This window comes from Acinetobacter sp. SwsAc4 (assembly GCF_013391535.1).
In the GTDB taxonomy this organism is placed as follows: Bacteria; Pseudomonadota; Gammaproteobacteria; order Pseudomonadales; family Moraxellaceae; genus Acinetobacter.
The window spans coordinates 1-56,787 of sequence record NZ_JACAXC010000019.1 but is presented as its reverse complement, the minus strand read 5'-3'; the positions used below and the strand labels follow the sequence as shown (position 1 = coordinate 56,787).

55 protein-coding genes, 4 tRNA genes, 2 pseudogenes and 1 riboswitch are annotated in these 56,787 nt (G+C 40.1%); of the genes and pseudogenes, 41 read left to right on the top strand and 20 right to left on the bottom strand.

The window, feature by feature from the left end; translation table 11 throughout:
• Nucleotides 1–202 precede the first annotated feature (202 nt).
• Nucleotides 203–463 (bottom strand): annotated as a pseudogene (locus HYG88_RS10285) (integrase core domain-containing protein); the annotation flags it as partial.
• Here HYG88_RS10285 and HYG88_RS10280 point away from each other — a divergent pair.
• Entirely contained in the window at nucleotides 451–900 is a 450-nt protein-coding gene (locus HYG88_RS10280; protein WP_171294499.1) for a hypothetical protein, read from the top strand. The pseudogene HYG88_RS10285 and the gene HYG88_RS10280 sit on opposite strands and share 13 nt — an antisense overlap.
• Nucleotides 901–1,068: 168 nt before the next feature.
• Here the strand turns inward: HYG88_RS10280 and HYG88_RS10275 are convergent.
• Nucleotides 1,069–1,914 (bottom strand): annotated as a pseudogene (locus HYG88_RS10275) (YifB family Mg chelatase-like AAA ATPase); the annotation flags it as partial.
• A 68-nt stretch (nucleotides 1,915–1,982) separates the two neighbouring features.
• Nucleotides 1,983–2,210, bottom strand: coding sequence for an accessory factor UbiK family protein (locus tag HYG88_RS10270; RefSeq protein WP_087536529.1), 228 nt, complete (start codon nucleotides 2,208–2,210; stop codon nucleotides 1,983–1,985).
• Between the two features lie 275 nt (nucleotides 2,211–2,485).
• On the opposite strand from HYG88_RS10270, the gene glnK reads away from it, so the two are divergent.
• The 7 genes from glnK (at nucleotide 2,486) to HYG88_RS10235 (ending at nucleotide 9,288) form a co-directional block, all read left to right on the top strand.
• A complete protein-coding gene (glnK, locus tag HYG88_RS10265; protein ID WP_000780326.1) occupies nucleotides 2,486–2,824 on the top strand; it encodes a P-II family nitrogen regulator in 339 nt (112 codons plus the stop codon).
• A 67-nt stretch (nucleotides 2,825–2,891) separates the two neighbouring features.
• A complete protein-coding gene (locus tag HYG88_RS10260; protein WP_178883057.1) occupies nucleotides 2,892–4,304 on the top strand; it encodes an ammonium transporter in 1,413 nt (470 codons plus the stop codon).
• Between the two features lie 126 nt (nucleotides 4,305–4,430).
• Nucleotides 4,431–4,895, top strand: coding sequence for a transcriptional regulator NrdR (gene nrdR, locus HYG88_RS10255; RefSeq protein ID WP_087536531.1), 465 nt, complete (start codon nucleotides 4,431–4,433; stop codon nucleotides 4,893–4,895).
• 12 nt (nucleotides 4,896–4,907) lie between these two features.
• Nucleotides 4,908–6,008, top strand: coding sequence for a bifunctional diaminohydroxyphosphoribosylaminopyrimidine deaminase/5-amino-6-(5-phosphoribosylamino)uracil reductase RibD (gene ribD, locus HYG88_RS10250; RefSeq protein WP_178883056.1), 1,101 nt, complete (start codon nucleotides 4,908–4,910; stop codon nucleotides 6,006–6,008).
• Nucleotides 6,005–7,297, top strand: a complete 1,293-nt coding sequence (locus HYG88_RS10245) for a DNA adenine methylase (protein WP_004659442.1) — start codon at nucleotides 6,005–6,007, stop codon at nucleotides 7,295–7,297. The genes ribD and HYG88_RS10245 overlap by 4 nt, the downstream gene beginning before the upstream one ends.
• A 341-nt stretch (nucleotides 7,298–7,638) precedes the next feature.
• Nucleotides 7,639–8,478, top strand: coding sequence for an MIP/aquaporin family protein (locus tag HYG88_RS10240; RefSeq protein ID WP_178883055.1), 840 nt, complete (start codon nucleotides 7,639–7,641; stop codon nucleotides 8,476–8,478).
• A 150-nt stretch (nucleotides 8,479–8,628) separates the two neighbouring features.
• Nucleotides 8,629–9,288: a riboflavin synthase gene (locus HYG88_RS10235; protein ID WP_004680777.1), complete on the top strand. Its 660-nt coding sequence runs from the start codon at nucleotides 8,629–8,631 to the stop codon at nucleotides 9,286–9,288.
• Nucleotides 9,289–9,331: 43 nt separating this feature from the next.
• On the opposite strand, the gene HYG88_RS10230 is transcribed toward HYG88_RS10235, so the two are convergent.
• From HYG88_RS10230 to HYG88_RS10220, 3 genes are read right to left on the bottom strand one after another with little or no spacing between them, the layout of a single operon-like run.
• Nucleotides 9,332–9,958, bottom strand: a complete 627-nt coding sequence (locus HYG88_RS10230; RefSeq protein WP_178883054.1) for a hypothetical protein — start codon at nucleotides 9,956–9,958, stop codon at nucleotides 9,332–9,334.
• A 35-nt stretch (nucleotides 9,959–9,993) separates the two neighbouring features.
• Nucleotides 9,994–10,401 carry a DNA polymerase III subunit chi gene (locus tag HYG88_RS10225; RefSeq protein ID WP_178883053.1) on the bottom strand — a complete coding sequence of 136 codons (408 nt, stop codon included), beginning with the start codon at nucleotides 10,399–10,401 and terminating at the stop codon, nucleotides 9,994–9,996.
• A gap of 3 nt (nucleotides 10,402–10,404) precedes the next feature.
• Nucleotides 10,405–11,853, bottom strand: a complete 1,449-nt coding sequence (locus tag HYG88_RS10220; RefSeq protein ID WP_178883052.1) for a leucyl aminopeptidase — start codon at nucleotides 11,851–11,853, stop codon at nucleotides 10,405–10,407.
• Between the two features lie 157 nt (nucleotides 11,854–12,010).
• Here HYG88_RS10220 and lptF point away from each other — a divergent pair, with 157 nt between their 5' ends.
• The 5 genes from lptF (at nucleotide 12,011) to HYG88_RS10195 (ending at nucleotide 17,196) form a co-directional block, all read left to right on the top strand.
• Nucleotides 12,011–13,111 (top strand): LPS export ABC transporter permease LptF, encoded by a 1,101-nt coding sequence (gene lptF / locus HYG88_RS10215; RefSeq protein ID WP_178883051.1) that lies wholly within the window; start codon nucleotides 12,011–12,013, stop codon nucleotides 13,109–13,111.
• The gene (gene lptG / locus HYG88_RS10210; RefSeq protein WP_178883050.1) at nucleotides 13,111–14,181 is read left to right on the top strand and encodes an LPS export ABC transporter permease LptG; all 1,071 of its coding nucleotides are present in this window, start codon (nucleotides 13,111–13,113) and stop codon (nucleotides 14,179–14,181) included. The genes lptF and lptG overlap by 1 nt, the downstream gene beginning before the upstream one ends.
• Nucleotides 14,182–14,195: 14 nt before the next feature.
• Entirely contained in the window at nucleotides 14,196–14,354 is a 159-nt protein-coding gene (locus HYG88_RS10205) for a putative molybdenum carrier protein (RefSeq protein ID WP_256731661.1), read from the top strand.
• Between the two features lie 112 nt (nucleotides 14,355–14,466).
• On the top strand, nucleotides 14,467–16,011 hold the full coding sequence (gpmI, locus tag HYG88_RS10200; RefSeq protein WP_178883049.1) for a 2,3-bisphosphoglycerate-independent phosphoglycerate mutase: 1,545 nt from the start codon (nucleotides 14,467–14,469) through the stop codon (nucleotides 16,009–16,011).
• A gap of 9 nt (nucleotides 16,012–16,020) precedes the next feature.
• Nucleotides 16,021–17,196 carry a S41 family peptidase gene (locus tag HYG88_RS10195; RefSeq protein ID WP_087545139.1) on the top strand — a complete coding sequence of 392 codons (1,176 nt, stop codon included), beginning with the start codon at nucleotides 16,021–16,023 and terminating at the stop codon, nucleotides 17,194–17,196.
• A 40-nt stretch (nucleotides 17,197–17,236) separates the two neighbouring features.
• Here HYG88_RS10195 and HYG88_RS10190 read toward each other — a convergent pair whose 3' ends face one another.
• Genes HYG88_RS10190 through HYG88_RS10180 form a run of 3 tightly spaced genes read right to left on the bottom strand, consistent with a single transcriptional unit; the run spans nucleotide 17,237 to nucleotide 20,901 of the window.
• Nucleotides 17,237–18,661 (bottom strand): sigma-54 dependent transcriptional regulator, encoded by a 1,425-nt coding sequence (locus HYG88_RS10190; RefSeq protein ID WP_178883048.1) that lies wholly within the window; start codon nucleotides 18,659–18,661, stop codon nucleotides 17,237–17,239.
• Nucleotides 18,662–18,683: 22 nt separating this feature from the next.
• On the bottom strand, nucleotides 18,684–20,249 hold the full coding sequence (locus HYG88_RS10185) for a PAS domain-containing sensor histidine kinase (protein ID WP_178883047.1): 1,566 nt from the start codon (nucleotides 20,247–20,249) through the stop codon (nucleotides 18,684–18,686).
• 16 nt (nucleotides 20,250–20,265) lie between these two features.
• Nucleotides 20,266–20,901, bottom strand: a complete 636-nt coding sequence (locus HYG88_RS10180) for a response regulator (RefSeq protein WP_178883046.1) — start codon at nucleotides 20,899–20,901, stop codon at nucleotides 20,266–20,268.
• A 210-nt stretch (nucleotides 20,902–21,111) separates the two neighbouring features.
• Here HYG88_RS10180 and pbpG point away from each other — a divergent pair, with 210 nt between their 5' ends.
• Both pbpG and HYG88_RS10170 read left to right on the top strand, forming a co-directional pair.
• Nucleotides 21,112–22,179: a D-alanyl-D-alanine endopeptidase PBP7/8 gene (gene pbpG / locus HYG88_RS10175; RefSeq protein WP_178883045.1), complete on the top strand. Its 1,068-nt coding sequence runs from the start codon at nucleotides 21,112–21,114 to the stop codon at nucleotides 22,177–22,179.
• Between the two features lie 187 nt (nucleotides 22,180–22,366).
• Entirely contained in the window at nucleotides 22,367–23,137 is a 771-nt protein-coding gene (locus HYG88_RS10170) for a hypothetical protein (protein ID WP_178883044.1), read from the top strand.
• A gap of 71 nt (nucleotides 23,138–23,208) precedes the next feature.
• Here HYG88_RS10170 and thrC read toward each other — a convergent pair whose 3' ends face one another.
• The 4 genes from thrC to xerD form a co-directional block, all read right to left on the bottom strand.
• Nucleotides 23,209–24,348: a threonine synthase gene (gene thrC, locus HYG88_RS10165; protein ID WP_004957346.1), complete on the bottom strand. Its 1,140-nt coding sequence runs from the start codon at nucleotides 24,346–24,348 to the stop codon at nucleotides 23,209–23,211.
• Between the two features lie 58 nt (nucleotides 24,349–24,406).
• Nucleotides 24,407–25,708 (bottom strand): homoserine dehydrogenase, encoded by a 1,302-nt coding sequence (locus tag HYG88_RS10160; protein WP_005163149.1) that lies wholly within the window; start codon nucleotides 25,706–25,708, stop codon nucleotides 24,407–24,409.
• A 127-nt stretch (nucleotides 25,709–25,835) separates the two neighbouring features.
• Nucleotides 25,836–26,651, bottom strand: coding sequence for a DsbC family protein (locus HYG88_RS10155; protein WP_005163146.1), 816 nt, complete (start codon nucleotides 26,649–26,651; stop codon nucleotides 25,836–25,838).
• A gap of 118 nt (nucleotides 26,652–26,769) precedes the next feature.
• Nucleotides 26,770–27,690, bottom strand: a complete 921-nt coding sequence (gene xerD, locus HYG88_RS10150; RefSeq protein WP_178883043.1) for a site-specific tyrosine recombinase XerD — start codon at nucleotides 27,688–27,690, stop codon at nucleotides 26,770–26,772.
• A gap of 150 nt (nucleotides 27,691–27,840) precedes the next feature.
• On the opposite strand from xerD, the gene HYG88_RS10145 reads away from it, so the two are divergent.
• The 6 genes from HYG88_RS10145 to ftsW all read left to right on the top strand — a co-directional run bounded on the left by HYG88_RS10145 (nucleotide 27,841) and on the right by ftsW (nucleotide 33,446).
• Complete coding sequence (locus HYG88_RS10145) at nucleotides 27,841–28,101, top strand: FeoA family protein (RefSeq protein ID WP_034600743.1); 261 nt, start codon at nucleotides 27,841–27,843, stop codon at nucleotides 28,099–28,101.
• Nucleotides 28,098–29,951 carry a ferrous iron transporter B gene (locus HYG88_RS10140; protein ID WP_178883042.1) on the top strand — a complete coding sequence of 618 codons (1,854 nt, stop codon included), beginning with the start codon at nucleotides 28,098–28,100 and terminating at the stop codon, nucleotides 29,949–29,951. The genes HYG88_RS10145 and HYG88_RS10140 overlap by 4 nt, the downstream gene beginning before the upstream one ends.
• 12 nt (nucleotides 29,952–29,963) lie before the next feature.
• Nucleotides 29,964–30,218, top strand: coding sequence for a DUF6587 family protein (locus HYG88_RS10135; protein WP_178883041.1), 255 nt, complete (start codon nucleotides 29,964–29,966; stop codon nucleotides 30,216–30,218).
• A gap of 75 nt (nucleotides 30,219–30,293) precedes the next feature.
• Nucleotides 30,294–30,581 carry a hypothetical protein gene (locus HYG88_RS10130; protein WP_178883040.1) on the top strand — a complete coding sequence of 96 codons (288 nt, stop codon included), beginning with the start codon at nucleotides 30,294–30,296 and terminating at the stop codon, nucleotides 30,579–30,581.
• A gap of 302 nt (nucleotides 30,582–30,883) precedes the next feature.
• Entirely contained in the window at nucleotides 30,884–32,242 is a 1,359-nt protein-coding gene (gene murD, locus HYG88_RS10125) for a UDP-N-acetylmuramoyl-L-alanine--D-glutamate ligase (RefSeq protein WP_178883039.1), read from the top strand.
• 10 nt (nucleotides 32,243–32,252) lie between these two features.
• Entirely contained in the window at nucleotides 32,253–33,446 is a 1,194-nt protein-coding gene (gene ftsW / locus HYG88_RS10120) for a putative lipid II flippase FtsW (RefSeq protein WP_178883038.1), read from the top strand.
• Nucleotides 33,447–33,494: 48 nt separating this feature from the next.
• On the opposite strand, the gene gluQRS is transcribed toward ftsW, so the two are convergent.
• From gluQRS to thiC, 5 genes are all read right to left on the bottom strand, one after another.
• Entirely contained in the window at nucleotides 33,495–34,358 is an 864-nt protein-coding gene (gene gluQRS / locus HYG88_RS10115; protein ID WP_178883037.1) for a tRNA glutamyl-Q(34) synthetase GluQRS, read from the bottom strand.
• A 124-nt stretch (nucleotides 34,359–34,482) separates the two neighbouring features.
• Entirely contained in the window at nucleotides 34,483–35,016 is a 534-nt protein-coding gene (gene dksA / locus HYG88_RS10110) for an RNA polymerase-binding protein DksA (RefSeq protein WP_004876369.1), read from the bottom strand.
• A 189-nt stretch (nucleotides 35,017–35,205) separates the two neighbouring features.
• Nucleotides 35,206–36,021 carry a 3',5'-cyclic-AMP phosphodiesterase gene (gene cpdA / locus HYG88_RS10105; protein ID WP_178883036.1) on the bottom strand — a complete coding sequence of 272 codons (816 nt, stop codon included), beginning with the start codon at nucleotides 36,019–36,021 and terminating at the stop codon, nucleotides 35,206–35,208.
• A 19-nt stretch (nucleotides 36,022–36,040) separates the two neighbouring features.
• Nucleotides 36,041–36,652, bottom strand: a complete 612-nt coding sequence (locus tag HYG88_RS10100) for an NUDIX domain-containing protein (protein ID WP_005163115.1) — start codon at nucleotides 36,650–36,652, stop codon at nucleotides 36,041–36,043.
• Between the two features lie 75 nt (nucleotides 36,653–36,727).
• Nucleotides 36,728–38,623, bottom strand: a complete 1,896-nt coding sequence (gene thiC, locus HYG88_RS10095; RefSeq protein ID WP_178883035.1) for a phosphomethylpyrimidine synthase ThiC — start codon at nucleotides 38,621–38,623, stop codon at nucleotides 36,728–36,730.
• Between the two features lie 84 nt (nucleotides 38,624–38,707).
• Nucleotides 38,708–38,828, bottom strand: a riboswitch (TPP riboswitch).
• A 146-nt stretch (nucleotides 38,829–38,974) separates the two neighbouring features.
• Here thiC and phoU point away from each other — a divergent pair.
• Nucleotides 38,975–39,697 carry a phosphate signaling complex protein PhoU gene (phoU, locus tag HYG88_RS10090; protein ID WP_087536549.1) on the top strand — a complete coding sequence of 241 codons (723 nt, stop codon included), beginning with the start codon at nucleotides 38,975–38,977 and terminating at the stop codon, nucleotides 39,695–39,697.
• Between the two features lie 472 nt (nucleotides 39,698–40,169).
• Here phoU and HYG88_RS10085 read toward each other — a convergent pair whose 3' ends face one another.
• On the bottom strand, nucleotides 40,170–40,442 hold the full coding sequence (locus tag HYG88_RS10085; protein ID WP_004773983.1) for an oxidative damage protection protein: 273 nt from the start codon (nucleotides 40,440–40,442) through the stop codon (nucleotides 40,170–40,172).
• A 9-nt stretch (nucleotides 40,443–40,451) separates the two neighbouring features.
• On the bottom strand, nucleotides 40,452–41,885 hold the full coding sequence (gene argH, locus HYG88_RS10080; RefSeq protein WP_178883034.1) for an argininosuccinate lyase: 1,434 nt from the start codon (nucleotides 41,883–41,885) through the stop codon (nucleotides 40,452–40,454).
• Between argH and HYG88_RS10075 the strand changes: the two genes are divergently transcribed.
• The 19 genes from HYG88_RS10075 to HYG88_RS09985 form a co-directional block, all read left to right on the top strand.
• The gene (locus HYG88_RS10075; protein WP_178883033.1) at nucleotides 41,876–43,018 is read left to right on the top strand and encodes a sensor histidine kinase; all 1,143 of its coding nucleotides are present in this window, start codon (nucleotides 41,876–41,878) and stop codon (nucleotides 43,016–43,018) included. The genes argH and HYG88_RS10075 overlap by 10 nt on opposite strands.
• Nucleotides 43,019–43,076: 58 nt before the next feature.
• On the top strand, nucleotides 43,077–43,817 hold the full coding sequence (locus tag HYG88_RS10070; RefSeq protein WP_087545162.1) for a LytTR family DNA-binding domain-containing protein: 741 nt from the start codon (nucleotides 43,077–43,079) through the stop codon (nucleotides 43,815–43,817).
• 103 nt (nucleotides 43,818–43,920) lie between these two features.
• Nucleotides 43,921–44,838, top strand: coding sequence for a hydroxymethylbilane synthase (gene hemC / locus HYG88_RS10065; RefSeq protein WP_178883032.1), 918 nt, complete (start codon nucleotides 43,921–43,923; stop codon nucleotides 44,836–44,838).
• Nucleotides 44,838–45,614 (top strand): uroporphyrinogen-III synthase, encoded by a 777-nt coding sequence (locus tag HYG88_RS10060; RefSeq protein WP_178883031.1) that lies wholly within the window; start codon nucleotides 44,838–44,840, stop codon nucleotides 45,612–45,614. Before hemC ends, HYG88_RS10060 begins: the two co-directional genes overlap by 1 nt.
• The gene (locus HYG88_RS10055; RefSeq protein ID WP_087547820.1) at nucleotides 45,611–46,438 is read left to right on the top strand and encodes a hypothetical protein; all 828 of its coding nucleotides are present in this window, start codon (nucleotides 45,611–45,613) and stop codon (nucleotides 46,436–46,438) included. The genes HYG88_RS10060 and HYG88_RS10055 overlap by 4 nt, the downstream gene beginning before the upstream one ends.
• 7 nt (nucleotides 46,439–46,445) lie before the next feature.
• Complete coding sequence (locus HYG88_RS10050; protein ID WP_178883030.1) at nucleotides 46,446–47,639, top strand: heme biosynthesis protein HemY; 1,194 nt, start codon at nucleotides 46,446–46,448, stop codon at nucleotides 47,637–47,639.
• Between the two features lie 7 nt (nucleotides 47,640–47,646).
• Nucleotides 47,647–48,084: a thioesterase family protein gene (locus tag HYG88_RS10045; RefSeq protein WP_178883029.1), complete on the top strand. Its 438-nt coding sequence runs from the start codon at nucleotides 47,647–47,649 to the stop codon at nucleotides 48,082–48,084.
• 390 nt (nucleotides 48,085–48,474) lie between these two features.
• Complete coding sequence (locus HYG88_RS10040) at nucleotides 48,475–48,801, top strand: H-NS family nucleoid-associated regulatory protein (protein ID WP_005163077.1); 327 nt, start codon at nucleotides 48,475–48,477, stop codon at nucleotides 48,799–48,801.
• Between the two features lie 178 nt (nucleotides 48,802–48,979).
• The gene (gspN, locus tag HYG88_RS10035) at nucleotides 48,980–49,723 is read left to right on the top strand and encodes a type II secretion system protein N (protein ID WP_087548412.1); all 744 of its coding nucleotides are present in this window, start codon (nucleotides 48,980–48,982) and stop codon (nucleotides 49,721–49,723) included.
• A complete protein-coding gene (locus HYG88_RS10030; protein ID WP_087536558.1) occupies nucleotides 49,723–50,559 on the top strand; it encodes a type II secretion system protein N in 837 nt (278 codons plus the stop codon). The genes gspN and HYG88_RS10030 overlap by 1 nt, the downstream gene beginning before the upstream one ends.
• A 41-nt stretch (nucleotides 50,560–50,600) precedes the next feature.
• On the top strand, nucleotides 50,601–52,859 hold the full coding sequence (gene gspD / locus HYG88_RS10025) for a type II secretion system secretin GspD (protein WP_178883028.1): 2,259 nt from the start codon (nucleotides 50,601–50,603) through the stop codon (nucleotides 52,857–52,859).
• A gap of 64 nt (nucleotides 52,860–52,923) precedes the next feature.
• On the top strand, nucleotides 52,924–53,547 hold the full coding sequence (locus HYG88_RS10020) for an FHA domain-containing protein (protein WP_178883027.1): 624 nt from the start codon (nucleotides 52,924–52,926) through the stop codon (nucleotides 53,545–53,547).
• A gap of 69 nt (nucleotides 53,548–53,616) precedes the next feature.
• Nucleotides 53,617–54,309 carry a phosphoglycolate phosphatase gene (locus HYG88_RS10015; RefSeq protein ID WP_178883026.1) on the top strand — a complete coding sequence of 231 codons (693 nt, stop codon included), beginning with the start codon at nucleotides 53,617–53,619 and terminating at the stop codon, nucleotides 54,307–54,309.
• A gap of 82 nt (nucleotides 54,310–54,391) precedes the next feature.
• Nucleotides 54,392–55,885: an anthranilate synthase component I gene (gene trpE, locus HYG88_RS10010; RefSeq protein WP_178883025.1), complete on the top strand. Its 1,494-nt coding sequence runs from the start codon at nucleotides 54,392–54,394 to the stop codon at nucleotides 55,883–55,885.
• A gap of 99 nt (nucleotides 55,886–55,984) precedes the next feature.
• A tRNA-Thr gene (locus tag HYG88_RS10005) sits at nucleotides 55,985–56,060 on the top strand.
• Between the two features lie 52 nt (nucleotides 56,061–56,112).
• A tRNA-Tyr gene (locus HYG88_RS10000) sits at nucleotides 56,113–56,196 on the top strand.
• 33 nt (nucleotides 56,197–56,229) lie between these two features.
• A tRNA-Gly gene (locus HYG88_RS09995) sits at nucleotides 56,230–56,305 on the top strand.
• 11 nt (nucleotides 56,306–56,316) lie between these two features.
• Nucleotides 56,317–56,391, top strand: a tRNA-Thr gene (locus HYG88_RS09990).
• Between the two features lie 164 nt (nucleotides 56,392–56,555).
• Nucleotides 56,556–56,787 (top strand): GTP-binding protein (locus HYG88_RS09985; protein WP_228151811.1); only part of this gene is annotated, 232 nt, incomplete at its 3' end.

Here is a 56,787-nt window from a genome sequence, read left to right as displayed (position 1 = left end):
TATACTTCGCCTTATATGTATTATTTGATTCAATGACCGCTTTTTCTACTACAGTATTTGCTGCAAAAACAGAAAATGGCAGAATAAGCATCAATGAAACTGTTAAAAACTTAATTTTCATCTTCTTCCCTTTTTTTAAATAGAGGTGGTCCCACATGTTTGAACAACTAAAAGCTTATTTATAAGTGATACTCTGCTCTAGTTAAGCTACCTTATTTTGTTGTGGTAGCTGGTCATAGTAAAACTCATCTGGAGTCATTTTGTCCAGACTCGAATGAGGTCGTTTCAAATTATAAAATTCAAAATATGCGTTTAATTGCTTCTTCGCATCCAAAACATTGCTGTAGGCTTTGAGATACACCTCTTCATATTTAACGCTCCGCCATAATCGTTCAACCATCACATTATCAACCCATCGACCTTTACCATCCATGCTGATTTGGATGTCATTTGATTTCAATACATGGTTTAGACAGGCCTTATTGGCAGCCTCCAGAATCCCCAACTGAGCCTTATCAACTTAAATGGAATACAAGAACTGATGTATTTAAAGATAATGGCAGCCCTGTATCAACAGATAGATTTCAATCGGACGAATATAAACATATATCTGGTGTGTTTGTAATGACTGCACGAGAAGATTACGGAATTAGCCTTTCTGTATATGGTGATGAAAAAAATGTAGGCTTATTGGTTAAGAACTTAAATAGTAATAATATTCTGCCAGATGGCCTACTTAAGACACGCACTTATGATAGTAATGAATTGCGTAAGTTAATAGATCCAACTATGCGTAAGCCAATAACTAGTTTAGTTACCCGCACTTTACATGGGCAGTATTTCTTCATGGTTCAGCATCTGAACAAACTTTCCCAAGAACATGTAATAGAGGAATCGTAGTAGAAAATAAATTTAATGAAAAATACAAATACAAAAGATATGGCTGAAGTTTTTTAAAAGTTAGGAATACATTTGACTATTTTGAAGCAATTTACTCTTCTTTTAGGTGTTATTAACTTTTTTAATTTTGTCGCACAGTTCTTTGTAATGTCGCATAGTTCATTGGAAATGACAACCGCCTCCAACTAATGCAATCGCTGACGCAGTATGGTGTGGTGCACGGAAGGGGCGTTGTCCAAAAGTATGTTGAGCATTTGCAACCGAATAAATACTTGCGACTTCTAAATTTTCTTGGGCATTGAGTGGTGGCAAAATAGAAGGTAGCCGAGAAGCCAGTAATGTTTTACCTGTACCAGGTGGACCTTTGAAAAGTAAAGAATGTCCACCCGCTGCTGCTATTTCTAGTGCACGACGTGGACGTAATTGACCTTTGACATCTGCAAGATCAAATTGATACTGAGTAGTGGTTAAATTTTCATGTTTGGGTGATGCTGATAAATGAGAAGTGCCCAAAAAGTGTGCACATACATCTTGTAAATGATTGGCAGCATAAACTTCAAACTGCGGAAGTTGATTGGCTTCTTCTAGATTATTAGTAGGTACCAATAAGCGGTGTTGGGCTTGTTGGCAAGCCATCGCAATTGGCAATATTCCAGTAACAGGGCGTAAATGTCCATCTAATGCAAGTTCACCAATAAATTCAAAGCCGTCAGTACAATTTTCAGGAAGTTGACCTGAAGCAATTAAAATTCCTAGTGCGATCGGTAAATCTAGGCGGGAGCCATCTTTAGGAAGATCTGCAGGTGCTAAATTAATCGTTAAACGTTTGGTTGGAAACAAGAAACCACTGTTGATAATTGCTGATCGAACACGATCTTTACTTTCCCTTACAGCGGCTTCTGCTAAACCTACAATGGTTAAGGAGGGGAGTCCTGAACTGATATGAACTTCAACTTCGATTTGAGGGGCATGTAAACCAAATAAACCCCTCGTGTAAATTTTTGCGAAAGACATTTTATTATTGTTCCATCATGGTGCTTTATTTTTAATCATTTTTGTTGATCTCTGCGCTAAACTGGTGCTTATTTTTGATCTTGCACCATTTTTTCTAGAGTGCTCATTTGCTGTTGTAACGCAGCGAGGCGTTGGTTTGCCAAATTTAGCGCTATTTTCTGGCGCTCCAGCTCTTGTTTAGAGACTAAATCTAATTTTTCGACGCTTTCATTGAGCAAAGCACGTAAATTTTTTTCTAAATCTTTTTTAGGTTGATCAACTTGTTCAAGAATGGCTTGTAAAAGAGTTTCAATCATGAAGCGCTCAATAGGTTATATGTATTTGTAGGCAAGTGTACCATTGCTTGTAGTAATCCCATAGCCCTGTTCAACGCATTGATGCCACCGATATCTAAATTCAGTTAAACAGGAGCAAATGAAACTTATTTTCGATTGAATATCTACATCTTGACGTCCAAATAGGTTATAAAGAAAGCTCTTGCTGATGGTTTGAAAATCCCCAACCTTCAAATATTGGCATGAAAATTGAACATAAAACCTTACTGGTGAAAATAAGCCGAAGGAAAACACACATGAAGCTTGTAACTGCAATTGTAAAACCATTCAAACTCGATGATGTGCGTGAAGCACTCTCTGATATTGGTGTTCAAGGGATTACCGTAACTGAAGTAAAAGGTTTTGGTCGTCAAAAAGGTCATACTGAACTGTATCGTGGTGCAGAGTATGTCGTTGATTTTTTACCGAAAGTAAAGATTGAAATTGCGATTAGCGATGAAATGGTCGATGCGGTTATTGAATCTATCACTCGTGTTGCAAGCACTGGGAAAATTGGTGACGGTAAAATCTTTGTCACGAATTTGGAACAAGTCATCCGTATTCGTACTGGTGAAACTGGACCAGATGCTGTCTAAATTGGCACAAAGTTTGCTGAGTTAGAATTAAGAGAAATAGCTCACAAAATAAGGTTGGGGGACACGAATGAAAAAAATGCTTATGGCGCTCAGTCTATCTGGCGCACTCTTAGGTGGTTCAGCGATGGTTTGGGCAGAAGATGCTGCATCAACACCAGTTGCTGAACAAACTGTAGCAGCGTCTGATACGGCGGCTGCATCAACTGTGACTGTCGCAGCAGAAGCTCCTGCTCCTGTAGAAGCCACTCCAGCTCCTGCACCAGTTGCAAAAGTTGATACAGGCGATACAGCTTGGATTCTCGTTTCAACAGCACTGGTTCTGTTGATGACTATCCCTGGTTTGGCTCTATTCTATGGTGGTATGGTTCGTAAGAAAAACGTACTCAGCACCATGATGTTTAGCCTTTCTGCGGCAATTCTAGTCAGCTTAATTTGGGTTATCGTTGGTTATTCGCTTGCATTCTCTGGTTCAGGCGCCTATGTCGGTGACTTTGCCAAATCAATGCTAAATGGTGTGGCATTTGATGCCTTAAGTGGAACTATTCCAGAAAGCTTGTTTGTTATTTTCCAAATGACTTTTGCGATTATCACTGTTGCAATTATTAGCGGTTCGATTGCTGATCGTATGAAATATTCAGCATTCATGGCGTTTATTGCAGTTTGGGTAATCTTGGTTTATGCACCAATTACTCACTGGGTTTGGGCTGCTGATGGCTGGTTATTCAAAGCAGGTGCTTTAGATTTCGCTGGCGGTACAGTTGTACACATCAACGCAGGTGTAGCTGGTTTAGTGGCTGCGTACATGTTGGGTAAACGTGCTGGTCTAGGTCGCGAATCAATGGCACCGCACAATCTTACGCTCACTGTGATTGGCGCAAGCTTAATTTGGGTAGGTTGGTTTGGCTTTAACGGTGGTAGTGCTTTAGGTGCTGGCGCTCGTGCGAGTATGGCAATTCTTGTAACGCAAGTTGCTGCTGCTGCCGCTGCATTCTCTTGGTTGATTGTTGAACGTCTCGTTCGTGGTAAGGCTTCAGTACTTGGTGGTGCATCAGGTGCGGTTGCTGGTTTGGTTGTAATCACTCCTGCGGCTGGTTTCGTTGGTGTGGGTGGTGCTTTAATCATGGGTTTAATCGGTGGTGTAGTGTGCTTCTGGGGTATTACAGCACTTAAACGTCTCCTTAAAGCAGATGATGCATTGGATGCTTTCGGTCTACACGCAGTTGGTGGTATCGTTGGTGCGGTTCTTACGGGGGTGTTCTACAGTGATGAAATCATTAAAGCTGCTAACGTTGCGCTTGCTCCAACAATCATCGAACAACTAAAAGTACAACTTGAAGGTGTACTCGCAACGATGGTATATAGCGCAGTAGTGACTTTCATTATCCTTAAAGTGATTGATCTTGTGATTGGTATCCGCGTAAGTGCTGATGATGAGCGCATGGGTCTTGACCTTAGCCAACATGGCGAGCGTATCGAATAATTCATTATTCTTTGAAGTTTAAAAAACAGCCGAATAAGGCTGTTTTTTTATGCCTTTCGTGTGCTAGTTCAGCAATTGCAGAAACTTTGCTACACTTAAAGCAAGTGAGTAAATAATCGCACAACTATGCATTGTCCATTTTGTAACGCTGCTGATAGTAAAGTCATCGACTCTCGCCTTGCGGCTGAGGGTTGTCAAATCCGTCGTCGTCGAGAATGCACGATTTGTGGTGAAAGGTTTACCACCTTTGAAAGTTATGAAATGGTGATGCCACGGGTCATTAAATCAGATGCCAAGAGTGAACCATTTGATGAAGCAAAATTGCGCCGCTCATTGATGCATGCTTTACAGAAACGTCCAGTAACCCAAGAGCAAATTGAAACGGTTTTAAGTGATATACAATCACAAATTCGCCGTTTAGGTGAGCGAGATGTAAAGTCGAGAACCATTGGTGAGATTGTGATGCAGGCTTTATTTGCACTTGATCATGTAGCCTATGTTCGTTTTGCCTCTGTTTATCAAGATTTCCAAGATGTTGAAGCATTTCGTCGTCAGATTGAGCAAATGCAACAACGTGAAAATGAAGCATAAGTTAGAGAAATCATGTCTGAGTTCACGCAAAATCATTTATCCCAAGATCAATATTGGATGCAGCAAGCAATTGAGTTGGCTCGACTAGGACAATATTCAACCAAGCCGAATCCTAACGTGGGTTGCGTTATTGTCAAAGATGGGCAGCTGATTGGAGAGGGCTATCACCCTAAAGCGGGTCAACCCCACGCAGAAGTTTTTGCACTTCGCCAAGCGGGCGAACATGCTAAAGGCGCGACAGCTTACGTGACTTTGGAACCATGTGCACATTATGGTAGAACGCCGCCTTGTGTAGAAGCATTGGTTAAAGCTCAGGTGAAGAAAGTCGTGGTCGCTTGTTCAGATCCTAACCCATTAGTCGCGGGAAAAGGCGTTCAAATTTTAAAAGCAGCTGGTATTGAAGTTGAAACAGGAATTTGTGTAGAAACTGCAAAAACGCTCAATTTGGGCTTTTTAAAAGCGATGTCTACGGGTTCGCCGTATGTGCGTTTGAAAATTGCATCAAGTTTAGATGGCCGTACTGCAATGGCTTCAGGAGAATCGAAATGGATTACTGGAGCAATCGCTAGACAAGATGTACAACATTGGCGTGCAATTTCGGGTGCTGTGATTACAGGGATTCAAACCGTTTTAGCCGATGATTGTGAATTGAATGTACGTGCATTGGACGGTATTGAGCTAAGTACCGTGGTTCAGCCGAAGCGTATTGTATTGGATCGCCAAGGACAGTTACCACTTTCAGCGAAGATTTTGAAAAATCCTGAAACAGTGATGGTGATGACACCATTTCGTCAAGAACTTGCTGATTTAGGCGTGATACAATTGGCGCCGCAACCCTTAAGTCAATTATTGCAAACTTTAACTCAGCAGTATCAAATTTATGATGTTTTGGTTGAAGCAGGTGCAACTTTATCAACGGCTTTTTTACAGCAGGGTTTAGTTGATGAAATGATCAGTTATGTTGCACCGACTTTACTTGGTCAATCTGCTCGTGCAATGTTCAATGCTGAATTGAGTACAATGGCAGAACAATTGCGTTTTGATTTAGTCGATGTAACCCAACTTGGGCAAGATATTCGCCTAAGATTGCTCCCTATCCAAGAGATGATATGAATCCAGAACCATCGGTTTATCACAAGCGTCGTCATGCAGCACGTACGACTGACGAATATCTTTTTCATCAGTTAGTACCTTATTTAGGCAATAAGCGTCGACTGCTTCATCTGATTTTGGAAGCACTTGAGATTACGGGCACACTGAATAGTAAGAAAAAGAATCCACCGATTTTTGCTGATTTCTTTGCAGGGAGTGGCGTGGTCTCACGTTTAGCACGTCAAAACGGCTATCGTGTTATTGCAAATGACTGGGAACCGTATAGCCATGCATTGAACAACGCCATTTTAGCCTGTGTTGATGCACCCGCATTTAAAGAATTAGGTGGCTATCAAAAAGCGATTGATTATCTGAATCGATTGCCAGAAGTCAAAGGCTGGGTGACACATAATCTTTGTCCACGTAATGATGATGTGTATGATCCTGCTCGTGATCGTTTGTTTTTCAAACGCCGCAATGGGATGCGTATTGATGCAATTCGTCAACAGATCGCAACTTGGCAGGCGCAAGGTGCAATCAATGATGTAGAAATGAGTGCTCTATTGGCACCACTTTTATATTCGGCAAGTTTTGTTAGTAATACCAGTGGTGTATTTAAGAGCTTTCATCAGGGTTGGGGTGGCCGAACTCAAACGGCGCTAGAACGAATCGAGTCATTAATATGGCTTACACCGAGTCGTTTCTGTGAGATTGGAGATCCCAAACGACCTGCGGCTGAAATGTGGTGTGTCGATGCACAACATTTAGCTAACCAAATGAGTGGTTTCGAAGTTGATGTTGCCTATCTTGATCCACCTTATAATCAGCATGCCTACAGTAGTAATTACCACGTTCTCAATGCCCTGACTTTATGGGATCAAGTGGATTTACCATCACCTGATACCAAAGGCTTTAAGAGTGGAATTGATCGAGCATGGCGTAAAGAGCGCCCAAGTCCTTATAACTCATCTAAGTATGCGAAAGAGGCTTATGAAAAGTTATTGGAAACGATTAATGCACGCTATATTTTGACTAGTTATTCGACTGATGGAAATATTGAGCCTAAAGATTTGCTGACTGCTAATTTAAAGCGCGGCAAAGTGACTTTGCTAACTCAAGATGTACCGCGTTATCGAGTGAGTAAACAGCGTCAATCAGAACGTGCACGTGTGCTTGAGTTTATTGTGATTACGGATACCCATGCGAAGTCTGGCCCGCCATTACGACAACTTTTAGGGCAGTTATATCATTTTGCTGAGTTAGGTGGTGTTGATACGACAGGCAATAGTACTCAGCTTGCACTTTGGTAAATTCAAGTAGACACCATTTTTGGATAATGTGGTGTCTATTTTCTATTTTTTTCACTTTCTTGCTAATACATATAATTTTATAAAATAAATGATTGTTTTTACATGAATTGTCATTGAATTTAAATAAGTTTTCTGAATAAATATTTAGCTTTAAATTAATTAAAAACAATTACTTATATGCTTTTGTTGCGTGGTTTAATCTTTTTTTATTTACAAAAAATATTTTACTATTTGGTTGAAAAACTACCAGAAGAATATTGATCATTTTCGAAAATGAATATATTTTGCCGAGCTTTATTTCAGGTCATGCCTATACGCAGCACTGACCAAGAGAGGTTGTGATGAGTCGCTCGGAACCCAGCTTGTTGGGGCAATGTATAGCTGAATTTTTTGCTACCGCAGTTTTTTTATCTTTTGGTATTGGTGTCGTGGCTGCGCTTAAACTTGCAGGAGCAAGTCTAGGGTTATGGGAAATCAGCCTTGTATGGGGCTTGGCTGTAGCATTGGCTGTTTATCTATCTGCAGGTATTTCTGGAGCTCATCTCAATCCTGCCGTTACGATTGCATTAGCACTGTTTGCTGGTTTTGATAAACGTAAAGTTCCTTTCTATATTATTGCTCAAGTTTCTGGTGCTGCTTTAGGCGCACTATTGGTCTATGGTTTGTATAGCAATCTATTTATGGATTATGAGCAAACACACCATATGGTACGGGGGAGTGTAGAGAGTTTGGAGTTGGCTGGAATTTTCTCAACCTATCCACATCATTTATTGTCTATTGGACAGGCGTTTATGGTGGAAATGTTTATCACTATGTTATTACTTTGGCTCATCATGGCGATTGGGGATGATCATAATGGTTTGCCACGTGGTGCTTTAGCACCAATTTTGGTGGGTTTATTAGTTGCTGTCATTGGCGCTTCTTTTGGTCCATTAACAGGCTTTGCTATGAATCCTGCACGCGATTTTGGTCCAAAAGTTGTGGCCTATTTTTCAGGCTGGGGTTCAATTGCTTTTACTGGCGGTCGTGATATTCCTTACTTTATTGTGCCTATCTTTGCACCGATTGTTGGCGCTTGCTTAGGGGTATTGGGCTATAAATTATTTTTTAGCCATTTCTTGTTAAATAATACGGTTGAGCTTAAACAGGCAGTCAATAAACGTATCTCTGAAATGCAGTAATTTAAGGTTAAAAATGATAAAAGGTGATCAATGGGTCACCTTTTTTATTGCAAGTATTTGAACTTGGAGTCCCTTGTTATCTCTAAGGCTTTGCTTTATGGTATTCGATTCACTATGGCATATATTGCATAAGATTAGGTTAGAACTCCCATGTTTACAGGCATTATTGAAAGTTTAGGTAAGGTTGAGAGCTTACAAAGTGTAGGCGGTGATGTACGTCTACGTATTCAAACTGATTTGGATATGTCTGATGTGCATTTAGGTGATTCAATTGCGACTAATGGAATTTGTCTCACAGTGATCGAGTGGGGAAGCAATTGGTATGCTGCAGATGTGTCTCGTGAAAGCTTAAATCGAACGACTTTAGGTCAATGGAAAGTAGGTCAATCCGTCAATGTCGAAAAAGCAATGTTGCCAACAACACGATTTGGTGGACATATTGTGAGTGGACATGTTGATGGTCTAGGAGAAATTACAGTCGTTCGAGAAGACGCGCGTTCATTATATTTTGAAGTAACAGCACCTGTTGAATTGGCAAAATATTTAGCTGAAAAAGGTTCTGTAACTGTCGATGGGATTAGTCTGACCATTAACCATCTACGTGGCAATATTCTGAGTTTGAATCTCATCCCTCATACTGCTGAGCGTACCAATATTGGCACATGGCAAGTTGGTACAAAAGTTAATTTAGAGGTTGATGTGCTGGCACGCTATATCGAGCGCTTATTGTTGGGTGATAGAGCAGCGGAACAAAAAACTGAGTCAAACATCAGTATGGCATTTTTGGCTGAAAACGGTTTCTTAAAATAAAAAATGAAACATAAAAAAGCCCAGTTTAAACTGGGCTTTTTTATTATTTTTCATCTGAAAATTGACTATTTTTGAGGATGTATTCTATTTCGTCTTGCGCAATCGCATGTAATTTTGCTCTAAAAACTGTGACCGCTTGTTCAATCATACTTTCAGCTTCTAATTCCAGTCGGACACGCACACTTTCGAGCTCAGATAAGATTTGTTGGTCATCAATCCGAACACGTTGAGCCTGCACATAATCAATACTTGGTTGTTCAGGATTTGGTTGATAACGTTCAGTGTGTTGTGCAATTTCTTGATCAATGTGTTGTCGAAGGGCAACAAGATTTTCCGTTTGTTGTTCGAACTGATTTAACTCATCTGCTTGCAGTTGCGCGGCATAAGCAGCTTGGGCAGCACGTTTTTCTGCCAGAGCTTTTTCCAAAGCCAATTGTTTGCGAACGCGTGCTTGTTCAATTAACTCAGCCTTTAAATGTGCATAAGCTTGATCAATACGTTGTTGAGAGCGTAGCTGAGCTTTTTCTTCGAGTTGTATCCATGTTTGGATTTGTGTTTGTGGTAACAGTAGATCACAGATACGAGCTAAATCTTCCTGATAGGTCTGACGTACAGTTTCAGGTGTATTTAACCAACGTTTTTTAAAATCTTGACCTACATTTAATGCCACGCGACACTCCTTATACGATGCTATGGTTTACAGACTTATAATTTAAATGTGCGTGGCTCAATGCCTAAACGACGATACATCTTAAATTTCTCTCGCCCGATCTGTTTTGCAGTTTCATTATTTTCAATAATTTCGATAATGTGGCGAAAATCTTGAGTTTGTTCAAGTGCATGATTGTTAAAATTAAATACAATCCAATCAATCGATGGCGGTAATTCAGCTGAAATACACACCGGACTATTCAACTGATCAATTCCATGAGCAATAAAGCTACTTGAATCAAAACTCCATAGCTTGTTATCCAACTCATTTTGTAAATTTGAATCAACACAATACCACCAAATCTGTGGGTGCTGATTCAGAATTTTGCGACATAAACGGCAAGCACTTTCAACTTGCCGCTCAACGCTGTTTTCAAACAAATAAAAACTAACTTGTGCCATAGATTAGTTATTCGTTTCAACACGATTCGCTAAAAACTGCATCAGTAATGGTACTGGGCGTCCAGTTGCACCTTTAGCTGCACCAGATAACCATGCTGTACCAGCCACATCAAGATGTGCCCAGCGGTAATCACGAGTGAAACGCTCAAGGAAACATGCTGCGGTTATTGCACCACCATAAGGACCACCAATATTGGCAATATCGGCAAACGGTGAATCAAGGAGTTCTTGATATTCTTCCATCACAGGCATACGCCATACACGGTCAAGTGATTGTTCGCCAGCAAGTTGTAATTCTTGTGCCAGTTCATCATCTGGAGAGAATAGACCACTGACGACTTTGCCTAGCGCAACAACACATGCACCTGTAAGTGTCGCAATATCAATGACAAGGGCAGGGTTGAAGCGTTTGATATAGGTCAGTGTGTCACAAAGTACAAGGCGGCCTTCAGCATCCGTATTCAAAATTTCTACAGTTTGACCACTCATGGTCGTCACAATATCTCCAGGGCGTGTTGCATGACCTGAAGGCATATTTTCTGCTGCTGCGATCGCACCGATAACATGAATTGGGAGTTGAGCTTCGCAAAGTGCTTGCATCGTACCTAACACTGAAGCAGCACCACACATATCGAATTTCATTTCATCCATACCTAAGCCTGGTTTTAATGAAATACCGCCTGTATCAAAAGTAACACCTTTACCGACAAGTACGATAGGTGCTTGATCAGCTTTTGCCTGATATTCAAGTGTAATAATTCTGCCTGGTCGATCAGAGCCTTTACTTACAGCAAGAAAAGCATTCATCCCTAAATCAGCCATTTGCTGTTCATTCAGGATAGTGACTTTTAATAGGTCAGGGTATTGTGCTGCAAGTGCAATCGCCTGATCTGCAAGGTATTCAGGGAAGCAAATATTTCCTGGGCGATTGCCTAAATCTCGAGCGTAATTTTGTCCAGATTGAACTGCGTGGACGAGCTTTAATTGAGCATCATCAAGTACAGTTTCATTTGCAACTAGATTAATGGTTTCTAAGATGAACTCATTTTTTTTAGATTTAAATTCATCATAGGCATAGGCTGCTTGAGTTAAACCTAAGGCAAATAGGTAATGTAAATCAGTTGGTAATGCACTGAGATCTACAGTGATTTGTCTAAATTTATTTTGTGATGATTTGATAATCGTTTGTGCGAGTTTTGCTAATTTTGTCGCTTTCAATTCAGCACTTTTGCCTAAACCGAGTAAATGTGCATTGGCTTGTACAGCGATATTGGTAATCAGGGCAATATTTTCATTAAAACCAGCTTTGAATTGTGTAGCATTCAGAACATCTTCTAGATGATTGATTTGATAACGATTTAAGTTTTGTTGTAATTGTTCTGAATCAACCAAAATCCACAAAGATTCACTAGACGACTGTGTTGGGAATGCGGTATGAAGGGTGAATTTCATTGTTTGTATAGAACCTAAGCAGCGAAAAAGAAAGATAAGTCCATTAAACACTTTCAGATATGAGGTTGCAATCCGCAACAAGCGATAGGTTTTATATTTTTAACATTCGGGTAAACTAGCACTACCCCTCGATTGGTCTATTTTTGGAAGCATTACTTTGATTATTCGGCGTTATCTCGTCAAACAAGTGGTCTCCACCTCTTTGGTTGTGACTGCTTTGCTCACTTTAATTATTATGGGTGGGCAGTTAATCAAGATTTTTGGGCGAGCTGCACAGGGTCGTTTAGACGCTAGTGTGTTGCTGAGTATCATTGCTTATCGTTTGCCAGAGTTTCTAACTTTAATTTTGCCATTGGGTTTCTTCATTGGACTCATGCTGGTTTTTGGTCGTCTATATGTTGACCATGAAATGGCGGTTTTAAATGGCAGTGGCGTTAGCCGTAATCAATTGGCTAAACTTTTATTGCCGATGACATTTGTTTTTTTGATTGTTCAAGCAATATTAATGTTTTGGGGGGCATCATCTGGAATTCGTGCTTACGAAAGCTTGATGCAAACACAAGCAGTGCGAGCAGGTTTTGATCTGGTTCGACCAAAGGAGTTTATCTCCTCGGGGCCGTATACCATTTATGCAGGTTCACTTTCGGAAGACCGTAAGAATTTAAAGGATATCTTTTATTACCAAAAGGCAGATCGGGAAGATAAACCAGATGTGATGATTTTAGCCAAAGAAGCGACACGTGTCGAAATGGCAAATGATACAGCGAATGTCGTTGATTTGGTTCAAGGTCGCCGTTACGAAATTTATCCGAATCAGCCACGCTATACCCAAGCAGAATTTCAATCTTATCGCTTACGTTTAGAGAATGATAAAGACGTTAAGTTTGAAAGCGATGATGTTGAAGCTTTATCCATGTCTAAGCTATGGGAAAGACGTGATGACCCTGTTATTCGCAGCGAGCTTGGTTGGCGTATCTTTGGTCCATTTGTGATTATTATTGGATTGATGCTTGCGGTTGCGTTATCTGAAGTAAGTCCACGTCAAGGTCGATATTATCGTCTTATTCCATCTATATTTATTTTTGCTAGCCTTATTGTATTAATGATCGCAATTCAGACACGAATTAGTAAAGGTGAATTAGACATCTGGGCTTATCCTGTCGCATTAATGATTTATGCCATTGCGGCGGCAATTTTTGCACGGAAACAAAAGTTAGCACCAAAACTTAAGAAAAGTATTCAGCGAGTGGGGTTGTAATGTTAGCACGTCGAATAGTCGCCAAACATGTGACAAAAACTACAGTCCTTGCGATGCTGGGCACAACGCTCGTGTTATCTTTTTTACAAATATTATTCACTTACTTAGGTGAATTAGGCTCGCTGAAACCCACTTATAATGCATGGCAAGCTTTCCTATATGTGATATGGGGTGCACCGAGTTATTTATATGAAATTTTACCTGTGGCAGCACTGATAGGTTCTGTCTTAGGCTTAGGCGCACTCGCATCGAATAGTGAACTCATCGTCATGCGTTCGGTTGGTATCAGCCTGTGGCGTATAGTGGGTTGGGTGATGCGCTCAGCTTTACTTTTAATTGTATTGTCTTTTGTGTTGAGTGAATGGGTGATTCCTTATACCAATGAAAAAGCACAAAGCATTAAAAAACAACGTAGCGTAGCGGCTTTAGGTGAGGTAAAAGGTTATTGGTCACGTGAAGGCCAACGTTTTATCTATATTGATTATGCGAATTCCCAAGGTCAATTACGCAATATTCAAGCGATTGATTTTGATCAGAACTATCGATTGCAGTCCTTTGTCACTGCTGAAAAAGGCCAATTTTTAAAAGATGGTCAGTGGACTTTAGAGAAATCACATCAGGTTGATTTACTTGCTCCAGGGAATGCGATTAAAACGGATCACGAGCAACAAGCGTTAGGATTGGCTTTACAACCTAAATATGTACATATGGTGACTTTGGACCCAGATGATTTATCTCCAAGTCAATTGATTAGTTTTATGCAGTATTTATCAGAATATAGCCAAGTTCCAAAGACCTATGAGTTAGCCTTTTGGAAAAAAGTCACGTCTCCATTTGCACTGATTACGTTGGTTCTTATTGCCTGTTCATTTATTTTCGGTCCATTGCGTCAGCAGTCGATGGGTTTTCGCTTGGTTATCGCACTTTTCACTGGGCTAGGGTTCTTCTATTTACAAGACTTTTTAGGTTATGCAAGCTTAGTTTATGCACCGTCACCTGCTTGGTTCGTATTATTACCAGTGGTATTGATGTTTATGATGGGTAGCTATTTATTATATCGAGCAAGGTAGAAAATTAGATTTCTATGCACATTAAAATTATATCTGGTGGACAAACTGGAGTTGATAGAGGTGCTTTAGATGCCGCATTAGATTTAGGGGTGCCATGTGGTGGCTGGTGTCCCGAGGATCGAATGACAGAAGATGGAAGAATTCCAGACAAGTATCCTTTAATTATAATATAAAGATGATTCCCGATGCTTTTGATTGATGAAAGCCATCAGTAACGCCATAGAGAATTACAGTAAATTTGGGTAAAATACGCCGATCAAATGATAGACAAACAGAGAGTCCATTATGACGGATGCAAATGCTAGCAAAATTCCTCACGTTCTTGTAATTATGGATGGTGTAGGACATCGTGAAGCAGTTGAGGATAATGCATATTTAGCAGCAAAAACACCAAATCTGACTGCCATGAAAGCAAAGCATCCAAATAGTTTGATTTCAGGTTCTGGCGAAGATGTAGGCCTACCTGATGGACAAATGGGTAACTCTGAAGTGGGTCATATGAACTTAGGTGCAGGTCGTGTTTTATATCAGGACTTTACACGGATTACTAAAGATATTCGGACAGGTGCTTTTTTTGAGCATGAAGTGTTAGTTGATGCGGTTGAAAAAGCCAAAGCAGCGAATGGTGCCATTCATGTCATGGGGTTGTTATCACAAGGTGGTGTACATTCGCATGAAGATCATATTGTGGCGATGTGTGAGCTGGCATTAAAACGTGGCGCAACAGTATATCTACACGCTTTCCTTGATGGTCGTGATACCCCTCCACGTAGCGCAAAGCCTTCATTAGAAAAATTCGATGCTTTATTTGCTCAGTATCCAAATCAAGGTCGTATCGTTTCGATGATTGGCCGTTATTTTGCAATGGATCGTGATAACCGCTGGAATCGTGTTGAACTCGCTTATCGTTTAATGACAGAAGGCGAGGCAGTCCGTGTTGTAAACTCAGCTGTAGAAGGTTTAGAGCAAGCCTATGCAGCAGAAGAAAATGATGAGTTTGTTCAAGCAACACGTATTGGTGAAATTGCCAAAATCCAAGATGGCGATAGTGTGGTTTTCATGAACTTCCGTGCTGATCGTGCGCGTGAAATCACCCGTGCCTTTGTTGAGAAAGATTTTACTGGGTTTACGCGTAAAGTCGTTCCAAGTTTATCTAAATTTGTGATGCTAACGCGCTATCAGGCAAGTATTGATGCACCAGTTGCATACATGCCAGAAGAGCTTAAAAATTCCATCGGTGAATATTTATCTGGTTTGGGCAAAACCCAATTGCGTATTGCTGAAACAGAGAAATATGCGCATGTGACATTCTTTTTCAGCGGTGGTCGTGAAGATGAATATCTAGGAGAGAAACGTATTTTGATTCCTTCTCCAAATGTCGCAACCTATGATCTAAAACCAGAAATGAGTGCTTATGAAGTCACTGATGAGTTAGTAAATGCTATTAATTCGGGTGAGTTTGACCTTCTGGTTGTCAATTATGCCAATGGTGACATGGTCGGACATACTGGTGTATTTGATGCAGCAGTGAAAGCGGTTGAAACTGTTGATACGTGTTTAGGTCGTGTCTATGAAGCAGTAATGGCAAACAAAGGTCATATGTTAATTACAGCGGATCATGGTAACGTAGAGCAAATGCAAGACTACGACAGTGGACAAGTTCATACACAACATACCACTGAATTGGTGCCATTTATTTATGTTGGCCCAACTCAAGCAACGATTGCAGAGGGTGGTGTATTGGCTGATGTTGCACCAACATTGCTTCATTTGATGAATATTCCAGTACCTTCCGACATGCAAGGTAAGAATTTAATTACTTTAAAATAAGGTGAACTTATGACCCAACACAACAACATTTATCGAGGATTGTTTGCGAGTTTGTTGATGTGTTGGGGATCACATACGTTATCTGCACCTATTACACATGCCTCAGGATGGGGGGAAGAGACTACAAGTCGAAATGCTGAAGTGCCACTTGAATCTATTCAGCAATTTGTACAGATTTATGGGATTGTGAAAGATAACTACGTTGATAAAAAAACAGACGATGCACTTTTTCAGCAAGCAATCAAAGGGTTAGTGAGCGGTTTAGATCGTTATTCGCGTTATTTATCCGCCGAAGAATACCGCCAGCTTATTCAATACACTGAAGGTGATCTGGCTTCTGTTGATTTTAATTTAAATTATGATGCTCATACTCGTTTATGGCAAATTCAAGACCTAAAATCAGGATCTGATTCTAGTAAGTTGGGTTTACGTAATGGACAAGCCATACTCAAAGTCGATAATCAAGAATTAAAGAGTTTAAATCAGGATCAAGTACAAGGTCTGCTGTATGGCTCGATAGGCAGTACTGTACAAATACAACCAGAAAATAATAATAGTACGGTGATTTTGGTTCGAAATAAAAAGGTTGAGACAGATATTGAACCTGTTTTACTACATAATCAGGTGCTTGTACTTAAAATTAGAGTGTTTCAACAAGATACAGCGAATGAAATTAAACGTTTAATCGAAGAATATAGTACAACTAAACTCAAGGCTGTCGTTCTTGACCTGCGTAATAATCCAGGAGGTTTATTGTCGGCTGCTGTTGAATCAACAGATTTATTCTTGAATCAAGGATTAATTGTGACGACAAAAAGTCGTTCAGAAGGAGATCAACAATTTCAGGCTTTACCCTCAAATGAATTTCAAAATATAAAATTAGGTATCTTAATCAACCATCGTTCAGCCTCGGCAGCTGAAGTATTCACCGCAGCATTAAAAGAACATAAACGTGCGTGGGTTGTAGGTGAAAATAGCTATGGAAAAGGTGTGGTACAGAAATTATTTCCATTACCGAGTGGTGCAGCACTGCAAATGACGGTCTCACATTATTACACACCCAATGGGAACATGATTGAAGGTCAAGGGATTCAACCAAATCAAAGTTATCCGTTGTTACCTGAAATGAAAGAAGATGGTTATTTGGAACACGTCACAGATTTGGTTCTAAAAAGTAAAATTTAATTAAAAATAAAGCCCCTATTTAGGGGCTTTATTTTTAAGACTATTCATCATCTTCTGTATCCAAACCAAATTTTTTCAAACGATAACGTAAAGAACGGAAAGTCATTCCTAATTTCTTTGCTGCTAACGTTCGGTTCCAATGGGTTAAATTCAGTGCATTGAGAAGAATCTCTTTTTCAATATTTTCTAAATAGAGCTCCAGTCCTTCAGATGGTAGCTTTTTAGAACCCATAGGGCTAGTGCTTACCGCATGATCATTTTCATCTTGTGTTGAAAATGAGACTGTTGGCGTTGCAATAGGGCTACGTAGAGGAGCTGTTTGTAGATGAGCTAGATCAATGATTTCATCATCACTGAGCGTAATTGCACGTTCAATAATATTTCGAAGCTCGCGTACATTACCTGGAAAATATTGTTGCAATAAGAATTGTTCAGCACGAGAAGAAAGGGTTTTGACAGAGACTTCCCATTCTTGGCTGATTTTCTGAATAAAGTGATTTGCTAACAATAAGATATCTTGCCCACGTTCACGTAAAGGAGGTAATACAATATCCATGACGTGAATGCGGAAGAATAAATCTTGTCTAAAACGACCTTGTTGTACTAGTAATTCAAGATCTTGATGACTCGCACTGATGACCCGGAAATCAACATCAATTTCTTGATCTGAGCCGACAGGGCGAATTTTCTTTTCTTGCACAGCACGAAGCAGTTTTACCTGCATACTTAAGGGTAATTCAGCGATCTCATCTAAGAATAAACTACCCCCATGTGCGGAAAGAATTAAACCTTGTTTGTCTTGGGTTGCGCCTGTAAAGCTGCCCTTTTTATGACCAAATAGTTCACTTTCCATTAACTCTGTTGGAATAGCACCACAGTTGATCGCAATAAAAGGTCCTTCACTACGGTTGCTTAGGCGATGAACCAGATTGGCAACCACTTCCTTACCTGTTCCAGACTCGCCCGTGATAAATACAGGTGCCTGAGAACGGGCAATTTTCTTGAGTGCGATACGTAATTGTTGAATTGGTGCCGAACGCCCAATCAGTAATTTATTTTCTAAAGCTGTTTCAGCCGCTTCCTGTTCAGGTTGCGGGCGATTTAACGCTTTTTGAATCAACTGGTCTAAATGTGTTTGATTGACAGGCTTACTGACAAAATCAAATGCACCCGCTTTCAATGCCGCAATAGCAATATCCATATTGCCATAGGCAGTTAGTACCGCAATCGGTGTATTGGGATAGTTCTGTGTTACGTGTTTGACTAAATCGAGACCATTACCATCTGGAAGGTTTAGGTCTGTTAAACAAGCATCATACTGAAATTCAGTAAAAAACTTTTTTGCTTGCTCTACACGATAGGCGAGATGGGTTTTAATCCCCATTCGTGCAAGCGTCATTTGCATGAGGAGACATAAGTCTTCTTCATCGTCTACCAGCAAGACGAGTGGTTGTTTAGCTGCCATTTCCCCGAAAACCTAATCTAAATCAATGGATTTTTGAGCATTCAATCCTGAAACATGCTCCTTGTTGTCGCTCAACATAGGTGAGCTTTGCATGATTTGCCTCACAAAAGCTATGAGATAGGTACAATCCTAAACCAGTTCCTTTAATTTCGGTACTAAAAAATGGCTTGAATAGCTGAGATATATCGCGTTTTGCCACCCCTGTACCAAAATCAATGACATCAATACAGATTCGCCCCTCTTTTAAATGCACCTGCACCTCAATATGTTCCGCATCTGCGGCATTATGTCTCAATGCATTGCGAATCAAGTTGATCATGACCTGCCTTAACTGTTTTTCATCAAACAGGATACTGGCTCGTTCAGGAAGATTGAGCTGAATCTGTTGTTTTGCATCAGCCAAATCTTCATTGAGTAGGCTACCAAAAAAATCAGTCAGGTGAATGACCTGTGCCTCTGTCGGCTTGTTGCGTGCCATTTCCAGCGTATCCTGAATGATGCTGTCAATCCGCTTGGCCTGTTTGCCAATCATGCGTGAAAGCATGTCCTGTTGATGGGCATCACTTTCCTTGAGCAGTTCATTGGCCTGTACAATTGCAGCCAGAGGGTTGCGAATTTCGTGAGCGATACTGGCGGAGAGCTGTCCTAAAGCCGCCAGTTTCAATTGCTGGACTTGCTGGTTAAGTTTCTGTGCATCTTTTAAAATCAATAAAATGAGGAATTGTTCAGGAACGACGAGGTGCTTAACCTTTATATTGACGGTATAAGGGCTTTGTTGGGATTCAAAACTAAATTCCTCACCATCTTTCAGGTCACTGAGCCTGATCAATTCGAATAGGTCGGGCTGCCATTTGATCAGTGGTGTTTTTTTCGCCGAAATAGGAAAATGAACACCCAGCAGGGTATTGGCGGCGGGATTGCTGAGTACAATATGGCTGCTTTCATCCAGCACTAGATAACCATCCTCGATCTGTTCGAGAATATAGCGGTTAATGTTCTGGAGTTGATGGATCTCGATAGATTGGTGGAAAGTTAAGGTTTCCAGAATTTTAAAGCGTTGCACTGCAATACGGCCAATCGCATGCACCACAAAAAATAGAAAGGCAAGGAGAGCGCTATTGCCGAGATGATTTAAATTATTGTAGTCAAAAAAGTTGCCAAGAAAACGCTGGTAAACCACCATAATTACCGCGAACAGCGTGACGATTAAGGACAACTGGGCATTCAGCAGAATGGCGGATGAAAAAATAATAATAACGTAGAGCAGGCTCAACTGGAGGTTTGGCCCGCCTGCTGAAAATGTAATTAGGCTCAGGCAAATCACGTCAACAATAAAGACAAAGATCAGTTGCTTGGTGATTTGCAGTGGAAGCAGTTTCAGTAAAAAGAGCTGGAAAATATTGATGCAGGTATAACACAGCAGTGTATAAAAATACAGAAAGGGGTATTGATAGTTGTTGCCCAGTTGTTCTGCGGTAAGTACATAAATCAGGATCAGGCTGACTGAAATAATCAGGCGATAACCACTATACCAGATCCCTAGTCGATAGATGGTCTGTGATACAGAGGAGGCAATTTGTCCCAACATAGGCGATGACTAAAGATTAAGGTTTAATGAGTCCATATCGAATCGCAAGATGGGTAAGCTTGACATCGCTATCAATTCCCAGTTTTTCAAAAATACGATAACGATAAGTATTTACGGTTTTAACACTAACAAACAGTTTATCTGCAATTTCTTGAGCACTAATACAATTAACCACCATCATTGCGACTTGCATTTCACGCTCAGAAAGTGCGTCAAAAGGTGATTGTTGCGTATCTGAAAGATAAGAACTCGCAAGCTGTTCAGCAATATCTGCACTGAAATATTTACCACCTTGCATCACTTTATTGATTGCACGTACCATTTCTGAAATAGGCGCGCCTTTTGTGATATAGCCTTTTGCACCTGCTTTTAATAACAACGATGGATAAGGTTCTTCCGCTAAACCACTGACAGCAATCACTTTAGTCTCAGGTGCTGTTTGTAAAAGGCGACGTGTTGTTTCTACGCCACCAATTCCTGGCATATTGACATCTAAGAGTACAACCTGAGGATGCTTTAATCGAACTAAAGCAATCGCTTCTTCTCCAGATTCAGCTTGTCCAATGACTTCTACATCTGGGTGGTCTTCCAACATACGACAAATGCCTGTACGTACGAGTTCATGATCATCAACAACGAGAACAGTGATCAAGAAGACCTCCTTTTTTCAAAAAAACGATTTTTTTGTTACATAAAGAAAAATGAGCTTGCAATCAAACGACAAAATTAGCAATCCTATTCTCCATGTTTAGAGAATAGTTGTACACAATTGTGTCTATAAAAGCTTTACCCGATTTGTTCAAATGTAAGGCATAATGTTATTAAGCGCAAATGTGCAGCGTCCCGAGTTGAGTATTGTGTCGTGAAAAATTCTAAAAAATCTATCATGCATGCCTTGAGCATGTCTATTTTGTTGGCGCTTAGTTCAACAAGTTATGCTGAGCTGGTTGTAAACAACAATCTAGCCTCTACAAGTGCGAATAGTTCTTCAGCTTCGTTAAATTGGTCTGCAAGTGATGCAAGCCAATTGATGCAAGATGATGATTCATTAGAGATCAGCCCGCAAGGTTCAACTTCGGTTACAACCACTTTACGAAGTGGTGGTTCTGCAAGTATTAGTTCATCTGCAACGCCACAAAAAAGCATACAGATTCGAGATACCTCTCATTTCAGTAGCCAACCCGCTGTAAATGCACGTGCAGCCTTGGTGATGGATGCACAAACGGGCGAAGTACTGTTTAGTAAAAACAGTAATATGTCGGTACCGATTGCCTCAATTACCAAATTGATGACGGCTGTGATTACCGCAGATGCACGGCTGAATATGTCGGAAGAAATCACGCTACAGCAAATTGATTTTGCAGGTGCGGGTGGCAAGAACTCCAGTTCAACCCTGCGTGTTGGTGACACAATGAACCGTGCAGAAGCACTGTTGTTTGCCTTGATGAAGTCTGAAAATCCTGCGGCAGCCGCTTTGGCCCGTACTTATCCAGGGGGTCGCCCTGCCTTTATTGCTGCAATGAATGCAAAAGCAAAACAATTAGGAATGACCTCAACCCGTTATGCAGAATCAACAGGTTTAGATCCTCATAACGTTTCTTCCGCACGTGATCTTGGTATTTTGGTGAGTGCTGCTTCTCAGTATGGCTTAATTCGTCAATTTTCTACCACGCCAACCTATGATTTTAATTTAGGTTATCGTGTGCTTAAGTCAAATAATACCAATGCCTTAGTGCGTAATGGTGGTTGGAATATTAATCTATCTAAAACAGGTTATATCAATGAGGCAGGACGTTGTGTGGTGATGCATACCACTGTAAATTCCCGTCCAGCGGTTGTGGTCTTGCTTGGTGCATCCAGTTCACAAGCACGTACCAATGATGCTACCAATCTATTGAATTGGGTTGCATCACTGCCAAAACGGATTTAACCTGACTTAGATTATTTTTTTAATTAGAACTCTTCCTTGATGAAGAGTTTTTTTATATCTAAACACAACGACATATTCTGTCGTAAAGCAGAACGCGATAGATTGTATTTTAAGCAAAATTTGTTAATCTACATCACGGAATTATTCAAATAAACCATTGATAATAGAACTCAAAAGGGGGAAGAACATGACCACTTATGTCATTCGTGAGAAGTATTTTGGTTATAACGATGAAGTTTTTTATGTTGCAGGCAATCGTATTGCCAATGTCTTTGAAGATAAACAACAAGCAGAAGCAGTTTATAAACAACTTGAAATCAATGGAGTACGTAATTTCCCACTCTATGAAGTTGAATCATTATTTGATGCAGATGAAACATTATTAAAAAAATTGGATGATTTCGTTTTTTCTCGCTCAGGTGATCACATTTATCAAGACGGTGAGGTTTCTCGTGATACTTTACCTGAAAGTTTAAGTGATGAAGATACTTTTGAGTTTATTCAACTTGCCAATATGCAAAAATTTCAACTGGTTCAGTTTGAACATGAGGCTAAATTTTATGCACTTTGGTCAGTCAAACAGCAGAAATGGGTGGAAGAGCATGATGAGTTTTTTGCCAGTTTAGCTTATGCAGATCAACCTGAACAACTGAAAACGAATGTTAGAACCATTTTTGCAGATTACGATTATGGCGATATTGAGCTGAAAGGTTCATTTGAAGATTTATCGGAACAACCTGTATTATTGCAAGCCTTAATAAAAAATAATAAAGCGTTAAAATATAATAATAAAAGTCAAACGTTAACCATTCTACAGTGTTGGGAGGAAGAGGGTTTATATGCGGTTAATCCTTTATTAAAACAGCCCTTATTTGAGATTAAAGAGATTGAGATTGAAGAAATCCAAAGAATAGAGAAAGATCTAGCTGCCCAATATAGTTATGATGATTACGAATAACTTTTCTTTCCATGGTTGCCAATAAAAAACCAGTTGCTTGCAACTGGTTTTTTATTACTAAAAATTTATTCTTACATATTTGAAAGAATAGAATCTTTAACTTGATCCATCGTTGCATCGATGGATAACATCACAGCATCCGCACATTGTTTGATTGCTGTATCTGGATCTTTCAAACCGTTACCTGTCACAGTACATACGATCACAGAACCTTCAGCAATTTTACCTGCTTTGATGTCACGAATAGCACCACCGATAGAAGCAGCAGAAGCTGGCTCTACGAAAACACCTTCATACATAGAAAGTAAGCGTTGAGCTTCAAGAATTTCGCTATCTTGAAGTTCATCGAACCAACCTTTCGAATCACGTACAACTGCTTTTGCATGATTCCAGCTTTGTGGATTACCAATACGAATAGCTGTTGCAACGGTTTCTGGGCTTTCGACTGGAGCACCACGTAAGAATGGCGCTGCACCAGAAGCTTGATAACCGACCATAGTCGGTAAACCTTCTGGTTTAGGGCCTGTGAATTGATCTGTTGCAGCATCATAGATGACTTGTTCGAACTGATCAGCAGGTTGATTTGCAACTGCTTCGGTATAACCCATCCAGTGAGCCGTGATATTACCTGCATTACCAACTGGTAAGCAGTGGTAGTCAGGTGCACGGCCCAATGCTTCTACAATTTCATAAGCAATCGTTTTTTGGCCTTGCAAACGGTAAGGGTTGATTGAGTTGACGATCGTCACAGGCGCTTGATCTGCAACTTCTTTTACGAGGCGCATACCATCATCAAAGTTACCGCGGATTTGCATGGTGATCGCACCATACATCATTGCTTGAGCCATTTTACCCATTGCGATTTTGCCTTCAGGAATTAAAACAAAGGCTTTAATTCCTGCACGCGCTGCATATGCTGCTGCTGCTGCAGAAGTATTTCCAGTGGATGCACAGATAATCGCTTTTGAACCTTCTTCAACAGCTTTTGTTACAGCCATCGTCATACCACGGTCTTTAAATGAACCTGTTGGGTTAAGACCTTCGTACTTCACATAGATTTCAACGTTTTTGCCAATAATACGTGGAATATTCTCAAGTTTAATAAGAGGAGTATTTCCTTCACCTAGAGAAATTGCACGTGTAGTTGCAGACACAGGTAAACGGTCACGATAACGATCTACAAGACCAGTATAACGATTGGCATTCGACATGATGGTGTTCCAATATGAGGTAGAGCTGGGAGAGGGAATGCATTTTCCCTCAACCTGATTAACTATCGAGCGATTCTAAACGAATTCTTACGATTTCGCCACGAATAGCTGGTAATGCTTGAATTTGAGCAAGTGCTTCATCCATTTTTGATTCAACAATTGGGTCTGTCAAAATCACGATAGGAATCAAATCTTTCAAGCGAGATTGCTGCATGATCGCATCGATGCTGATACCAGCACGGCTAAGGATGGTGGTTATATCAGCGAGTACGCCCGTTTGGTCTTCAGCATTTAAACGGATGTAGTATCCAGTCGTCATTTCTTCACGACTCAGGATAGGCATGTTCGTTAGTGCTTCAAATGCCAATTGTGGAATCGTTCCTGCACCATCTTCGGTATAAGAAATATCACGTACGATATCAATCACATCAGCAACAACTGCAGAAGCCGTTGGACCAGCACCAGCACCAGCGCCATAGTAAAGCGTTGGGCCTACAGCATGTGCTTGTACCAATACCGCATTTTTAACACCGTTCACATTGGCAATCAGTTGTTCTGCTGGAATCAGTGTAGGATGAACACGTAACTCAATACCATTACTTGCACGACGTGCAATACCCAAATGTTTGATACGGAAGCCAAGTTCTTCAGCATATTTCACATCTTGTGCGGTAATTTTGCTAATGCCTTCTGTGTAGACCTTATCAAACTGTAATGGGATACCAAAAGCACATGACGCCAAGATAGTGAGTTTGTGCGCAGCATCAATGCCTTCTACATCAAAAGTTGGATCTGCTTCAGCATAACCGAGTTCTTGAGCTTCTTTGAGCACATCATCAAATGCACGGCCTTTTTCGCGCATTTCAGTCAGAATGAAGTTACCTGTACCATTAATGATACCTGCAAGCCATTGAATATGGTTTGCAGCTAGACCTTCACGAATGACTTTAATAATTGGAATACCACCAGCAACCGCTGCTTCATAAGCGATTTGAACAGCATTATCTTCAGCTGCTTTAAACAACTCATTACCATGTTCTGCAAGTAGTGCTTTATTGGCAGTGACAACTTGCTTGCCATGTTTGATGGCTTCCATGATAACTTCATAGGCAGGATGAATACCGCCCATCACTTCGACTACGACATCAACATCAGGTTGACGTACGATGTCCATGAGATCATCACTTTGTTTGATCCCTTCGAGTTGTAAATCTGGACGTGGACGGCGTGTGCCTACATGTGTAATTTGAATTTCGCGACCGGTACGGCGTTTAATTTCAGCAGCATTTTCTTGTAATAATTTAAGGGCTCCACCACCTACAGTACCAAGACCGAGTATCGCCAGACGAACTGGTTTCACGTCACACTCCATTTTATTCAATCATTTTAATGAAGCTTGATCATAGCTAAAAAAGTGCGCAGACACTAGGGCTAAGATCATCTTTAATCTGTCGCCCGAGTCGTGGTGAGGTGGTGTAGAGAATGTTTTATTTTTCTAGGCGTTTAATGATTTCATCTGGAGTCATGTATCCACCTAAATACACACCTTCAACATTATAAATTGCAGGTGTGCCATTCACGCCCATATTTAAGCCTAATTGATATTGATCACGAACTGGATTTTTACATTCTGCTGATGCAACTGGTAAGCCTTGCGCAGCTTGATCGAATGCAGCTTTACGATCTTGACTACACCAAATCGCTTGCATGGTTGGCATAAATTGCTCTCCACGTGGCCATGCGATGTAACGGACTTCAATGCCTTTTGCATTAATTTCGGCAAGATGTTCATGTAGTTTGTGACAATAAGGACAGCTTGAATCAGTGAATACATAAATGACGTGTTTCGCTTTACCCCCTTGTGCTGGGTAAACGATAAGGTCTTCTGTTTTGAGTGCTGCTAAGTGCTTTTTATTTTCAGTCGCTTGTAAAGCTTCACTCACATTTTTTAATTGTTTTTCACCAAGACGAATGACATCACCTTGAATGATATATTGCCCATCACTGGTCGCATAAACTGATCCCATGCCTTCTAGGCTCACCCAAAATAAATTTGGAACCTCGGTTTTTTTAATGGCAAGAATTTTGGCATTAATATTGGCGGTTTTAAAATGTTTTTCTAAAGTAGAAACCAGACGTTGTTGTGCATTACGTTCATTTAAAGTTGATGCTTCACCCGTGGCTGGTGCACTCGCCGTCAGAGCATCAGGCTTTTGTGCTGAATTTTCTTTTGAACAAGCGCTGATCAAAAGTGTTGAGGTTAATGCACATGCAATGAACAACTGAGACCGAGTAAACAACATAAACAACCTTTCATACTGTATTTATAAGCTTGCCCAAGCATACCAAAAATTTAAATTGAGTTCGTTAAATCTTGCTGATGCATGTGAATGAAATCATGTTGATTGATAAAAGGTAGTTTTATCCTCTTGGATGGTATTTGTTATGTAGTTCTTGCATCCGATGCTGAGCAACATGCGTGTAAATTTGAGTAGTTGATAAATCACTATGGCCAAGTAACATTTGCACAACACGTAAATCAGCACCATGATTGAGTAAATGTGTTGCAAACGCGTGTCGTAAGGTATGTGGGGATAGTTCAGCGAGAATATTCGCTTGTAGTGCATAACGTTTAATCGCATACCAAAAATTTTGCCGACTCATGATGCCGCCATGTTGCGTCAAAAATAAATAATCCGTACTACTTTTATAGAGCTGAGGTCGTGATTCGGCGAGATATTTTTCGATCCACTCACAAGCGTGTTGTCCGAGAGGGACGAGGCGTTCTTTATTGCCTTTACCTGTAATACGAAGAAAACCCTGTTTGAGATTAATCAATTCCAAACGTAAATTAAGTAGTTCTGATACACGTAAGCCACAGGCATATAACACTTCAAACATTGCTCGGTCACGGAGACCAAGCGCCGTATTGACATCGGGTGCATTGATTAATGCTTCTACATCTTGTTCTGATAAATCTTTAGGTAAAGCACGTCCAATTTTAGGAGAACGATGGTTTGCAACGGGATTATCATCTCTTAGTTTCTGTTCTCTCAGAAATTTATAAAATTGACGTAAAGCAGACAAGCAGCGTGCAATGGAGCGTGGGCTTTTGCCTGCTTTAGTGAGTGCAATTAATACATCAGCAATATCATCACTGGACCATTGCGTTAATGTCACATTTGGATGTAACTCATCACATTGAATAAGATCTGATAGATAGGCATTACGTGTATGTGGACTCACGGTTTGCGCCACTAAATAATCACGAAAACCGTGTAAAAAACTGAGATGTTCTGGAATTGTGACTGCAGTTGGAATACGAGGTTTTTTATTTAACATAATCAGAAAAGTCCTTCATTCAACTGCACTGTAAAAGAAAAATGAATTGTTGTCGATCTGTCACAGAAGCGAATGCCATTGAGATTGTTTTTGGTAATTATTCTCATTTGCCTGTATACTCTTGGAGAAAAGAGTTTAGGGTTAGAAGCGGTGCGATTGTCAGCATTAAAAGTCAAGCAAACGGCGATGATTACTAAAGTGAATCGCTTAGTCGATGATACCGAACAGCCAGACCTGGTGGCTATTCGTTTAGAGAGTTTAGGCTTTGTGCCTGGTACACAAGTACAGGTGATTACCAAAGGTATTTTTGGTGGCGATCCGATTCTAATCCAAATTGGTTTTACGCGTTTTGCATTACGTAAAACTGAAGCCGATAAAATTGAAATCCAATTTGAAGGAGCACCTGCATGAGTGATGCGTTACGTGTTGCCCTTGTGGGAAATCCAAACTGTGGTAAGACTTCTTTATTCAATCACTTAACTGGAACACGCCAGAAAGTTGCCAATTATGCAGGGGTCACAGTAGAGCGTAAGGTTGGACATTTTCAGTTGCCTTCAGGTCGAAATGTTCGAGTACTTGATTTGCCTGGAACATATAGTTTGCAAGCAACAAGCCCTGATGAAGAAATCACGCGTGATGTGTGTGAAGGTAAAATTGCTGAAGAAGGGCAGCAAGATGCATTTTTATGTGTTGTTGATGCGACTAATTTAAAGCTTCATCTCGGATTAGTGCTAGAAATTATTGAGTTAGGGCGTCCGATCCTTGTTGTGTTAAACATGATGGATGAAGCACGTCGACGTGGAATTCAAATCAATACTCAAAAATTATCAGAGCGATTGGGCGTTCCCGTGGTTGAGACAGTCGCTGTGCGTAACTCAGGTATTGAGAACTTACTGCAAGCATTAGATCAACAAAAATATACAGTGCCCCATACCGAACTCAGTGGTTTAACGGGTGAGCATCATCAAAAGATCCAAATTATTTTTAAAGATGTGGTGAACTTTGTTGATCAGGAAGATAAGCGAACCGATTTTCTCGACAAAATATTTTTGCATCCTGTATTGGGCTTATTAAGCCTTGCTGTGATGATGTTTATTGTGTTCCAAGCTGTATTTGCTTGGGCAGCTCCATTTATGGATGGGATTGAAAGCCTTTTCGGATGGTTAGGTACGACACTTGGTACCTATATTTCGCAGCCTTTGCTCCATAGTTTAGTCGTTGACGGGATTATTGCGGGTGCAGGTGGCGTTGTTGTGTTCTTGCCCCAAATTTTGATTCTGTTCTTCTTTATTTTAGTGTTGGAAGAGTCTGGGTATTTACCACGCGCAGCTTTTTTGCTCGACAAATTAATGTTTAAAGCAGGCCTCAGTGGTCGTGCGTTTATTCCGTTACTTTCAAGCTTTGCGTGTGCAGTGCCGGGTATTATGGCAACACGTAGTATTAGTGATCCGCGTGATCGTTTTACCACGATTATGGTTGCACCATTAATGACTTGTTCAGCACGATTACCCGTCTATGCCTTATTGATTGCAGCATTTATTCCAAATCAAATGGTATGGGGAATTTTCAACCTGCAAGGTTTGGTACTCTTTGGCTTATATATGTCGGGTATTGTTAGTGCATTGTGTGTTTCGATTGTGATGAAATTTCTACAAAAAGATAAATCACAACATGCATTATTACTTGAGTTACCAAATTATCGTATTCCTGATTTAAAAAGTGTTGGGATTGGATTATTAGATCGCGCCAAAATCTTCTTAAAACGTGTGGGTGGAATTATTTTCGCTCTTTCGATTTTACTTTGGTTCCTATGTACTTTCCCGCAAGCACCAGATGGTGCGACACAGCCTGCAATTGATTATAGCTTTGCAGGAATGTTAGGTCACTTGATACAACCAATTTTTGCCCCAATTGGTTTCAACTGGCAGATTTGTATTGCATTGATTCCAGCGATGGCAGCACGTGAAGTAGTCGTTGCAGCATTAGGGACGGTTTATGCCTTATCAGGTGCGAATGATGATGCAGTGGCACAAGGTTTATCACATTTAATCAGTATGGATGGCACGGGTTGGTCATTGGCTACAGGTTTATCTTTATTGGTTTGGTTTATTTATGCGCCACATTGTTTGGCAACCTTAGCAACGGTACGCCGTGAAACAGGTTCATGGAAATATGTCGCAATCATGGCAACGTATTTGTTCGGCTTAGCTTATCTAATGTCTTTTTTCACCTACCAAATTGCATCACGCATTTGGGGCTAAAAGGAGTCGCATATGTTTGAGTATTTGATTGTTGCTGTATTAGTGTTATGGAGTGCTTTTGTCGTTTTTAAGAAAGTATTCCCTAAAACCGCAAGTTCAAGCTTTCTTAGCTTATCGAATCTCTGTCAGCGTTTGGGTTGGTACCGTTTGGCAACATGGTTAAAACCTAAAATTGTGGTGGGTTGTGGCGGAGGTTGCGGCTGTGCTGTCGATGATAACAATGAACCCAAGAAACAGGAAACCATTCAAGCGGTCAAATGGCGTTAAAAGATAATGATTGCTCATATTCTAGGGTATGGGCAATTTTTTAATAATCAAAGAACTAAAATAAAGAGTCACAGAATGAATCAACTAGAAAATATAGAAATAAAAGTATTGAGCCTTAGACATAAGTTAATTTTGTTTGGTTTCATCGTGTTGCTGAATATTTTTGCTATTCTGAATTGGTCGGAAACTCATCATTTAAAAGCAATTTTATCTTACTTAGGTTCTAATCTCTGTTTTATGTATTTATGGTTAAGACCTGAGATTATTCATTTTCAGCTACGAAATGCCACAGCCAAGAAAATTGATGGGATAATGTATGTTGCGATCATCTTATGGGTATTTTCTTATTTTATTCCTAATTAATTGGGAATGGTGAGCATTTTAGTCAAAGCCCTACAGAGAACGATTGTTGTTGTCACTGCGTTATCTTTCTTCATTCAGAATGACTAAATCTCGCGAAACGTATTTTTATCTAAAAATTTTGCGCTATACGGCTCATATCACAAACATCTTTTGAATGTGAACAATTCCCTATACAAGATATAGATTCACTTTTACGCACTGACACAAAAAAGCCTGAATAAAACGAAAACTGAAAAAGCATTTAAAACAGTAAAGTGCTAACATTTTTGCCATTCTGTAATCTGCAAAAAAATGGGGCAAAAATGTTAATACAACGTGGTGGATTAAAAGTTGTAGCTGGCTTAGGGATTTCGGGAGTGTCAGCAGTCAACTTCCTACATGAACAAGGCTACCAAGTTGCAGTAACGGATTCTCGGGAAACACCGCCAGGGCATGATCAAATTCCTACCGGTGTTCGTACCAGTTTTGGAAAGTTGGATACAGAACTTTTATTACAAGCAGAAGAAATTATTCTTAGTCCAGGACTTGCACCGCAATTGCCAGAAATTCAACAAGCAATAGAACAAGGTATTCCTGTTGTTGGTGATATTCAAATACTACGTCGTGCTACTGAAGTTCCAATTGTTGCAATTACAGGATCAAATGCAAAAAGCACAGTAACGACGCTGATTGGGTTAATGGCACAAGAAGCTGGTCGAAAAGTCGCTGTAGGCGGGAATTTAGGACGTCCTGCATTAGATTTGCTCAAAGATAAGCCAGAGTTAATTGTTTTAGAGTTGTCTAGTTTTCAGTTAGAAACAACCTCAAATTTAAATGCAGAAGTCGCAGTTGTTTTGAATATGAGTGAAGATCATTTAGATCGTCATGGTGATATGCTCGGTTATCACAAGGCCAAACATCGAATCTTCCAAGGCGTGAAAAAAGTGGTGTATAACCGCGATGACAATTTGAGTCGTCCGCTTGTACCTGATGTTACACCAATGCAAAGTTTTGGTTTGAATGCACCTGATTTAAATCAATATGGCGTGCTTCGTGATGCTGATGGCACGATGTGGTTAGCGCGTGGCAGGGTACGTTTGATGAAAACCTCTGATATGTATATTCAAGGTATGCACAATGTTGCTAATGCACTCGCATGTTTGGCGCTGGGTGAAGCGATTGGTTTAGATACTGAATCCATGTTGGAAACACTCAAGCACTTTAAAGGTTTAGAGCATCGCTGTGAATATGTGAAAACAGTTTCTGGGGTGCGTTACTATAATGATTCTAAAGGAACCAATGTCGGTGCAACCCTTGCTGCAATTGATGGTTTAGGCGCTGCTATTGAAGTGAAACATGGCAAACTAGCATTAATTCTAGGAGGTCAAGGTAAAGGTCAGGATTTCAAACCATTACGAGATGCGATTCAAAAATATGTAAAATCAGCGATTCTGATTGGTGAAGATGCAGCTGTGATTGAACAAGCTATTCAAGGTACCACTGTAATCCAACACGCAACGAGTTTATCGGAAGCTGTAGCTCTCGCACAGAAATATACTCAGGCTGAAGATGTCGTTTTACTATCACCAGCTTGTGCAAGCTTTGATATGTTTAAAAGCTATAATGATCGTGGACATCAATTCGTGGCATGTGTAAATGCCCTGAATGAAAATAAAAATTAGGAACTGATCTATGGCTGATTTAGCCCAAAATACGGTACAAAAGATTTCACAATTATTGAGTCGGTTGCCCAAGCTTCCTGCGGAAATGACAGCATGTAATATTCTCATTTTTTGCGTCATTTCTTTGCTGTGTTTCGGTTCGGTCATGGTGGCATCCGCATCGATGCCATATGCCGAATATATTCATGAGAATCCATTTTATTTCTTAATTCGTCATGGAGTTTCGATTGTTGTTGCTGCTGTGGTGGCATTTTTAACCTATCGGGTCTCCCTGAACCTGTGGTTCAAAAATGCGTTCCCGTTATGGCTTGTGACGATGGTACTGCTATTGGCAGTGTTGGTCGTAGGTTCGGAAGTAAACGGTTCACATCGTTGGATTAAGCTCGGTGGTTTTACTTTACAACCGACGGAAATTGCCAAGATTGTGATGGCGATTTTTACCGCTGACTATGTTGTTCGCCGTGCTAAAGAAGTTCGAACGCATTGGAAAGGCTTATTGCGACTAAGTGGCGTCATGGCTTTGACAGTTGGATTTATTGTTGCAGAGCCCGATCTCGGTGCAACGGTTGTTATTGTCCTGATGATGGTTGGTGTGTTTTTCTTGGCAGGTGCACCAGCAACACAATTCCTAATTATGTTAGGAGCAATCCTTGCAGGGATTACGGCACTTATTTTATTTGAACCATTCCGTTTCCAGCGTTTAATTTCCTTTACGAATCCTTGGGCTGACCCATTAGGTGTCGGTTATCAGTTATCAAATGCGTTGATGGCATTTGGACGTGGAGAATGGATTGGAACGGGTTTAGGACACAGCGTACAAAAGCTCTCCTATCTTCCAGAGGCGCATACAGACTTTATGTTGGCGGTTCTTGGCGAAGAATTTGGCTTTGTTGGCGTCACCTTGGTGATGGTATTGTCCTTTACGATGTTAGCGTGCTGTATTCGAATAGGACATCGTGCTCTGCAACATAACTACTTACGCGCAGGCTATTTAGCATATGGCATTAGCATTATTTTTCTGATGCAAATTTTGGTAAATGCTGGCATGAATATGGGCTTAATGCCGACTAAAGGTTTGACTTTGCCATTCATTAGTTATGGCGGTACATCTTTAATGATGTGTGCTGCAATGATTAGTTTAATTCTGAAAATTGATGCATCAACGCAAGAACTTAATCCAGTTAAAGAAGAATCAAACTTCTAATCGTATCGAAAATAAAAAGCTCTACTTTAAGTAGGGCTTTTTTATGGCTCATAAGAAAGTACCTGTGAGATGGATACCTCTAGGAATTACCTTGATGTCCCATTGTTGAACAGCTTGTTGAAGCATGATGCGTGGCTGGTCAAGTTCAACCAAAGGTTGCCCTAAAGCTAAAATGGCTTGCTGTAAGAGGTTTGATGCTTTGCTGATATCCAGTGCTTGAGCCAAATTTTGTTTAGACAGTTTTTGCCCTTGATGATTCATGGCAAGGGGGAGGTGCATATAGTTGAGAGATGGATAATTCAGTAAAGAGCCTAACCAAATTTGTCTGACGGTATTGTCTAAAAGGTCTGCGCCGCGAACCACATGCGTAATACCTTGTAAATAGTCATCTACGACCACAGCCAATTGATAGCTCATAATGCCGTCACGGCGTTTGAGTACGAAATCACCTAAATCATGTTTTAAGTTGGCAGATTGCTGACCTTGTAAGCGATCCTCAAAACAAATCAGTTGATCTGATACTTTCAGGCGAATGGCCTGCTGTTCAAAATGAAGATGTTGATTGCGGCATGTACCTGCATAAATATGATTTGAGCCAAGCATTTTACGTGTGCATTGGCAGGCATAAATCAATTGTGCTTGCTTGAGTTGTTCAAGCACTTCTTCGTAAATCTCTAAGCGATCTTTTTGAAAAATAATTTCGGCATCAGGTTCGAATTGAAATGCATCAATACAAGACAGAATATGCGTTTCACTATTTGGATAAATACGAGGGATGTCTGTATCTTCGATACGAACCAGCCATTTACCATGGTTGGCTTTAGCATCACAATAACTCGCGACGGCTGTTAGCAGCGAGCCAAAATGCAAAGGGCCGGTTGGCGATGGCGCAAATCGTCCGATATAAGACATAAAGATTGAATGGTCATGTTTTTTTAATCCTCCCCCAGACCCCTCCTTTATAAAGGAGGGGAGTACTCAAACATTATAAATTTTCGGTACTCCTCCCTTTTTAAAGGGAGGTCGGGTGGGATTATTAACCGTTATTTTGCTTTTCTTTGATTTCAGCCAAAGTTTTGCAATCGATACATTGAGTTGCTGTTGGTCGAGCTTCTAAGCGACGCAAACCAATTTCGATACCACAGGTTTCGCAGAAACCATAATCACCGCTTTGAATTGTTTCAAGAGATTGTTCGATTTTACGAATAAGTTTGCGCTCACGATCACGTGTACGTAGCTCAATCGCGAACTCTTCTTCTTGAGTTGCTCGGTCATTGACATCAGGTAGTGCACTTGATTCATCTTGCATTGTATTCAATGTGCGATCAACTTCAGACATTAACTCAGCTTTCCATGCATTTAGGATTTGGCGGAAATGCTCAAGTTGTCCATCAGACATGTATTCTTCATTTTTTTTCGGCTGATAAGGTTCGATTCCAAACAAGCTAGCAGTTGTACCGCCTTCAGAAGCTTTTGGTTTGGTTTTGCGTACACGTTTTACAGTCGATTTTTGATCGTCGATCACTGCTGTCTGTTCGTCCAAGACTTGATTTTGGTTGTCATTCGCCATATAGGGCATTCCTCATCATACACGTACTATCTATACGCAAAAAATATGGTGATATGCAAGTGTTTTTATAGAAACCGAAGATGGTTTTTTCCATCAAGGGTCGACATCATATAGAGTTTTTGAGCAAGATGGTAGTCATTCCTGTCTAGATTTAGTGAGAAATCTAGGATGTGATTTGTAATCAAAAGTTTAGTCATATCCCAAGACTTCAGAGCTATTCATTCGCTGTGAAGTTGATAAACGATAGACCTGAGTTTCGATTTCTCCGTTTGCTTTGAGTTTAATAAAGCGGTAACCCGGATGTTCTTCATCAAGTGCGAACTTATCACTTTTAGGTTTGAATTGTATGCAGGTTGATGGCGTTGATAAAAATTGAATATCTTGCCATGTGTTAATAGAATCTTGGTGGACATGACCACAGATGATGGCTTTGATATTTGAAAAAGGTTGAATGGTTTCGAGTAAATCAGATGAGTTCTTTAGTTTATGTTGATCAATCCAAGCAGATTCCATCGCAAAAGGATGGTGATGGCAGGCAATCATAATATGACGATCATGATGTTTTTTTAATAATTCTGTTAATTGTTCAAGGCCAGTCTCTGCAATTTTGCCATCAATTCTGGTTGGCTGTGCACTATTGAGTAAAATAATGCACCAATCGCCGATTTCTACAACAATAGGTTGATGCGGATCTGCTCCATGAAAAGGGAAGTGAGATACATCATCATGATTGCCAGGCGTCTGAAAAAAGGGAATACCTATACTCTGCATATGCTTAAGATAGCGATCATAAGTCACAGTTGTTGGGTTTTGTGCTAAATCTCCAGTATGCACAATCATATCGATCTGCGGATGTTGTTGGCGCATCAAGTCAATTACTGCATGAAAGCTTTGTTCAGGGTGCATCCCGACAAACTCTAAATGCGGATACTCCAATAAATGGGTATCAGTAATTTGTATAATCACAAAATCTTTTTGTGATAATTTTGAGACTTGAAAAGTCACCGTCTTACCCCTTTCAGATTTATTGTCGTTGTATATGTTGACTAAGCCATTGTAATGCCATGATGACAGGGGCATTCTTCAAGCGATTATTTTTGAATAACATGGTGATTTCAGCGTAATCAAACAAATGGAGTTGAATATCTTCTCCTTCATCTGGAACGCCAAAGATGCCACCACTGCTTGGTAAATCAACTTCTGCAGCATATAAATGAAAAAACTCAGCGCATGCACCAGCAGAAGGATAAAAACTGAATAAATGCTGCAATTCATTAATTTCGCAGCCTGATTCTTCTAGACTTTCACGACGAATACAGGTTTCTGGAGATTCATTTCCATCCAGTACACCCGCAATGATCTCAAGTTGCCATGCTGACTCGGAGTCATTTAATGCACCAACTCGGAATTGTTCAATAAGTGCGAAACGTTGTTGTTGATTGTTATAAAGTAAAACGCCAGCAGCTTCTGGACGATGTATAAGTTCACGCTGAATAATTGGTGAATATTCAGATCGATGAAATAGTCGGTGCGTAAGATTCACTTTCTCAACTTGAATGAATCCTCGGAATAAAAACTCCCGAGATTCTATCGTAACGTCGGATGCTGAATAGCTGGCGTGGTCAAGAATATTCATCTTCAATCAGGATGAGATTGTACATATCTCATCCTAACCGAGATTGATTCGTGGGCAAATCTTTTTTTAGTCGATTTACAGCTTGTGGTACAATTTTAGACCATGTTCCTGATAAGCGGTTTTCATTGCATTGAGACCTGCTTCAACATCTTTTTCAGCATCATTTGACTGCTTGGCATTGTGCTGATTTTGTGCATAATCTCGCACATTCTGCGTGATTTTCATCGAGCAAAATTTTGGTCCGCACATAGAACAGAAATGTGCAGATTTGTGTGCTTCTTTGGGTAAAGTCTCATCGTGCATGCTACGTGCTGTATCAGGGTCTAAACTGAGGTTGAACTGGTCATCCCATCGGAATTCGAAACGTGCTTTCGACAATGCATTATCACGAACTTGAGCACCCGGATGACCTTTGGCTAAGTCTGCTGCATGTGCTGCAATTTTATAAGTGATAATGCCGTCTTTGACGTCTTTTTTGTTTGGTAAACCTAAGTGCTCTTTCGGTGTGACATAACACAGCATTGCTGTGCCATACCATCCAATCATTGCAGCACCAATTGCAGAAGTAATATGGTCATAACCTGGTGCGATATCGGTGGTGAGTGGACCAAGTGTATAGAAAGGTGCTTCTTTACAAACTTCAAGTTGTAGAACCATATTTTCTTTAATCATATGCATAGGCACATGACCGGGGCCTTCAATCATCACCTGAACATCATGTTCCCAAGCACGGTGTGTCAATTCACCTAAGGTTTTAAGCTCACTGAATTGAGCCTCATCATTTGCATCTTGAATACAGCCTGGACGTAAACCATCACCTAAGCTAAATGAAACGTCATAGGCTTTCATGATTTCACAGATTTCATCGAAATGCGTATACAAGAAGTTTTCTTGATGATGCGCAAGACACCACTGCGCCATAATTGAACCGCCACGAGAGACAATCCCTGTGAGACGATTTGCGGTCATAGGCACATAGCGTAATAACACACCTGCGTGAATAGTGAAATAATCTACACCTTGTTCAGCTTGCTCAATCAACGTGTCTTTAAAGATTTCCCAAGTGAGATCTTCCGCGACACCATCTACTTTTTCCAAAGCTTGATAAATTGGAACAGTACCGATCGGAACAGGTGAATTACGGATAATCCATTCTCGGGTTTCATGAATATTCTTACCTGTCGATAAGTCCATGATCGTGTCGGCGCCCCAACGCGTTGCCCATGTCATTTTAGCAACTTCTTCATCAATCGATGAACCTAGAGCGGAGTTCCCAATATTGGCATTAATTTTTACTAAAAAGTTGCGACCAATGATCATTGGTTCAATTTCAGGATGATTAATGTTGGCAGGAATAATTGCACGACCTGCGGCAACTTCTTGACGCACGAATTCAGGTGTAATTTCTCTTAAATTCTGAGCACCAAAGTTTTGTCCTGCATGCTGACGCATGTCTACGCCGTCACCTTGGCGTTGATTTTCACGAATTGCAATATATTCCATTTCAGGCGTAATAATGCCCTGTTTCGCATAATGCATTTGCGTAACATTTTTCCCTGCCTTAGCTCGACGAGGGTTTTGAATATGAGCAAAACGAATGTCAGCAGTACGAATATCTTTTAAGCGAGCCTGACCAAAATCAGAACTTAAACTTGAGAGTACATCGGTATCATCACGTTCTTCAATCCAAGTTTGGCGGACAGAAGGTAGACCTTGATTTAAATCAATTTGGACATCAGGATCGGTATAAACACCCGATGTGTCATAAACCATAACAGGAGGATTATATTCACCCCCTAAACCTGTCGGCGTTTCTGTCAAGCTAATTTCGCGAAATGGAACTTGGATATCGGGGCGAGAACCTTCAACATAAACCTTGCGTGAAGCAGGTAAAATACGGGTTAAATCTTTAGCATCTTGCTCATGTTGAGCAGAAATATCAGCAGAGGGAAGATTCGTTAATTGGTTCATGGCATGATCCTTATGTATTACATTAACGAATCAAGCACGAGCAAAAACGATAGCGCATTTATCTCTTTGATAAATAAAGGCGAGGCTTTTGTTGGGCTTGATTCCTACGCAGGTGTTAACCTGATCAGGTTCAACGGTACTCATCTTTAAATCTTGCGATTAAGATAATCTCAGCAGTTAATTAACTGCGCTCCGTCAAGCTAGGTATTTAGACTAACAGATTTTTAGATTTTTGTTTTATCAATTCGCAGCAATCGACTTTTGGCTCAGCTGTGTTATTGTCATAAAAGTTTCATCATTGCTGTGTTTTAATCACCAATCATTTTTCCATGTGTCTAGTGGAGGCATACTGTGAGTCCAAGTAATCCTGTGTTAAGTCACCATATTTCTTCACAATTTAATGAAGACTTACAAGATGTACATACCAAATTTATGACCATGGGTGGCTTAGTAGAGCAGCAGGTTGCAAATGCAATTCATGCTTTATTAGACACAGATGAAAATTTGGCGATTGATGTTCAATTTAAAGATAATGTTGTTAATCAATATGAGCGTGATATTGATGAAGGTTTGACCTTGATTCTCGCCCGCCGTCATCCTGCTGCAATTGATTTGCGTATGGTCATTGCGATGAGCAAAGCAAATACAGATTTAGAGCGGATTGGTGACGAAGCTTCAAAAATTGCTCGTATTGCGCAAAATTTATGTGAAGAAGGTGAGTCTCCACGCGGTTATATGGAAACACGCCATATTGGTAACCAAGTGCGTGTTATGATTCATGATGCTTTGGATGCTTTCGCGCGTTTAGATGTTGATCAGGCTTTAAAAGTGGTGATGGCAGACGTGGATATTGATCGTGAATATCAGTCTGCAACACGAACTTTGATGACCTACATGATTGAAGACCCACGCCATATTACGCGTGTGATTAATGTGATGTGGGTATTGCGTTCGCTTGAGCGAATTGGCGATCATGCCCGTAATATTTCAGAGCAAGTTATTTATATGGCAAAAGGGATGGATGTACGTCATACCAGTATTGAAGAAATCGAACAAAAAGTGAATCAAAAATAATCATCAAATAAAGATTCAAAGCTGCTACATAATGAGCAGCTTTTTTTATTGCCATACGTTGCATAAAGTCATCGCAAATGAAGTAATCATTAGATAAATTTTAAGAGTAGTCATCCAATAATTTCTCAAAATCCTAAGGTATTTTTTATTGTGGGGTTAGCGTAATTTGAATAACGTTGCTGGGCAATTGATTGACCTAATATAACCGTGAATATGATTTTTATATAAATTGATATCATACAAATAAAAAAATCCCAGACTTCGGGGGAAAGTCTGGGAGAGAAATATCATGTGTTACTTGAGATATCGAACTATCTCTTTTTGCTTCTGATATTCAATATAAGCGGAGAGTGTTAATCTGTCATGTAGACAACTGTGTATACTCTGTAAACCTTTATTACTTATGTAAATGTCACGTAAAAAGAGAGCTATATTTAGCTCTCTTTTATTCAGTGGCGTTAGTTGAAACGATTTACTTTTGTTCCGTCCAACCTTCTGCTTTTTCAACACTTTCGTCATTGTTGAAGAACTTCTCCCGTTGCTCTTCAAGAAACTTCTTCGCATCGGGTTCAAATACATTGAGGCGTTTTTCGTTAATGAGCGTGGTTTGGTGTTTTAACCATTCTTGCCAAGCCTGTTTTGAAACCGTCTCAAAGAATTCTTGACCTTTTGCACCTGGGAATGGTGCAAAGTCTAAACCTTCAAGCTCTTGTTTATATTTGCGGCAAAATACTTGTCTCGTCATGATTTATCCTTAAGCGTATAACTGTTCTAGGCGAGTGTGTGCACGAGTAATGGCTGCTTCAACTTGTTTTGGCGATGTCCCGCCGATATGATCACGCGCATTTACAGAAGCTTCTAAAGTTAAGGCTTTATCAAATACATCTGCTTCGATCAAATCAGAGAATTGTTGAAGCTGTTCCAGTGTCAATTCAGATAAATCTTTTTCTTCAGCGACACCAAGCGCAACTGCTTTACCTACAATTTCGTGTGCATCACGGAAAGCAACACCTTTCTTCACAAGGTAATCAGCAAGGTCAGTTGCTGTAGAGAAACCACGAAGCGCTGCTTCACGCATAATTTCAATGTTTGGAACGAGTGCAGGCACCATATCTGCAAAGGCCATCAAGCAACCACGAACGGTATCAATTGAATCAAACAAAGGCTCTTTATCTTCTTGGTTGTCTTTGTTATATGCCAATGGTTGACCTTTCATTAGTGTTAATAAACTAATCAAATCACCAAACACGCGACCTGATTTACCACGTACTAACTCAGGAACATCTGGGTTTTTCTTCTGCGGCATGATAGATGAGCCCGTACAGAAGCGGTCTGGAATGTTGACGAACTTGAATTGAGCCGAAGTCCATAAAATCAGTTCTTCTGACATACGGGACAAATGCATCATAATCAAAGATGCCGCCGCATTAAATTCAATGGCAAAGTCACGATCAGAAACAGCATCAAGCGAATTTTCAGAAACAGCTTCGAAACCCAATAATTCGGCTGTATATGCGCGATCAATTGGGTAGGTTGTTCCTGCTAAGGCTGCTGAACCGAGTGGCATGCGATTAACACGCTTGCGACAATCTTGAAGGCGTTCAGTATCGCGAACCAACATCTCAAACCAAGCCAATAGGTGATGACCAAATGTTACTGGCTGAGCTGTTTGTAAATGAGTAAAACCAGGCATAATCGTATTGGTATTTTTGCTTGCCAGACTGAGTAGGCCTTTTTGTAAGCGTAGTAATAGACCTAAAATGTCATCAATTTCATCGCGTAAATATAAACGGATGTCAGTTGCAACTTGGTCATTACGGCTACGACCTGTATGTAATTTTTTACCTGTGATGCCGATACGTTGAGTCAAGCGAGACTCAATGTTCATATGTACGTCTTCTAAATCAATACGCCATTCGAAATTACCTGCTTCGATTTCAGCCTTGATTGTATTTAAACCTTGGATAATATCATCACGCTCAGCCTCGGTCAGTACACCAACTTTAGCAAGCATGGTTGCATGTGCAATCGAACCTGCAATATCTTGTTTATAAAAACGTTGGTCAAATTGAACAGATGCGGTAAATTCTGCAACAAATGCATCTGTTGCTTCAGAGAAGCGACCGCCCCACATTCCAGAGGTTTGATTAGGGCTTGCTGAAGAAGAGGATTGAGAAGATGTGGTCATGGCGGCTCAGTAAAATAAAAAAGAGTATAGCAAATCCAAACGTAGTTGCTGAAATTCGACGCAAGAAGTTATCGAAAACACGTCAAATGAGTCCAGTAGGGTCCTATTTTTTTACGAAAATAAGGCAATCGCAACACTTATTGGAATTAATTGTAGCAAGTAATGTTTTGGCAATGGTACTCGCACTTGCAGAAGCCCGTTCTTGGCAAGCAGTGGAAAGTATCCGAGTTTTTCAATACATGCTTTTTATTAACTGGATAATTTTATCGTTTTCTGCTTTTGTTGACTATTTTCAAGAGTTTTTTGTCAAATTTAGTCAGAAAATGGCGTTAATTTTAGGTTTTATTTTTCTTCAACTTATTGTTTTACTTACCACGTGTGTCATTAATATAATTCAATATTGGGGTTCATCAACAAATAACTTTTCTGAAGATATCTTATTTCAAGGTGTAAGTCTGCATTTGGGATATGGCATCTTGCTTGGTGCTTTCTGTTTGCGTTATCTCTATATGCGAGAGCAATGGATGAATCAGCAATATAGTGAGCTGAATGCGCGGATTCAAGCCATGCAAGCACGTATTCATCCTCACTTCTTATTTAATAGTTTAAATAGTGTCGTGAGTTTGATTTCAATTGATCCTGACAAAGCAGAAAACATGCTGATTAACTTGTCACGATTATTCCGCGCCAGTTTTCAAGAATTGAAATTGGTGAGTTTGGCTGAAGAAATTGACTTGTGTCAGCAATACTTAAGTATTGAAAAATTACGTTTAGGAGAGCGTTTAAAGGTAGAATGGAATATACAGGCGACGTCTTTAGAGTTAAAACGAGTCACGATTCCATTATTAACATTGCAACCTTTGCTAGAGAATAGTATTTTTCATGGGGTAGAAAAAGTTTTACAGCCCTCAACCATTAGTGTATTGGTTGAAATATTGCAAAATCAAGTCAGTATAGTCATTACTAACCCTTATTCTCACGATACAATAAAATCGAGACAAGGGAATGGTCTTGCAATAGATAATGTGAAGCAACGTCTAAAAGCCTATTACGGACAGACAGTGAAGTTTCAGGTTTATGGGGGAGTATCGTTATATACCACGGTGGTAAGTTATCACTATCGAGTAAAATAATAAGTTAAGTTAACCATAAAAAATGACGGATGAAGTTAACGGTGACAAGGAGGAGAGGATGAAAGTTCTGATTGCTGATGATGAACCTCTCGCAGTAGAGCGTTTGTCACGTTTAGTGACCCAAATGGGTCATGAAGTGATTGCGACGGCGCATCATGGGCAGGATGTGTTAAACCATATTGAAAATGATTCGCCCGATGTTGTTCTATTAGATATTCAAATGCCTGGAATGAATGGATTGGAGTGTGCTGAGCAGATCAGTCATCTTAGCCCTCGTCCAGCTATTATTTTTTGTACGGCATATGATCAACACGCATTGGAAGCGTTTAAGTTTCAAGCACAGGGATATTTGCTCAAGCCTATTGCACAACAAGATTTACAACAGGTGTTCAATAGTCTGACGCAACTTACACAAGCACAAATGACTGGTTTACAACAACAAGACGATATGTACGATACTAAAACTCAACGCCATCAAATTGCTGCGAAAACTTATCGCGGGGTCGAACTTATACCAATAGAGAATATTTACTATTTTCTAGCAGATCAGAAATATGTCACTGTGCGTCATCGGAATGGCAGTGTATTAATTGATGAAACTTTAAAAGATCTAGAATCTGAGTTTTCAGATCGTTTTATTCGAATTCATCGTAATGCTTTAGTTTCTCTTGATTATTTAGAACGGTTGGAACTGATTGCGGCTGGTCAGTATCAGGTTAGATTACGTGAGCTAGATGAACGCCTATCTGTAAGTCGCCGTCATTTACCAAGCTTAAGAGAATGTATGCATCAATTATAAAATATTGAGCTTAAGTCAGATGAAAAATCAGTTTTTGCTTGCAATTTTAGGTGAGCAAGTTAAGTTTGAAACAATTGTTTTGATCCATGCTTAACTTGAATTTATGAAGACCTTAAAAATTGCGACTCGACAAAGCCCTCTTGCACTTTGGCAGGCGGAGCATATTCGCTCCCGTTTAAATGCGCTTTATCCAGATTTAACGGTTGAGTTGCTTAAGTTTGTGACGCAGGGTGATAAAATTCTAGATACACCTTTGGCAAAAATTGGTGGTAAAGGATTATTCGTTAAAGAACTGGAAGCTGCTTTGTTAGAGGGTCGCGCTGATTTGGCGGTCCATTCAATGAAAGACGTGCCAATGCACTTACCCGAAGGTTTAACGCTCGCTGTGACTTGTGAGCGAGAAGACCCACTTGATGCCTTTGTTTCGAATCATTACCAAAGTTTTGATGAGTTACCTCAAGGTGCCAAATTAGGTACATCTAGTTTGCGTCGCAAATGCCAGATTTTACAAATACGTCCTGATTTAGAGATTATTGACTTACGTGGCAATGTGGGGACGCGTTTATCAAAACTTGATGATGGTTTATATGATGCGATCATTTTAGCCAGTGCAGGATTAAAGCGTTTAGGTTTGGCAGATCGAATTCGTCATTGTTTAGCGCCTGTTTTAAGTTTACCTGCTGTTGGTCAGGGTGCATTGGGCTTAGAGTGTCGTGCAGATGATGTGGAATTATTAAAAATCATTCAACCATTACAGCATGAAGAAACCTCAATTTGTGTGCGTGCAGAACGTGCGTTTAATGCCTATCTAGAAGGTGGTTGTCAAGTTCCAATCGCAGGATATGCAACTTTAGCCAATGATCAGCTCAGCATAGAAGGTCGTGTGGGAAGTGTTGATGGAAAAATCTTACTAAAACAACAATTGGTTGGAACTTCAGAAGATGCTGAACAATTAGGTGAACAACTTGCACAATGCTTATTGGAGCAAGGTGCAGGTGAATTGTTAAAAGCGCTTTATTAATGCTTTTTATTAATACGCGCCCTGAAGATCGTGCTGTGAACTTAACGCAAGCATTGTTGGAAGTGGGTCATCAGGTTATCAATCTGCCATTGTTGGAACTTGTAGCTGAACCTTTTTCGGGGCATTTACGTGAACTGTATCAGCAACTTGAGCAGGTGCAAGTTATTGTTGTTGTCAGCCCGACCGCTGTTGATGTCGGTATGCAATATTTACAACAACAAAAGATATCCTTAGATCAACTTAAGCATGTGCAATGGATCGCAGTGGGTCAAGCAACTGCCCAAGCACTCGCAAAATTTGATATAGACAGCCACATCCCTGAGGTTGAAAATTCGGAAGGTATGCTAGAGCTTCCAATATTAAATCAACAAGTACATTTGGATAAAGTTGCTTTTTGGCGTGGTCTTGGGGGGCGGCAGTTTATGATGCAGCAGTTGCAACAGCAAGGTGTCGAGATTCTTAATTTTGTTCTTTATCGTCGCCAATGCCCAATTCAAAGTGTTAGGCTTTTTCCAAAAATTTTAAAAAAAATAATGCCAAGTCAACCTGTTATGGTGTTGATTAGTAGTGAAGCGAGTTGGAATAATTGGCAGCAGCTTTGTGGTCAAAATAATATGGATGCGAAATGGATATATTTGGCGCTAGGTGAGCGTTTAGCACAGCTACTCAAAAATGCACGGTTGCAAACACATCAAGAGATTAACATTATTCAGCTTGATAATTTATCTATATCAGAGATTATTCAACGTATCGGTGCTTGGCAAGGACGTATATGAGAAAGATTGTTTACCTGATTTTATTACTAAGTTTATTATGGTTAGCCAAACTTAGTTATGACGTAGCACAATATTCTCAGATCGTTCCTCAACTCCAGCAACAGCTTACACAGCAGCAGCAACGTTATTCTTTGCTGAATGATCAATTTGTCGCTGTGCAGCGACAATTACAAGATGCTCATTTATCTGACCCTTCAGAAGCTTCGAGCTTACCCAGTATGGTCACGGGTGTAGCTCCTGTTATATTAATCAAACAGCAATTACAGTTAGTTCAATTCGCAATAGATCAACAGCAGTTCATTTATGCGATTGATCAATTAAATCAAGTACAGCAGCATATTGTCCAATATACGGTTTCTCCTGCTTTACAGCATAGTTTGATGAAAGCGATCGAACAGGATAAACAAGCTATTCAACATTATGTGCTTATGCAAACCCAACAGCAGCAACAGATTGATACTTTATTGCAGCAATTGGATCAAAAGCTTTTACAAGAAGTGCATAACCCAACTATTAAAATGCAAAAAGCTGAAGCCTCTTCATGGTGGTCTTGGTTCAAATTTGAAAAGGTGCAGCGTACACAGCCTGATTTAATCAATCGCCATCTCATTTTAAAAGAAGCTCAGTTACGTTTACTTCTTGCTTCACAAGCCTTACATCAAGGACAAGCATCTGAGTATCGCAAATCCGTTCAAGAGGTAATTCGATTATTCTCAATTTTACCTGATCAAAACAGTCAAATGATCAAGCAAAAATTAGAAAAGCTGTTAAATCTTTCAGTTATTTCGACACCTAAATTAACGACCCTTGGTTTACTGGGGTAATGTAATTATGAAACAACTGGTGTTCATTTATTTACTTGTAAGCCTATTATTTTTTGCTATGTTTGCCATGCTGAGCTATGGCTACGGTAATGGCTATGTTTATATTTACTGGCGCGATTGGCAGTTCCAAAGCAGTTTATGGGGCTTAATCGCACTTTTTATTGTGATTAGTTTATTCGCACAGTTGTTATGGTTTGTGAGTCGCAGATATTTTGCGCGAGAACAGCGTAAGAAAGAAAATATTTTACAATTTAAAGATCTACATCCATATGAGCAGCTCGGTATAGTCTGGCTGCTTGATGCGGCAAAAGAACAGCAGGGATTTATTGAGCGTGTTTTTGCTCAATCAGGATTGCTGAGTAATATTGTTGATGCACAATTTGATTATAAAAATGGTGACTATCAACTCGCTTTGCAGAAACTAGAGAAATCAGCACCGATGGCCTTTGAGCTGGCAGAACTACAGCGGATCGATATTTTCTTAGAACAACATGAAACAGAAAAAGCATTAACCCATCTAGAATTCCTTGCACAGCATCAACTTTCACCTTGGTTGGCTGAGATTGAAACTGCTTATCAACAACGCATTACTGTTTTGTGGGGCAAACTTGCCTTACAACAGCCTTGGTTATTTTTACAATCAATTCAGCATGGTTTATTAAGTGCAGAACATCGAGATCTCTGGTTGCAACAATTACTCATACAGTTTGATCAAGCATCTGTGGATGACTTAGCTGCACTGCAACAGCGGTATATTGCTCTAGAGAATGAAATTCAAGCACGACCATATAGTAGTAAGGTTTTGTGGTTAAAATTATTGGCACGTATGCCAGAAATGGGATTGCAGCATGAGGATCTTGCATTGCATTTATTGCAAGAAAATTTCGATCCAGAGGTTTTTTATCTTTGGTTCCAACAGCAACTACTGAAGCAAATTCCCGATTATAGCTATGTTGAGCAACGTATTATTCAACTAGAACAGCGTTACACGAGTGTTCCAATGTTGACCTTTGCAAAATGGCATATTTATGTTGCAACTCAACGTTTAGAAGAAGCTGAGCAGTTATTAACTTTATATCCTGATAATATATTAATGAGCTATTTGCGGATTAAATCAACGCTTGGAGATAATCTGGATTTGATCATGCAGTTGAATTTAATCTTTGAAAATGATGTTAATTTTTTAAACTTTAAGATATGAGTGAGATATGAAAGACCTGTCTGTCTATCCTGTTGTACATCGACAAACAATTGCTTGGGGTGATATGGATGCTTTTGGGCATGTAAATAATGTGCAGTATTATCGCTATATTGAGAGTGCACGAATTGCTTATTTAATGGCATTAAATATATTTGATCAAGATATAGTGACGGTGGTAGCCTCTAGTCAATGTAAGTATTTAAAGCCAGTATTTTATCCTGATGTGCTGCATATTGGTGCACGTATTGAGGAGCTCAGAAATAGTGCTTTTCGAATGCATTATAGTTTATGGAGTGAAACACAAAACCAAATCGTTGCAACAGGAGAGGCAGTGATGGTTTGTGTTGATAAAGTAACCTCCAATAAACAAGCTATTCCTGAATTGATTAAACAAAATATTATTGCTATTGAACAAAGTGTTGGAAATAATCTTGCATTAAAATAATTTTATAAAGACTATTATGTCTATATTTATTTTGAGTGCGTTAATCTCATATAACTTATCTTTTTATTTTGTGAATTAATTCATAGATAGTCTAGATTTGTTATATGGAATTCAACCTATAGAAAGCATCAAGAATTAAGGTAAAATTAATATTCATCAGGTTCTAAAAATTATTTCATCATTTTAAAAAAAATTAATACAATGGATTTAATCAAATGCACTTAAGTTTTTTGTTTTATTGTAAGTATAAGATGATTTATGGTTGTATTGTGATTAATTTGACTAATTTAATATTGATTATTTAATTGTATATAAATTACTATGGCAATAGAATTTTTGAATTCTTTTTTATTTTGAGTGATATATTTCTTTTGAGTTGGAGTGGTTCTAATGAAACCAGATATTAGTGATTTATCTGTAGAAGACTTAAAACGTTTACAGGTAGAAGCGGAAGCTTTAATCGCAAGCAAAAAAGATCAAGCAATTGAAGATGCTTATAATGAAATTATTGCAATAGCTGAAGCAGTTGGTTTTAGTGTTGAAGAGTTATTGGAGTTAGGTGAGCAAAAGCGTAAGAAGACAACGCGCAAAGCAGTAGAACCACGTTACCGTAATAAAAATAATACAGAAGAAACTTGGACTGGTCGTGGTAAACAGCCACGTTGGTTAGTTGCTGAATTAGAGAAAGGCGCAAAACTTGAAGATTTTCTAATCTAAGCAAGTTTTACTCGTCATCGTTCTGTCATACGATGATTCTATGCTTCATTAAAGCCAAGCTTAAAAAGCTTGGTTTTTTTATATGAGAGAATTGGCGATGTTGAAAAAGTATGCATAATGTCATTCAGGGGCGAGTGTCTCTAAAAGGATGATAATTTGTGCATTTGGTAAGGGTGGAATGAAGAAAAATACCAAACAATGGAAGTGGTGGGTTTTCGCCATTTTTGCATTTTTAATTTTTATTATTTTACAAATTCCAGCAACATGGTTAATTGCGAAATTTTCTAAAGATAATCAAATCTTACATAATGTTAGCGGCAATATTTGGCAGGGACAAGCGGATTGGCAAAAAGGTCAGTTACGTGGTTCTGTACATTGGAAAACACGTCCTTTAGATTTATTAATGTTGCGTCTTGGCGCAAATCTCGATATTCACAGCGGGAATACCCAATTTAATGGTATTTTTGGTTACGGTTTAGGTCAAAAGATTTTGATCAAAGATTTGCAAGGTGAAATTGCACCTGAGACTTTAAAGTATTTTGCCAATTGGCAGTGGCCTGAGAATTCAATTCAACTTAAAGATGTACAGTTTAATTATCAAAAAGAAAAAGGTTTTACTGCAACTGAAGGTAAATTGCACTGGGGTGGTGGTGAATTGAATTATACCTTTGGTCAACGCCAAGATCGTATGAATATGCCTTCATTGACTGCGGAAATGAAAGATGAAAATGGACAATTGCAAATAGATGTTCGGGATCAGCAAAGTCAGAAAATGGCGAATCTAAGTTTAGACCCGAATCTTATGCTCGATATTCAATTGACACAGCGGATGTTATTAAATGTACCATCTTATCAAGGTAAAGCGGGACTCGACACTTACGTGATTAGTTCTCGCCAACCATTGTTGCAAGGTGGTTTTTAATGAAAACAATAGCACAAAAACTACAGCAGTTTCGTTGGCAGCAATTCGATAAAACAAGTGCTTTTATCCTAACTTTACTCATTTTATGGTTGTGTTGGAAGTTAGCTTCTTTATTCTGGTTGGTTGTGGCTCCACCTCAGCCGATGCAGTTTGATCGTGTTGCATTGGGTTCACAACAGGCGCAAGTTCCTAATATTAGTTCTTTTGCACTATTTAATGAACCTGCTACTACGACAGCACAAGATAATGTCAATGTGGAGTTGCAGGGCGTATTGTTGGGTTATCCAAGCTATTTGTCATCGGCGGTTATTAAGTTAAACGATACTGCTGAACGTTATCGTGTTGGTGAAACCATCGGTTCAACTTCCTATCAACTAGCGGAAGTGTATTGGGACCATGTCATTCTGAAGCAGGATAATGGTGCAACACGAGAAGTTAAATTTAAGGGTTTAGATAATGGTTTATACCAGCCAATTGCCCCTGTATTAAACCCTCAAGCTGCAACACCTCAAACACCTACACCTGCTCAAAACTCATCACAATCTGCGCTGGGACAAGCCATCCAACAAATGCAGGAAAATCGTGAGCAGTATTTAAAAAATATGGGAGTGAGTGGTGGTGGTTCAGACGGTTACGAAATCTCAGATCGAACACCAACGAATTTAAAAAATACCTTGGGTTTGCGGTCTGGTGATCGTATTCTATCGATCAACGGTCAGACAGTCGGGCAGGGTCTTAGCGAAGTGCAATTATTAGAGCAAGTACGTCGTGAAGGACATGCCAAAATAGAAATAAAACGTGGTGATCAAGTGATGACCATACAACAAAGTTTTTAGTGATAACACGTCATCACATTAGTTAGGAATAAGTGCAGGTTATGGCTTTCTTGAATCATCAACGTCCACTTTGGGCACTACTTGCTGCCGCGCCTTTGGTTGCGACCATCAGTACCAATGTGCAAGCACAAACATGGAAGATTAATCTACGTGATGCGGATTTAACGGCATTTATTAATGAAGTCGCTGATATTACGGGTAAGAACTTTGCTGTTGATCCTCGTGTGCGCGGGAACGTTACAGTTATTTCCAATAAACCTCTCAATAAAGATGAGGTCTATGACCTATTTTTAGGTGTGTTGAATGTTAATGGTGTGGTTGCACTTCCATCAGGTAATACGGTCAAGTTAGTTCCTGATAGCAATGCTAAAAACTCAGGAATTCCTTACGATGCTCGAAGTCGTGCAGGTGGGGATCAAATTGTTACTCGTGTCATTTGGTTGCAAAACACGAACCCAAATGATTTGATTCCTGCGTTACGACCATTGATGCCGCAATTTGCACATTTGGCTGCTGTGGCTGGCACCAATGCTTTGATCGTTTCAGATCGTGCGACGAATATTTATCAACTTGAAAATATTATCCGTAATTTGGATGGTACAGGGCAAAATGATATTGAAGCGATCAGTTTGCAATCAAGTCAGGCTGAAGAAGTTATTGGTTTGCTCGAAACCATGAGTGCAACAGGTGCCTCGAAAGATTTTATTGGTTCGCGTGTGCGAATTATTGCAGATAATCGAACCAATCGTATTTTAATTAAGGGTGATCCTGATTCACGCAAACGTTTACGCCAGATGATTGAAATGCTCGATGTTCCATCGGCAGATCGCTTGGGTGGTTTAAAAGTATTCCGTTTGAAATATGCGAGTGCCAAGAACTTAGCTGAAATTCTACAAGGTTTAGTCACAGGGCAGTCAGTTTCGTCCTCATCAAATTCTAGTGCTAGTAAATCGAACTCAATTAGCAATCTAGTTTCAAATAATCAAAATTCGGGTTCATCGACGGGAACTTCAACTTCTTCAATTTCCACGCCGTCAATTAATCTTAACAATAGCAATAATAATAGCCAAAATAGTGGTGTTACAAGCTTTAATAGTGCTGGTGTGAGTATTATTGCAGATAGCACTCAAAATGCTTTAGTTGTTAAAGCTGATCCGCAATTGATGCGTGAAATTGAGGCAGCCATTCAGCAGTTAGATACTCGACGTCAGCAAGTCTTGATTGAGGCTGCCATTATTGAAATTGTAGGTAGTGATGCTGATCAACTTGGTGTGCAATGGGCATTAGGTGATCTCAATAGCGGTGTTGGGTTAATTAACTTTTCGAATGTTGGTTCTAGTATCTCTAAGCTCGCAGCAGGCTACCTAACAGGTGGGGCAGCAGGTGCCGGTTCCGCACTCGGTACAGGTTCATCTATTATTTTGGGTGACTACAAAGAAGGTGCGAATGGCTCTCGTAAATTATATGGTGCTCTCATTCAAGCGCTAAAAGAAAATAAAAAATCAAATTTATTGTCTACACCATCCATCGTGACTATGGATAATGAAGAAGCGTATATTGTCGTAGGGCAGAATGTTCCATTTGTAACAGGTTCAGTTGCGACGACTGGAAACAGTACGGTGAATCCTTACACAACTGTTCAGCGTAAAGATGTGGGTGTTACTTTAAAGGTGATCCCTCATATCGGTGAAGGTGGTTCTGTTCGACTTGAAGTGGAGCAAGAAGTTTCAAACGTTGAAAATAGTAAGGGTCAGGCTGCTGACTTGGTGACAAGTAAACGAGCGATTAAAACTTCAGTTCTCGCAGATCATGGGCAAACAGTCGTGTTAGGTGGCTTGGTTACCGATCAGACTGATGTTAGTCGTCAAAGTTTGCCTGTTCTTGGGGATATTCCTTATCTTGGTCGTTTGTTCCGTTCAGATAGTCGTGGCAATGAAAAACGTAATTTACTTGTATTTATCCATCCAACCATAGTGGGTGATGCTGAGGATGTGCAACGTATATCTCAACAACGTTATAACCAGCTATACAGTCTCCAATTGTCTATGGATAAAAATGGTAATTTTGCAAAATTACCTGAAAATGTTGCGGATATTTATCGCCCACAACCTGCGGTAAGTAGCTCACCATACCAAAAAGTTCCAACAACAACGCAAAAAGAGGCTGTGGTTATCACAAAGCCTGTCGTTGTAGTTGAGCCTCAAATACAACGAAAAACGGTGCAGCTTCCAGCCAAAGCAACTGAACGCAGTAAACATACAGTGACAACCACGACGATTCGTCCTGCGTCTTCACAGTAGATGCACAGAAGCGCTTATGTCACAATGTTATGATTGAAAGAAATTATGATAAGGATAAACATCTATGACTTGGAGATTACAAGCCATTACAGGTGAATTTACAGGGCAAGAGATTAGTATTGAGCGTGACATGCTGGTGGGGCGGGATCAGGACGCTGAAATTTTGTTGCAGCTCAAGGACATTTCACGAAAACATGCTGCATTACTGTTTAGAGATGACCATGTTTGGGTAAAAGATTTAAAGTCTACAAATGGAACATTTGTGAATGGTGAGCGTGTTGAGCAGGAACAGGAAATAGAATTGCATGATGGGGATATGCTCCAGTTTGCCAGTTTTATATTTATGGTTCTTGCTCCTGAGCGTTATAAGGCTGATTTACCTGAAATTGAAGTTGAGCCAGTAGCGGCAACGAATCACGATGCGGGTATGCCAACGCTTGCAGAGCGAGCTGCGGAGACTTCGATTAATCGAGATGGTATGCCACAACAAGTTGGAATTCCAAAACCAGCACCAATTCCTGAAGGTATTGATGTTCAGGCTGCTGCTGAACAGCAACCGATCGCGATTGAAGAACCTATTTCTCGTGTTCAACAAGAAATTGAACAGCAAAAAAATGCATCGATTGGTTTAATTTCAATTGTTGTACTCATCATTTTAGCTGTGATTGCTTGGTTATTCTTTAAATAATTATATTAACCTTTTACAATCAAGGCATGCTCATATGGGCGTGCCTTTTTATTTCTTGAGTCGAAATCTATGTCTGTTGCTCAGTTACAACAACGAAGTTTAATTTTATTTGATCTGGATGGGACGCTTGTGGACTCAGCGGCTGATTTATATCGAGCAATGAATCTAAGTTTGGAAAAGCTGGCATTACCATTGGTAACAGAGGTGCAGATTCGAGCTTGGGTAGGCAAGGGTGCGGCTAAACTATGTGAGACTGTCTTGGAGCATTTGTTTGGGCAGATTGATGCCCAGCAGCAGAAGCAATTGCTTGAGACTTTTGTTGAGATTTATGAACAAGAATTATGTGTAAACACCAACGTATATGAAGGTGTTTTACCATTTTTGGATTACTGCCAACAGCATAATATTACGATGGCTTGCGTAACTAACAAACCAGAGCATTTAGCGCAAGGTATCCTCGATATTTTGCAGTTAAGCCCATATTTTAAGATGGTGGTTGGTGGTGATAGTTTAGCTGAACGTAAACCTCACCCTTTGCCTTTACTACACTGTATGCAGCAACAAAATATTACAGCGTCACAAGCTTTGATGATCGGTGATTCGAGTAATGATGTGGAAGCCGCTAGACGTGCAGGTATTGATTGTATTGTGGTCAGCTATGGCTATAATCATGGGGAAAGTATCTATGACTGTCAGCCACAGCAAGTGGTCGATAGTTTGGCAGAATTGATAGAAGATGATTTAGTCAGGAGACAAGCATGAAGTTTGTTATGGTTTTTCGATGGCGGGCTTGAGAAGGCACTACAGAAAAAACGCACAGAAATTAAAACCATAGAGAAGATTCATGACGACCTTAGTACAATTTGAGCAATTAAAATCAGCAGGCTATAACACCATTCCTGTGTATCGCCAACGTTTAGCCGATACAGAAACCCCACTTTCTGTTTTTGCACGTTTTAAAGAACAAAAACAAGCTTATCTCTTTGAGTCCGTTGAAGGGGGGGAGAATTGGGCGCGCTATTCAATGATTGGTTTAGGGGAGTCAATTGTTTTTTCCTGTAATGCAGGTGTATTGACCATTCAGCAAGCTGATGGCTTGCTTCGCCAGCAAGACTGCGCTGATCCATTTCAGTATATCCGTGATTTTCAAAGTCAATTTAAGGTGCCAACCCAAGTTGAATTGCCTGAGTTACCAAGTTTTACTGGTGGCTTGGTTGGGTATTTGGGGTATGACGCGGTACGTTATATCGAACCAAAACTTAAAAACGTTCCCACGGCTGATCCTGTGACGTTGCCAGATCTTTGGTTAATGTTGTCTCAAACCGTGATTGTGTTTGATAATTTAAAGGACACTTTGTTTTTAATTCATCACGCAGATTCGAGTCAGCCTGATGCCTATAAGAAGGCTCAGCAGAAGCTGGATCAACTTGAGCAGTTGCTCGCTACGCCTGTCAGCTTACAAGCGAAACCTCATACTGCGCCACATTTCGAATCCATTACGGGTAAAGAAAGGTTTCTAGAAACCGTTGAGAAAGTAAAAGAGTTTATCCGTGCAGGCGATGTGATGCAGGTTGTGCCTGGTCAACGTATGGTGTCTGATTTTGATGGTGAGGCTTTACAAGTTTATCGTGCATTGCGCCATCTCAATCCATCGCCGTATTTATTTCTGGTGCAAGGACAAACACTCACAGATGAAAAGCCATTTCATATCGTGGGTTCTTCTCCAGAAATTCTTTCACGCTTAGAAAATGGTATTGCAACAGTACGTCCTTTGGCTGGAACACGACCACGTGGTAAAACTAAGGAAGAAGATCTTGCCTTGGAACAAGATTTACTCGCAGATGAAAAAGAGATTGCTGAGCATCTCATGCTAATCGATTTAGGTCGCAATGATGTTGGTCGCGTTTCTAAAATTGGTAAAGTGCAAGTAACTGATCGTATGGTGATTGAGCGTTATTCTCACGTCATGCATATCGTGTCTAATGTGCAGGGTGAAGTACGTGATGACGTGGATGCTTTAGATGTGTTTAAAGCAACCTTTCCTGCTGGAACCCTTTCAGGCGCACCAAAAATCCGCGCTATGGAAATTATTGATGAAGTAGAGCCAGTTAAACGTGGTGTATTTGGTGGTGCTGTAGGTTATTTAGGCTGGCATGGTGAAATGGACATGTCGATTGCGATTCGTACCTGTGTGATTCGTGATAAAAAGGTCTATGTACAGGCAGGGGCAGGCTTAGTTGCAGACTCAAATCCTGAATCAGAGTGGAATGAAACCCAAATAAAAGCTCGCGCAGTGATCAAAGCGGTTGAATTATCATCAAACGGATTGATTTTATGAGTTTTTAACGGTTTTTTTGAAAAAACCACTTGCATCGATTCAGAGTTTTGCTAAACTGCACACCGTTCCGATACGAAACGTACGAAACACTAAGAAAGAGCCGGCATAGCTCAGTTGGTAGAGCAACTGACTTGTAATCAGTAGGTCCACAGTTCGAATCCGTGTGCCGGCACCATCTTAAAGTGTGGTAGTGTAGCGTAAAGAACAGCACTGTGTAAGTGTGATATGGTGAGATTCCCGAGCGGCCAAAGGGGGCAGACTGTAACTCTGCTACGAAAGTTTCGAAGGTTCGAATCCTTCTCTCACCACCATCTAACTTCGATTGAAGTGGTAAGTACCAACATGCGGGAGTAACTCAGTTGGTAGAGTGGCAGCCTTCCAAGCTGCATGTCGCGAGTTCGATCCTCGTCTCCCGCTCCATCGAAGATGTCGCTCTTATAGCTCAGTGGTAGAGCACTCCCTTGGTAAGGGAGAGGTCTCGAGTTCAAATCTCGATAAGAGCTCCAGATATACAGCTTAGTAGAATTTCTACAAAATTTTTAAAGAAGCAGGCTATTATAGTCTGCTTTTCAAGTATTGGGTGTCTAGTTTTTTAGGCGAATGTCGATAAAGAAAGTTTTTCAGGGTTGTTTTTCTCTAAACTGGTGTCGACGTAAATGAGGAAAATCAAATGGCTAAGGCTAAGTTTGAACGTAATAAACCACACGTAAACGTGGGTACAATTGGTCACGTTGACCATGGTAAAACAACTTTAACTGCTGCGATTGCAACTATCTGTGCAAAAACTTACGGCGGTGAAGCGAAAGATTACTCACAAATCGACTCAGCTCCTGAAGAAAAAGCACGTGGTATTACAATTAATACTTCACACGTAGAATACGATTCTCCAATCCGTCACTACG

Bases quoted from the DNA above. Each gene is read 5' to 3' on its own strand.
- HYG88_RS10270 (WP_087536529.1), bottom strand. From the start codon at position 2,210: ATGATTGAAACTCTTTTACAAGCCATTCTTGAACAAGTTGATCAACCT.
- glnK (WP_000780326.1), top strand. From the start codon at position 2,486: ATGAAGCTTGTAACTGCAATTGTAAAACCATTCAAACTCGATGATGTG.
- HYG88_RS10260 (WP_178883057.1), top strand. From the start codon at position 2,892: ATGAAAAAAATGCTTATGGCGCTCAGTCTATCTGGCGCACTCTTAGGT.
- nrdR (WP_087536531.1), top strand. From the start codon at position 4,431: ATGCATTGTCCATTTTGTAACGCTGCTGATAGTAAAGTCATCGACTCT.
- ribD (WP_178883056.1), top strand. From the start codon at position 4,908: ATGTCTGAGTTCACGCAAAATCATTTATCCCAAGATCAATATTGGATG.
- HYG88_RS10245 (WP_004659442.1), top strand. From the start codon at position 6,005: ATGAATCCAGAACCATCGGTTTATCACAAGCGTCGTCATGCAGCACGT.
- HYG88_RS10240 (WP_178883055.1), top strand. From the start codon at position 7,639: ATGAGTCGCTCGGAACCCAGCTTGTTGGGGCAATGTATAGCTGAATTT.
- HYG88_RS10235 (WP_004680777.1), top strand. From the start codon at position 8,629: ATGTTTACAGGCATTATTGAAAGTTTAGGTAAGGTTGAGAGCTTACAA.
- HYG88_RS10225 (WP_178883053.1), bottom strand. From the start codon at position 10,401: ATGGCACAAGTTAGTTTTTATTTGTTTGAAAACAGCGTTGAGCGGCAA.
- HYG88_RS10220 (WP_178883052.1), bottom strand. From the start codon at position 11,853: ATGAAATTCACCCTTCATACCGCATTCCCAACACAGTCGTCTAGTGAA.
- lptG (WP_178883050.1), top strand. From the start codon at position 13,111: ATGTTAGCACGTCGAATAGTCGCCAAACATGTGACAAAAACTACAGTC.
- HYG88_RS10205 (WP_256731661.1), top strand. From the start codon at position 14,196: ATGCACATTAAAATTATATCTGGTGGACAAACTGGAGTTGATAGAGGT.
- gpmI (WP_178883049.1), top strand. From the start codon at position 14,467: ATGACGGATGCAAATGCTAGCAAAATTCCTCACGTTCTTGTAATTATG.
- HYG88_RS10195 (WP_087545139.1), top strand. From the start codon at position 16,021: ATGACCCAACACAACAACATTTATCGAGGATTGTTTGCGAGTTTGTTG.
- HYG88_RS10190 (WP_178883048.1), bottom strand. From the start codon at position 18,661: ATGGCAGCTAAACAACCACTCGTCTTGCTGGTAGACGATGAAGAAGAC.
- HYG88_RS10185 (WP_178883047.1), bottom strand. From the start codon at position 20,249: ATGTTGGGACAAATTGCCTCCTCTGTATCACAGACCATCTATCGACTA.
- HYG88_RS10170 (WP_178883044.1), top strand. From the start codon at position 22,367: ATGACCACTTATGTCATTCGTGAGAAGTATTTTGGTTATAACGATGAA.
- thrC (WP_004957346.1), bottom strand. From the start codon at position 24,348: ATGTCGAATGCCAATCGTTATACTGGTCTTGTAGATCGTTATCGTGAC.
- HYG88_RS10155 (WP_005163146.1), bottom strand. From the start codon at position 26,651: ATGTTGTTTACTCGGTCTCAGTTGTTCATTGCATGTGCATTAACCTCA.
- xerD (WP_178883043.1), bottom strand. From the start codon at position 27,690: ATGTTAAATAAAAAACCTCGTATTCCAACTGCAGTCACAATTCCAGAA.
- HYG88_RS10140 (WP_178883042.1), top strand. From the start codon at position 28,098: ATGAGTGATGCGTTACGTGTTGCCCTTGTGGGAAATCCAAACTGTGGT.
- HYG88_RS10135 (WP_178883041.1), top strand. From the start codon at position 29,964: ATGTTTGAGTATTTGATTGTTGCTGTATTAGTGTTATGGAGTGCTTTT.
- HYG88_RS10130 (WP_178883040.1), top strand. From the start codon at position 30,294: ATGAATCAACTAGAAAATATAGAAATAAAAGTATTGAGCCTTAGACAT.
- murD (WP_178883039.1), top strand. From the start codon at position 30,884: ATGTTAATACAACGTGGTGGATTAAAAGTTGTAGCTGGCTTAGGGATT.
- ftsW (WP_178883038.1), top strand. From the start codon at position 32,253: ATGGCTGATTTAGCCCAAAATACGGTACAAAAGATTTCACAATTATTG.
- gluQRS (WP_178883037.1), bottom strand. From the start codon at position 34,358: ATGTCTTATATCGGACGATTTGCGCCATCGCCAACCGGCCCTTTGCAT.
- dksA (WP_004876369.1), bottom strand. From the start codon at position 35,016: ATGGCGAATGACAACCAAAATCAAGTCTTGGACGAACAGACAGCAGTG.
- HYG88_RS10100 (WP_005163115.1), bottom strand. From the start codon at position 36,652: ATGAATATTCTTGACCACGCCAGCTATTCAGCATCCGACGTTACGATA.
- thiC (WP_178883035.1), bottom strand. From the start codon at position 38,623: ATGAACCAATTAACGAATCTTCCCTCTGCTGATATTTCTGCTCAACAT.
- HYG88_RS10085 (WP_004773983.1), bottom strand. From the start codon at position 40,442: ATGACGAGACAAGTATTTTGCCGCAAATATAAACAAGAGCTTGAAGGT.
- HYG88_RS10075 (WP_178883033.1), top strand. From the start codon at position 41,876: ATGTGGTCATGGCGGCTCAGTAAAATAAAAAAGAGTATAGCAAATCCA.
- argH (WP_178883034.1), bottom strand. From the start codon at position 41,885: ATGACCACATCTTCTCAATCCTCTTCTTCAGCAAGCCCTAATCAAACC.
- HYG88_RS10070 (WP_087545162.1), top strand. From the start codon at position 43,077: ATGAAAGTTCTGATTGCTGATGATGAACCTCTCGCAGTAGAGCGTTTG.
- hemC (WP_178883032.1), top strand. From the start codon at position 43,921: ATGAAGACCTTAAAAATTGCGACTCGACAAAGCCCTCTTGCACTTTGG.
- HYG88_RS10060 (WP_178883031.1), top strand. From the start codon at position 44,838: ATGCTTTTTATTAATACGCGCCCTGAAGATCGTGCTGTGAACTTAACG.
- HYG88_RS10055 (WP_087547820.1), top strand. From the start codon at position 45,611: ATGAGAAAGATTGTTTACCTGATTTTATTACTAAGTTTATTATGGTTA.
- HYG88_RS10050 (WP_178883030.1), top strand. From the start codon at position 46,446: ATGAAACAACTGGTGTTCATTTATTTACTTGTAAGCCTATTATTTTTT.
- HYG88_RS10045 (WP_178883029.1), top strand. From the start codon at position 47,647: ATGAAAGACCTGTCTGTCTATCCTGTTGTACATCGACAAACAATTGCT.
- HYG88_RS10040 (WP_005163077.1), top strand. From the start codon at position 48,475: ATGAAACCAGATATTAGTGATTTATCTGTAGAAGACTTAAAACGTTTA.
- gspN (WP_087548412.1), top strand. From the start codon at position 48,980: ATGAAGAAAAATACCAAACAATGGAAGTGGTGGGTTTTCGCCATTTTT.
- HYG88_RS10030 (WP_087536558.1), top strand. From the start codon at position 49,723: ATGAAAACAATAGCACAAAAACTACAGCAGTTTCGTTGGCAGCAATTC.
- gspD (WP_178883028.1), top strand. From the start codon at position 50,601: ATGGCTTTCTTGAATCATCAACGTCCACTTTGGGCACTACTTGCTGCC.
- HYG88_RS10020 (WP_178883027.1), top strand. From the start codon at position 52,924: ATGACTTGGAGATTACAAGCCATTACAGGTGAATTTACAGGGCAAGAG.
- HYG88_RS10015 (WP_178883026.1), top strand. From the start codon at position 53,617: ATGTCTGTTGCTCAGTTACAACAACGAAGTTTAATTTTATTTGATCTG.
- trpE (WP_178883025.1), top strand. From the start codon at position 54,392: ATGACGACCTTAGTACAATTTGAGCAATTAAAATCAGCAGGCTATAAC.